Here is a 56231-nt window from a genome sequence, read left to right on the forward strand (position 1 = left end):
TATCTCGTGGCCGGCGTGCTGATCGGCCCATGGGGCGCGAGCGTGGTGCACGACCCGGAGAACCTGCTGCACACGGCCGAGCTCGGCGTCGTGCTGCTGCTTTTCATCATCGGCCTCGAGTTGCAGCCCAGCCGCCTGTGGGCCTTGCGCAAGCCGGTGTTCGGTCTCGGTGCGCTGCAGTTCTTCGGCGTCGGCACCCTGCTCGTCGGCGGCGCCAGGCTGCTCGGACTGAACTGGGCGGAGGCGATTCTGGCCGGGCTGGCACTGGCCCTGTCGTCCACCGCCTTCGTGCTGCCGACGCTGGCCGAACGCAATGAGCTGCACAGCCGCTACGGGCGCGAGACCTTCGCCATCCTGCTGTTTCAGGACCTGATGGTCATTCCCCTGTTGGCGCTGTTGCCGCTGCTCGGTGCCGAAAAGACGGAAGGCGGTGTATCGCCGATTGTCGGACTCGTGGTGCTGGGCGTGGTTATTGCGGTTGGGCGTCCGCTGATGGATCGCGTGTTCCGCCATGTCAGCCGCATCGACAGCCGCGAGATGTTCACCGCGGCCGCGCTCGCCACCGCGCTGGGGCTGGCCTTGCTGATGCAAGCCAGCGGCCTGTCGATGTCGCTCGGTGCCTTCGTCGCCGGCGTGCTGTTGTCCGATTCCGATTTCCGCCACGAACTCGAAGGCTCGATCGCGCCCTTCCAGGGTTTGCTGATGGGCTTCTTCTTTATTGCGGTGGGCATGGGCATCAACCTGGGCATGATCGTGCAGCATCCGATCAACGTCATTGCGTTCACCATCGGCCTGCTCGCGATCAAGGGCTTCGGCCTGTACGGCCTGCGCCGCCTCGTCGGCGGCGGCGCCAAGGTGTCGCGCATGCAGGCGCTGGCGCTGGCACAGTGCGGTGAGTTCGCCTTCGTGCTGTTCGGTGCAGCGCGCGAAAGCGCACTGCTGCCGGTCGAGGTGATCGAGCAACTGACCTTGTCGGTCGCGCTGTCGATGGCCATTGCGCCGCTGCTGTTCATTCTCGGCGACCGCATCAATGCCAGAGAAGCCGCCGGTCAGCCCGAACAACCCGCCGACGACATGCCCGACGAACCCAACCCGGTGGTCATCGCCGGTTTCGGCCGTGTCGGCCAGATCATCGGCCGCATCCTGCGTTTGCGCGGCGTGCCCTTCACCGCCCTCGACAAGGACCGCGACGAGGTCGACATGGTGCGCCGCTTCGGCGCCCAGGCTTACTTCGGCAACGCCGCCCACCTCGAAGTGCTCGACGCCGCGCGCGTGGGCGAAGCCAAGGTGCTGGTGCTGGCAATCGACGACATCGAAACCTCGCTGCGCTGTGCCGAACTGGTGCGCAAGCACTTTCCCCATGTGCAGATCGTCGCCCGCGCCCGCGACCGCTTCCACGCCTACCGCCTGATGGACCTCGGCGTCACGCTGCAGATGCGCGAGACCTTCAAGTCCAGCCTTGCACTGGCGTGCATGACCTTCGAGGCCCTCGGCAAGCCCCCCGAAGTCGCCAGCCAGATCATCGACCTCTTCGCCCGCAACGACCAGGAACTGCTCAAGCGCCAGCAGGCGCTGTACCACGACGAAAGCCAGCTGATCCAGTCGACCAAGGACGCCCACATCGAACTGGTCGCGCTGCTGGAGCAGGAACTGGCGACCGCGAGCGCGCAGGCGGTCGACGAGGAACCGGCGCGACCCTGAAAGCGTCGCGACCGCGAACGCCCCGCTCGCGCTGTTCGGCGTTAGTGACAGATGACCCTGGCTGCGCCATGCAGCCCCCACAGTTCGGGACACGCTATAAGTGCCTGCATCCGGCCAGAAGCAGCCCATCAAGAAAGCGCTACATAGCGGACGGTGGTCTACCGCATGTTCTTAGCCGCGCAGTTCTACGCCGGTATAGCTCACGAAAACTACGCAAGTTGCACATACTTGCCCGCTGGCAACAAGACTGCACATTTTCGGACGGAGAACCTAGACTTACTGCTCGTTCGTTATGTGGATATGCCGTGAAAAATTGGTTGTTTTTGGCAATAGCAATTACTTCGGAAGTAATTGCCACCTCTGCGCTCAAGTCGAGTGAAGGCTTTACCAGATTAGCGCCGTCTTTGATTGTTGTAGCGGGGTATGGTGCAGCTTTTTATTTTTTGTCTCTCACACTTAAGGCCATACCAGTGGGGATTGCCTATGCAGTTTGGTCTGGTCTTGGAATCGTATTAGTCACGGCCATTGCGTGGGTCTTGCACGGTCAAAAGTTAGATTCATGGGGATTTGTTGGCATCGGCCTTATCGTCAGTGGCGTTGCTGTGCTCAACTTGTTATCAAAGGCCAGTGCTCATTAAAAACGGCTAGATTTGCCCCGCTGCTCAGCGTTGTTCCCTTCGATAGGTGGATTCGTCCAAACAGCGCGCTGGATTCCCAGTTTGCTCACATTCCTGATAGTCCGCTTTCAAACACTGCCTCCGGCAGCAATGGGTCGAAACCCGCCGTCCCGCCAAGAGAGTATCAGGCACCCTGGCCGTGATCGACTGACTACCTGTCTCCCTGCCCATAAACCCGCATCCACTGCAACAACGTGCCCGCGTCCTCGGACGCCGCCTTCCACTCCCGCGCGGGGGCGATCCCGCCGCTGTCGATTGCGGATCCGAGTGACACCCAGCCGGCCCAATCCACCTCCGGCATAGCCGCGCAGCCTTCCGCCGACAGGGCTGCCGCCGCATCGGCGATGTCGCGCAGCCGTGCCAGCGTGGTCTTGCGCGTCAGCCGGCTGCGGGTGAACTCGTCGGCGGTCAGGCCTTCGATCAGGGTGAGGATGTCGGTGGCGGCCGCTTCAATACGGTCGCGGGTGCTGGCGAGGGTGTGTTCGACGTTCATGTCGTTCGGCTCCAGGGCATTTTGCATTACGCCCCTTCACCAGCAAGTTGAGCGCCAGCCCGAATCCCCCGTACTGACCGGCATCCCATGTCGGAAAACCGACAAGCGCGTCGTCGTGCGGGTAGCTTCCGCACATCGAATCCCCCGGCGCCCAAGCTTGAGCCCAGCATCCATGCGGCCTCCATCGCAATTGAAGGGGCTGGTATCGGATTTGCAAGGCAGGAAGCATGAAACCCGACGATGCCATGCCGCTTGCGACAGCCCAACCACTTCCGGCCCTCGATGTGGTGAAGCTCTATCACGCCCGCAGCAAGCATCGCTTCGAGGCCTACGCACCGGGGCCGGGCATGCTGGACTGGGATGCGCAGCCCGCGCCATTCCGCCACTACACGGGTGCGCCGGCGCAGAGCCTGCCACTGCTGGCCGACATCGCGGCCAACGATCCGCTGCGTGCGGGTGTCGAACGCCGTTTTGGTCTTGATGGTCACGCGCCACAGCCGCTCGGCCTTGCCAGCCTGGGCGTGCTGCTCAATCTTGCCCTCGGACTGACCGCGTGGAAGACGCTGGGGCCCGATCGCTGGGCGGTGCGGGCCAATCCGTCGAGCGGCAATCTGCATCCAGTGGAAGCCTGGCTGATCGCCCGTGGCATCGACGGCCTGGCAGACGGCGTGCACCACTATCGCCCGGAGGACCACGCGCTCGAACTGCGCGCACAGGACATCGGGCAGCCGTCCGCGGGCGCCTGCGCAATGCCTGCGCCCGGATTCCAGATCGCACTCAGTACCGCAATGTGGCGCGAAGCGTGGAAGTACGGCGAGCGTGGCTTTCGCTACTGCCAACTCGACGTCGGCCATGCCGCCGGTTCACTCGCCCATGCGGCGGCCGTGCTGGGCTGGACGGTGCAGGAGATTCGCACGGACACCCTGAGCCTTGCGCGGCGGCTGGGACTCGACCGTGACGGCGACTTTCCGCCCAGCCGCCATCCCGCGGCAGAACGCGAGGAAGCAGAGATGCTGCTCTCGGTCACATGCAGCGCTACTGAGCACACCGCCGCGCTCGCCAACCCGCTGCTCGCAACCGGCGACGTGCTTTGGTTCGGCATGGCCTCGAAGATCGACCCGGCGCCGCTTTACCGCTGGCCGCTGATCGATGAGGTCGCGGTGGCGACGCGGCGAGCGCTTGCGGTCGAAGCGGCGGTCACTCCGGCCTTGCACGTCTGGCAGCCGGCAGTGGTCGATACGCCCCCTCGCGCCGCCGACGTCTTTCTCGGTCGCAGAAGTGCGCAACGCTTCGATGCCAGCCGGCGGATGAGTCAGGACGAATTCACTGGCGTGATGCGCGTGCTCGGCGACCGGCTGCAGCCAGGCCGCTTCGGCCGGGCTGTGCCCGATTTGATGGCGGCAGTCTTCGTGCATCGGGTCGATGCGCTGACGCCGGGGCTCTACCTGTTGAGCGCGGGTGAGGGCGAGTCCCGGCATGACGCGGGTCGAAAACAGCACGCCTCGATCGAGCATGTAGCCGCAATCGAATGCCGGACGGGCGAAATCGCCCGCCTGTGGCGCCTGCGCGAATTCGAGCAGGTCGAGCTCTACCGCCTGGCGCGCAGCCTGCACTGCCACCAGGACATCGCCGCCAATGCCTGCCTTGCGCTAGGGCTGATCAGTGCATTCAACGCGCCGCTCGCGGCCGACCCCGCAGCCTATCGCGATCTGTTCCGCGCCGCCGGACAGACCGGGCACGCGCTCTACCTCGCCGCAGAGGCCATGGGCCTGCGCGGCACCGGCATCGGCTGCTTCTTCGACGATCCGGTGCACACCGTACTGGGACTGACCGACACCCGCTATCAGAGCCTTTATCACTTCACCATCGGTATGCCGATCGACGATGCCCGCATCGAGATCGGCAGTCCCTACCCCGCCAGACGGCTAGCGCCTGCGCATTGACGACATTGACACCATGACCGCACACACCCTGTCCGCCCCCGCACCGACCAGCCGCCAGTCACACCGCATCAGCGCCGACGACGCCGCCGACATGCTGATGCGTCACCGCGAAGGCGTGCTGCCCGCCTTGGCCCTGTTCGACGTCCGTGACGAGAAGAGCTACCTCAACGCCCATATTGCCGGGGCCACACGGCTGGCCGAGGCGACTTTTCCACTGCAGATCCGGGGCCTGTCGCGCAGCGTACCGGTACTGGTGTATTGCTATCACGGCAATGCCAGTCAGACCTATGCGCAGTGGTTCGCCGATTTCCGCTTCCCCGAGGTGTACAGCGTGGATGGCGGCTACCCGGCCTTTGCCGCGGCACTTGCCCTGCGCGACGCCGAGCGTGCCGACGCAGCCATGGCGGGCACCGATGCCAGCGCCGGACTGCTCGCCTTTCTCGCCGAATTCGGCTTCGATGCGCTCGACCTCGATGCCCCGCGCCAGCATGGACTCACACCGCTGATGCGGGCCGCACTGGCGGGGCGGGCCGATCTGATCGATGAGCTGCTGCGCTGTGGCGCCGACGTGGGCCGACGCAACATGGATGGCAACAATGCCCTGTGGCTGGCCTGCGTATCGAGCAATGCCGACAGTGTGCGCAAACTGGTGCAGGCCGGTATCGACATCGACAACCGCAACGACATGGGCGCGACCTGCCTGATGTACACCGCCTCGGCGGGCAAGGCGGAAATGGTCGCGCTGTTGCTCGAGTGCGGCGCCGACCCGCAGATCATGAATTTCGACGATGCCCGCGCGGTGGATCTCGCCGCGACCCGGACCTGCCTTCAACTGCTTCGCCACACGATCGGATGATGCCGCCATGACGACCCAGATGCCGCCCAAGTACCGCAGTCTTTCGCACCTGCTCGACACCCTTCAACCGACCCTGCAAGCCGGCCTGATCAAGCTCGACGAGCGCTGGCGCGACAACGAGGAGGCGCTCGGCCTGCTGCTGCCGGACAACCCCGAGCTGCATGCGTTCATCTTCACCTACGGCCAGCCTGCGGGCCGTTACGGCCTCGAACTGTCCTTTCCCAAGGAAGGATCACTGCCATCGGCCAACGAGGCGCTGGTGCAGGAAGAACTCAGCCAGGCACGCTTGCTCGGACTGCTGCGCACGCACTTCAGCCTGCCCGAAACGGCCTGACCCCCTACCGAAAACGAACAGGAGCCTACCATGGCAAGCATCGGCATCTTCTTCGGCACCGACACCGGCCGCACCCGACGCGTCGCGAAAAGCATCGCCAAGAAACTGGGCGACGTCGCCGCCGACCCGGTCAACGTCAACAAGGCCAGCGCGGACGACTTTCTCGGCTACGACGCGCTCATCATCGGTACGCCGACGCTGGGCGACGGCGAACTGCCCGGTCTCGCCTGCGGTGCCCAATCCGAAAGCTGGGCCGAGTTCCTGCCCCAGCTCGACGGCGCCGACATGACCGGCAAAACCGTCGCCATTTTCGGTCTCGGCGACCAGGAGAAATACGGCAACGAGTTCTGCGACGCGATGGCCGAGCTCTACGATTGCGTGACGGCCTGCGGCGCCACGGTGGTTGGCGCCTGGCCCATCACCGGCTACACGTTCAAGACCTCCCAGGCGGTGGTCGACGACCAGTTCGTCGGCCTCGCGCTCGACCACGACAACCAGGCCGCCCTCACCGACGAACGTGTCGATGCCTGGCTGGCGCAGATCACGCCGGCCCTGCTCGAGGCCGTCGCCGACGCCTGAACGACGCGCGAACTCTTCCCGAACCAGTCCAATCCACTACGGAGTCCATCATGGCCAAACCGAAGAAACATGTACTCGTCTGCGTTCAGGGCCGTCCTGCCGGCCACCCGCGCGGATCCTGCCAGCAGAAGGGCTGCAACGAGGTCTACCAGGCCTTCATGGAAGCCTTTCAGGCGCGCAACCTGTGGTCCGACTATGCCGTCACCAATACCGGCTGCATCGGCCCCTGTGCCAATGGTCCCAGCGTACTGGTGTATCCCGAAGGGGTGATGTATTCGGGTGTGGCTGCCGGCGACATCACCGCAATCATCGACGAGCACCTGATTGGCGACAAACCCGTCGAGCGCCTGCTGGCGCCGGCTGGCGTGTGGTGAACGCGATGGGTACGCCATTCTGCTCACCCGGTGACGTCGTGTTCGCTGCCGACGCCCTGTACAACGACGGCAGCATTCCCGATATCGAAGAAGGTGCCCTGCTCGCCGCGCCCGGCACCCGCGGGGTCGTGGTCAAGGTCGGTCATGTCGAGGCCATCCCGGAGATCGACATCATTCTGGTGCGATTCGAGGGGGCGGACGATGTGCTTGGTCCCCCGGTCGGCTGCCTGGTCGAGGAACTGAGCCTGGAGGCGCTGGCGACGAATTGAGCGCCCCGCGATGCGTGATCGCCCCGATCACGTGATCTGACCGTCGGCTCCCCTGGGTCCTGTCGTGTTTACGACAAGGCGCACGGGAGCCGATGTCGGACTTGGTGCATTCGCTTCGCCCGATCGGCACGGAAACGTCGATTTTCCGACAATGGCAGGCTGGCACGCTGCTTGCGCAAGGAGCACATCGCCCCAAAGCCAGGAGGTGACGGTCGCCACCGACCGTCCAACCGCGCCATGAATGCATCTCCGCCTGCCGACATCACCGATTACACGCCACCGGAAAATCCCTGTCCGCGCTGTGAGCTGCGCGACAGTCTGCTTGCGGACGGACGCTGCGGACCAGGTGACGCCTGTCTTCACGTCAATAGCGGGCGCCAGATCGACCGTTTTCTGGGCCGCAACCCAGAGTTCGCGGAGGCCTGTCTGACCGACGACTTCTGGGAACGACGGGCGATCGCTGTACGCTATTCGCCCGCCGAGGCTGCGGCGCGGCTGATCGACGATCCGGACGAGACCGTGCGGCGAGCCGTCGCGGTACGCGCCGTCGGTGACGCCTTGCTCCACCTTGCCCGCGATGAGGACCGCGAAGTGAGGGTAACCGTTGCCACCCGTTTGCCACCATCCGAGCTCGGTCGCCTGATGCGCGACCCGGACTATGCCGTGCGCCTGCAGGTGGCGCGCCGGCTGCCACACGGCAGCCTGCCGCAAATGACGGACGATCCCGACCCGGTCGTGCGCAAGGAGATCGCCCGCCGCCTGCCCGCGTTCGCGCTGAGCCGGCTGGCGCGTGACACCGATCCGGAGGTCCGCGCCCTTGCAGCCGGCCGCATGCTGCCCGCCGATGCCACCAACATGCTGGCCGATCCGCACTGGCTGGTACGCGCCGCTGCCGTGCAGCAGGCGCCGCTGGATGCGCTGCATCTCGTCGCCGACGACCCCGAGGAGACCATACGCGTTCTCGCGGCCGAACGCCTGGCTCAGGCCGACGGCTGAATCCACAGTATTGCTGACCGATCATTCCCCTGCCCACCAAGGAAGCCTCATGACCTACGTCCCGCTCGCGCCACCGGCCCTGACTTCGCCGGCCCCCGCTCTCGACGACACCTTGCGCTACCTGTGCGCCACACTGACCCCGCTGCCGGGACATGCCCCGCTGCTCGACGCCGTGCGCAGCAAAGGTGGCCCCGAGCTCACCGTGCGCCTGTCGCGCGGTGGCTGGTACCGCCCCGGCCGCATCGTCGACGCGAAGCGTGAAACCATTGCCGCGGATGCCCTCAGCTGGCTGGAGCAGCAGTGGAGCGAATGTGGCGAGGACGGCGCCGCCTTTGCCGAGGCCTTCGCCGACAGCGGCCTGCAGGTCACACTCGAACAGGGCATCAGCCACTATCTCGTGTGTCAGACCGGCAGCGCGGCATCGGATTATCTGCAACTCGAGATCGAGGAATTGCAGGAGGTGCTGAGCCACCCCCTTGGCGCCAGGATCCCCAGCGCGGATGCGGTGGAAGCCCTGCTCGACCGTCCCGCCGGTGGCCCGCCCCCCCTGCCGATGAGCGCGCCCCGGTACCGCTTCCGTCGCCTCACCGATATCCGCGACTACATCACGCGCATCGACCTCCAGACCGGCAAGCCGGCACCGGTGCTGCGCTTTCTGCGCGAGTGGGAGGAAAGCAGCGCTGGCAGGCAGCGGCATTTCAGTAACCACTGGGTGCTCGCCCTGTCCGAGCACCTCGACCGCTACCGTCAGACCCGCATTGGCGCTGTTCCAGTGGCCGCGCATGCGCCACAATGGTCCGGCACGCCCGGCGTCCGCGGTACCGCCCTGGCGCAGCAGCTGCACGACTTCGACCGCCACGCCGGTTACGCCTTTGCGTGGTATTTCCACATGGTCAGCGCCCACCGCGTACCACGCAGCGTCGCCCCCGAGGTCTTCGCGGACCTCGACGACGGCATGGCCTACCTGCCCGAGCGCGACGCCGGCCTGATCCGCGACTGGATGCACGACCCCTACGCGCTCTGAGCTCGTGCTGCGGGTCGCGTGCTGTCGTGTCGCGGCCTGCACATTGTCGGCTTCGCGACATCATGAACACAGCCCGGTTCCATTTGTTTTCAGCCACTTGCCGTCGAACCGGGACACGGCACGGAGCTTGCACAGCATCTGACATTCATGCACACGGAGCCTCACCGTGAAAGCCGCCGACATTGCCGAACTGTTGAACGAACCCGCCTGTACGCACAACAAGAAGGAGAAATCCGGTTGTTCGCGTCCTACGCCTGGCGCCTCTGCGGGCGGCTGCGCCTTCGATGGTGCGCAGATCGCCCTGCTGCCCATCGCCGACGTCGCCCATGTGGTGCATGGCCCGATCGCGTGTTCGGGCAACTCGTGGGACAACCGCGGCACCGCCTCTTCCGGCCCCACGCTGTACAAGATCGGCATGACCACCGACCTCTCCGAGCAGGATGTGATCATGGGTCGCGGCGAAAAGCGCCTGTTCCACGCCATCAAGCAGGCAGTGGACACGCATTCGCCGGCGGCCGTCTTCGTCTACAACACCTGCGTACCGGCCCTGATCGGCGACGATATCGACGCCGTATGCAAGGCCGCCAGCGAGCGCTGGAACATCGCCGTGGTGCCGATCGACTGCGCCGGCTTCTACGGCACCAAGAACCTGGGCAACCGCATCGCCGGTGAAGCCATGGTGAAGCACGTTATCGGCACCCGCGAACCGGAGCCGGTGCCGCCCGAGCTGGTGCCGCCCGGCATCAGGATTCACAACATCAACCTCATCGGCGAATACAACATCGCCGGCGAACTGTGGTACCTGACACCGCTGTTCGACGAGCTCGGTATCCGCATTCTGTGCACACTGTCGGGCGACGCCCGCTTCCACGAGGTGCAGACCATGCACCGCGCCGAAGTCAGCATGTTGGTGTGCGCCAAGGCCATGATCAATGTCGCGCGCAAGATGGAAGAGCGCTACGGCATCCCCTGGTTCGAAGGCAGTTTCTACGGCATCACCGACACCTCGGCGGCGCTGCGCGACATCGCCCGCCTCATCAACGACCCCGATCTCATCGCGCGCACCGAAGCGCTGATTGCTCGCGAGGAAGCGCGGGTGCGGGCCGAACTCGACGTCTGGCGCCCGCGCCTCGAAGGCAAGCGCGTGCTGCTCTTCACTGGCGGGGTGAAATCCTGGTCGGTGGTGTCGGCGCTGCAGGACCTGGGCATGAACGTGGTCGCCAGCGGCACCAAGAAATCCACCGAGGAAGACAAGGCCCGCATCCTCGAATTGATGGGCGACAACACCATCATGCTCAACAGCGAGGGCGCGCGCGACCTGCTCAACGCGGTGTATGAGCTCAAAGCCGACATCCTGATTGCCGGCGGGCGCAACCTCTACACCGCACTCAAGGCCAGACTGCCCTTCCTCGACATCAATCAGGAACGCGAATTCGGCTACGCCGGCTACGAAGGCATGAAGGAGCTGGTGCGCCAGCTCGCGCTGACCCTCGAGTCACCGGTTTGGGAAGCGGTGCGCAAGCCCGCCCCGTGGTCGCAGAAAGCCATGGTCATCGCCGGCCCCGAGATGGGCGACAGCCCGGACGGCGGCGATGCCGTTGAAACCCACGACCATGACCACGCAGCGCCGGCTGGCGCGGCCGCCTGAGGAGACGAGACCATGGCCGAGATCATCCGCCACCCCAAGGCCTTGTCGGTCAATCCGCTCAAGTCATCCGCGCCGGCCGGCGCTGCGCTTGCGTTTCTCGGCATTCGCCGCGCGATGCCGATCTTTCACGGATCGCAGGGCTGTACCGCCTTCGCCAAGGTCTTTTTCGTGCGCCACTTCCGCGAGCCGGTGCCGCTGCAGACGACGGCGATGGACCAGGTGGCCACGGTCATGAATGCCGACGGCAACGTGGTGCAGGCGCTGGCCACGGTATGCGGCAAGAGCAAACCGGCCCTGGTCGGCCTGGCCACCACCGCGCTGGCCGAAACCCAGGGCACGGACATCAAGCGCCTGGTCCATGAGTTCCGCGCGAAGCACCCCGAGTTCGATCACATTCCGGTCGCTGCGGTGAATACCCCCGACTTCTCCGGCTGTCTCGAAACCGGCTACGCCAGTGCCGTCAAGGGCATCATCGAGGCCACCGTACCGGTCACGGCAGGCACCGGTCTCGTGGGCAAGCGCAAGAAGCAGGTCAACCTGCTGCTGGGCGCCCACCTGACCCCCGGTGATGTCGAAGCGATCAAGGAATGGGTGGAGCTTTTCGGCCTGCGGCCGGTGGCCGTGCCTGATCTCTCCGACTCGCTCGACGGCCACCTTATCCCGGAAGACTTCACCCCCGTCACGCTGGGCGGCACGCCTGTTTCCGAACTCGCCACGCTGGGCGAGGCGGTCGCAACCGTCGTTGTCGGGCGCTCGCTCAAGGCTGCGGCCGACCTGCTGCTCGAGCGCACCGGCGTCCCCGACTACCGTTTCGACGGCCTGCTGGGTCTTGATGCAAGCGACCGCTTCACCGCGACCCTGGCCGACCTCTCCGGCGTCGCAGTGCCGGAGAAGCTCGAACGCCATCGCGCCCAGTTGCAGGACGCGATGGTCGACACCCACTTCATGACCGGTCTGCGTCGCGTCGCCCTCGCCGCCGACCCCGACCTGCTGCTGCAGCTGTCCGAGCTTTTCGTCAGCATGGGCAGCGAGATCGTCGCGGCGGTGTCGCCGATCAAGGCTGCCAGCCTGGGCAGCATCGGCACCGCCCAGGTCCACGTAGGCGACCTCGAGGATCTTGAAAACCTGGCCCGCAGTGCGCACGCCGAGCTGGTGGTATCCAACTCGCACGCTGCGGCCACCGCGGCGCGACTTGGCGTTCCACTTCTGCGCGCGGGCATGCCGCAATACGACCTGGTGGGCGGCTTCTGCAAGACCTGGGTGGGCTACCGGGGTACCCGGCAAGCCCTGTTCGATCTGGCCAACCTGGTACTGCAACATCATGACTCCATCGCACCGCATCACTCCCGTTACAAGCAGCCCATCGCCCCTGCGCCGCAGGCAGTTGCGGCTGGTGGGCACTGAGGAGGCACGACCCGTCATGAATGGCGTCCGCATTGCCTTTGCCAGTACCGACCGCAGCACGGTGAACCAGCATTTCGGTTCGACCGAAGCCTTTGCGATCTTTGAGATCGGCGCCGACACCTCGCAACTGGTCGAGGTCACCGAGTTCATCGATACCGCGCAGGATGGCAACGAGAACAAGCTGCCCGCGAAGATCGCGACCCTCGCCGGCTGTGCCGCGGTGTATTGCCTGGCGGTCGGCGCATCGGCGGTCAAGCAGTTGCTGGCCGCCGGCGTACAACCGATTCGCGTCGAGGAAGGCCGGGCGATCGACGGTCTGATCGGCGAACTTCAGTCGGAACTCGCAAGTGGCCCGGGCGGCTGGCTGGCAAAGGCGATCAAGGACCGACAGCCGGCAGACACCGGCCGCTTCGACGAGATGGAAGCGGAGGGCTGGCAGGAATGATGCAGCGTAGTGGCAAGGTGCTCAGCATCGGTGACGACGGCATCGTGGTCCGCTTCGAGCGTGCCGCGGCCTGTGGCGGTTGCCGTGCGGAAAAGGTGTGCGGCACTGCGAACACCACGGACCTGGTGCTGGATGGCAGCGGCTGTGCCGCACGTGCGGGCGACGACGTCACTGTCGAACTGGACGGCGGACTGGCCCTGCGTGCCCTGCTCGTCACCCACTTGTTGCCGGTAATGGGGCTGCTGGCCGGCATGGCGACGGCCAGTCTGATCCACCTCACCGATACCGGCATCGCCGGGGTCAGCTTTGCCGGTCTTGGCCTGGGCCTGATCGCTTCGCGTCGCGCAGCACGCCATCCGTCATTGCAACCGACCCCTCGAATCACCCCCGATCCACTCAACCCACCGTGTGCAAGCCTGCACCAGGAGTCAGACAGATGATCAGCATCGACACCAGCACCGCACCCGCAGCCGTTCTCAGCCCCGAACTCGCCGACACCGACTTCATCAAGGAGATGAACCGTCAGGCGCGCGCACTCGACAGCTACGGCACCTACGACGGCTGGCCGGTCGAACGCGTACTCGCGCCGTACGTCGTCACCAAGGAACAACGCCGCCAGATTCCGGTGATCGGCGACCCCGACGACGTCCTGATCTCGCGCGTCAAGGCCTTCCACAATGCGATCGCGGCCCTGATCGAAAAGGAATGCGGCCTGATGGCGGTGCCGGTGATCAACCTCACCCACGAAGGCTTCGGCCGCGCCCTGATTACCGTCGGCAAGCTGGTGGTGCTGGATCGCACGCTGCGCGACGTTCATCGCTTCGGTTTCGAGACCTTCTCCAAGATGAAGGATGAGGCCGACAAGCACCTTTCCGTGGCGCTCGAGATCATCGGCAAGTATCCGGAAGTCGCGGGGCTCTGAGCCCGGCGCGCTGCATCGCCCGCGTCGGCGCCGTCACCGGCGCGGGTTTACCGTCAAGGAGATCGACATGACCGACGAAGAACTGAAAAGCCTCGAGAAGGAAGTGCGCAAACTCAAGCGCGTGTCGCAGGAATGGGCCTCGCAACTGCACGACCTGGTCGAAGACCGGCTTCCGTCCGGCTACCAGGAGTTGCCCGCGATGTCCCAATCCGCCTACGACGCCTGCAAGGCCTGGGCGGACGCCAATGCACGCCTGATGGCGGCGACCGAAGCAACGAGCTGAACGGCGGCTGCCGATCGGCAAGATCTCACATCATTTCAACTGCACCACGATACTGAGGAACACACCATGGATCCGATCACCGGTCTCACTCGCGGCGGCACCGCCTGGACCCCGGAGTTCGTTCTCGAACTGGACGGCAAGAAATGCATCGGTTGCGGCCGCTGCTACAAGGTCTGCCCGCGCGACGTTTTCGACCTCGTCGAGCGCGAAGACGACATGGACGACGATCTCGACGATGACAACATGATGGTCATGACGCTGGCCAATGCACTCGACTGCATCGGCTGTGGCGCCTGTAGCCGCGTGTGTCCCAAGGATTGCCATACGCACGGCGCCTCGCCGGTGACGGCGTAATCTCACGGGGCCGGTGCGTCGATGAGCGAGCTCGCCCTCATTCTTTACCACAAGCAATCCACCAGCGCCCGTCTGCGGTTTGCACGCTTCGGCGATTCGGTCGTGGCTGCACGCATCGAAGCGCCGGCCGACGAGGCCGTGCGGCCGCATCCCGGACCGTTGACGGCGAGCGCGGCAGACCGCATGGGGCTGCCAGCGGGCGCATTGCAGATCGATCCGGAGTTCGAAGCCGACATGCTGTCGCCCTCGGGCACGCTGAGCGTACGTCTGGCGCATTTCACCGACATCGATCCGCCCTTCGATGCGGTTGCCAGCGCGCAGGGGCGTTTTGTCAGCATCACCGAAATGCGCGGCATTCCCGATACCGAACGCGACGTGCTGCGCCTGGTGTACGAGCATGTGATCGGCTGATACGCGCTCGTCGCCCCCAATAAAACAGCGGCGCCATGCCGCTGTTTTCCATTGTTGTGCAGGACATGTCGGAAATCCGACAAAGCCCCCCAGCCGTACCCTTCGCGACACGACAGCACGCAGGCTACGCATTACTAATCAACAACTTAACAAGCACGCACGCGTGGCACGGCGTTTGCACTATGTCTCCCAGAGCCCTTTCCAACCGGAGACCCGAACATGATCACGCTTACCCCCACCGCCCTCAAAGCCGTCAGCCGTTTCATCTCCACTTCCGCCGACCCCGTCGCCGGACTGCGCATTCACGTGCAGGGTGGCGGCTGCTCCGGTCTGCAATACGGCATGAAGCTGGAAGCCGAAAAGGCCGAGGATGACACCATCGTCGAGATCGACGGCGTCACCCTTTTCGTCGATCCCTACTCCGCGCCGATGCTGGCCGGCGTCACCGTCGATTTCGTCGAATCGCTGAGCGGCTCCGGCTTCAAATTCGAAAACCCCAACGCCTCGGCCGGCTGTGCCTGCGGCCAGTCCTTCTCTGCCTGAGCCCGGGAGACCGCCATGTGGGATTACTCCGAAACCGTCAAAGAACACTTCTACAACCCGCGCAATGCTGGCGCCCTGCCCGAGGCCAATGCCATTGGCGAGGTAGGCTCGATCTCCTGTGGGGATGCGCTGCGCCTGATGCTGAAAGTCGATCCGGGCAGCGAAACCATCATCGACGCCAGCTTCCAGACCTTCGGCTGCGGATCGGCCATTGCCTCGAGTTCGGCCCTGACCGAGATCATCAAGGGCAAGACGCTCGATCAGGCGCTCGAAGTCAGCAACCAGGACATCGCCGACTTCCTCGGTGGCCTGCCGCCGGAAAAGATGCACTGCTCGGTGATGGGCCGTGAAGCCCTGCAATCGGCCGTCGCCAACTACCGCGGTGAGGTGTGGAGCGACGATCACGAAGAAGGCGCGCTGATCTGCAAGTGCTTTGCCGTCGATGCGGTGATGATCGAAGAGACCATCCGCGCCAACAACCTGTGCAGTGTCGAGCAGGTCACCAACTACACCAAGGCCGGCGGCGGTTGCTCGTCGTGCCACGAAGGCATCGAGGAGATCCTCGCCAAGGTGCTGGCAGAACGCGGCGAGTCCTTCACCGCCGCCCCCCCGCCGGAAAAGAAAGTGCCGGGCAAGCTCACCACGCTCGAGCGCATCCGCAAGATCGAACAGGTCATCGAAAAGGCCCGCCCGAACCTGCAGCGTGACCATGGCGACATCGAATTGGTCGATGTCGATGGCAAGACCATCTACGTGTCGATGAAAGGCGCCTGTTCGGGTTGCCAGATGGAAGCCGTCACCCTCGGCGGCGTGCAGGCGCAGATGATCGAAGCCCTCGGCGAGATCGTCAAGGTCGTGCCGGTCAAAGCCACGGCAAAGCTGGCGCCGAACTCGCTGCCCGCCTGATTCAAACCTCCCTGCCTCACCTCGGGTGAGGCAGGCCAACACGGTAGCCCCGCGGAGAGAATGATGAGCATCCCCAACCTGACCCCGATCTATCTCGACAACAACGCCACCACCCGTTGCGCCCCCGAGGCGGTGACGGCGATGCTGCCCTATTTCACCGAGCAGTTCGGCAACCCGTCCTCCATGCACAGCTTCGGCGCCAAGGTCGGCCATGCGGTCAAGGCGGCACGCACCTCGTTGCAGAAGCTGCTCGGCGCCGAATTCGACTCCGAGATCATCTACACCGCGGGCGGTACCGAGGCCGACAACACCGCCATCCTGTCGGCGCTGAAGGCCAACCCCGAGCGCAAGGAAATCATCACCACCACAGTGGAGCACCATGCCGTGCTCCATCTCTGTGATCAGCTCGAGAAAGAGGGCTACACCATCCACAAACTCAAGGTGGACGGCAAGGGCCGTCTCGATCTGAACGAATACGCGAAGCTGCTCAGCGACAAGGTCGCCGTCGTCTCGGTGATGTGGGCCAACAACGAAACCGGCACCTTCTTCCCGGTGGTCAAAATGGCTGAAATGGCCAATGCGGCGGGCGTGCTGTTCCATACCGATGCGGTGCAGGCTGTCGGCAAGATTCCGCTCAAGCTGCAGGACACGGCCATCGACATGCTGTCGCTGTCGGGCCACAAACTGCACGGCCCCAAGGGCATCGGCGCCCTCTACCTGCGCCGCGGTGCGCGCTTCCGTCCGCTGCTGCGCGGCGGCGGTCAGGAGCGTGGGCGTCGCGCCGGCACCGAGAACGTCCCGGCGATCATCGGCATGGGGGTTGCCGCGCAACTCGCACTCGAGCACCTGGACGTCGAGAATACCTATGTCCGTGCGCTGCGCGACAAGCTGCAGGCCGGCATCCTTGCCGCCGTGCCGCACGCCTTCGTTACCGGCAACCCGGACGACCGCCTCCCCAACACGCTTAACGTCGCCTTCGAGTACGTCGAGGGCGAGGCCATCCTGATGCTGCTGAACAAGCAGGGCATTGCCGCATCGAGCGGCTCGGCCTGCACCTCGGGCTCGCTCGAGCCCTCGCATGTGATGCGCGCCATGGGCATTCCCTACACCGCAGCCCACGGCACGATCCGCTTCTCGCTGTCGCATGAGAACACCGAGGCCGAGATCGACCGCGTGATCGCGGCGGTGCCCCCGATCATCGCCCAGCTGCGCAAGTTGTCGCCGTACTGGGGCGAGAACGGCCCGGTCACCGATCCGGAGAAGGCCTTCGCGCCAACCTACGCCTGAGCACACCCACGCCGCCTCTACGAGCCTGCCATGCCGAATCCGATCATCATCGACGATACCACCCTGCGCGACGGCGAGCAGTCCGCCGGCGTGGCCTTCACCCGCAGCGAGAAGTGCGGTATTGCAGCCATTCTCGCCTCCATCGGCGTGCCCGAACTGGAAATCGGCATTCCTGCGATGGGGACGGAGGAATGCGACGACATCCGCGCCATTGCCAGCACGCTCGCCAATGCGGAAAAGGACACGCGCCTGATCGTATGGGGTCGGCTGACAGGCGCGGACATCGAGGCCTGCCGCAGCTTACCGGTACAGATGCTGGAGCTGTCGGTGCCGGTCTCGGAGCAGCAGATTCGGCACAAACTCGGCTCGGATCGGGCCGAGGTACTGGCGCGCATTGCACGCTGGGTCCCGGTCGCACGGGAGGCGGGCTTCGACGTGGGGGTCGGAGGTGAGGACGCCTCCCGCGCCGACCCCGGCTTTCTCGCCGAAGTGCTCGCGGCGGCCGAGGCGGCAGGTGCCCGCCGGTTCCGCTTCGCGGACACGCTTGGCGTGCTCGACCCGTTCGCAACCTACGAAGCTATTGCGCGCCTGCGTGCAGTCAGCACGCTGGAAATCGAGATGCATGCGCATGACGATCTCGGCCTCGCAACTGCGAATACCCTGGCCGCAGTGAAAGCCGGCGCGACCCATGTGAATACCACCGTCAATGGGCTCGGCGAACGCGCCGGCAATGCGGCACTGGAAGAGGTTGCGCTGGGGTTGCGTCAGTTTCACGGTCTGGGCGAGGTTATCGACTTCCGCCGCCTGCTCGAGGCCTCCGGCGCCGTGGCGCAAGCGTCAGGCAGACCGGTCGGCTGGCACAAGAGCGTGGTCGGAGAAGGCGTGTTCACGCACGAGGCGGGCATCCATGTGGATGGGCTGCTCAAGGATCCGGCCAACTACCAGAACATCGATCCCGCCCTGCTCGGACGCAGCCACCGCCTCTTGCTCGGCAAGCACTCGGGCAGCCGTGGTGTCGCGGCGGCCTATGCGGCAATCGGCGTGATGCCCGACGAAACCCAGTTGCTGTGGCTGCTGGCGCGCGTACGCGAATTCACCACGCGGACCAAGCGCACACCGGAACGCGCCGACCTCATCGAATTCTGGGACGCCCTGCAGGTCAGCAGCACCGAATGGCTGCCGCCCCTGCCGCCTGCCCTCTCCATTGTTGCGGGAGCCTGACCACCATGGCAACAGAGTCCATCACCATGAATCTTCAAGCCGACACCGTGATGCCCGGCCTGTGGGGCCTGCTGCGTGAGGATGTGCGCTGCGTTTTTGGCCGCGACCCCGCTGCCCGCACCACCTGGGAAGTACTCACGACCTATCCGGGCGTTCATGCCCTGATCGCCTATCGCATCGCACATGCCCTGTGGATGCGGAAGTGGCGCTATGCGGCCAGACTCATGAGCTTTCTCGGGCGCGTATTCACCAACGTGGATATTCATCCCGGCGCACGCATCGGTCGCCGCTTCTTCATCGATCATGGGGCTGGCGTCGTCGTCGGAGAGACCGCAGAGATCGGTAACGATGTGACGCTATACCATGGTGTCACGCTGGGCGGCACGACCTGGAACCCCGGCAAGCGTCACCCTACACTGGGCGACCACGTTGTCGTCGGCGCGGGCGCAAAGATCCTTGGTGCCATCACTATCGGCAGCCGTGTGCGTGTCGGCGCGAATTCGGTCGTGGTCAAGAACGTTCCATCCGACCGCACGGTGGTCGGGATACCGGCCAAGGTGGTGCGCAGGGAAGCACCGATGCTCAACCCCACCGACGATCTCAATCTCGATCACCATCTGATGCCCGACCCGGTCGGCCATACGTTGAATTGCCTGCTCGACCGCATCAAGACGCTGGAGGCGCAGATTTCCGTCCTGCGCCCGGCACCCGAAGCCACGGTGGAAAGAAAGGCCCGGCCGACGATCGCCGTGGTCGCAGTCGATGCCATCGACTGCCAGGCGCATACCGACAGCGCCTGTGTCGAATGTGCGTGCCAACCCGAAACACCTGAAACGGTGGAGACACGTTGATGGACCTCCTGCACTTCGATCCCGAGCCGCTGTATTTCGAAGATCCCCTGCCCGATGGCGTCATGACGCTGATTGAGCGTGCCGGCGAATACTACGGCGCCCCTGAGGCAGAACACGCGCTGCACGAAGCCGGCGCACTGGCGCCCGATCACCTGCTGGTACTGGTCGCCCGTTACCGCTATCACTTCTACCGTCACCAGATGTCCGAAGCACAGACCGTGGTCTGGCGTGCGATCTCCGTGAGCGGGGCCCGTGTCGGGCTGCCCGCAGACGGCATGGGACTCGACGTCGGCGCGGTCGCCGCCGCGGGCAAGCGATCCATGACCCTGACTCGGTTCTATCTCTCGGCACTGAAGGCGGCCGCCTACATCCGCCTGCGCCAGGGCGACATTGGCGGAGCGATCGCCTTGTTGCAGCCCCTGGTATGCATCGACGAGGCCGATCGCCTCGGCAGCAAGGTCCTGCTCGACGTCGCACTCGCCGCGGGCGCATCAGAAACATCCCCTTCCGCAAACTGACCAGGAGTCTCACCATGAACGAACTCACCCTCGACGAAGCAATGGAAGAACTCTCCGCCGCGGAGGATTTCCTTGAGTATTTCGGCGTTCCCTACGACCCGGCGGTCGTTCATGTGAACCGCCTGCACATCCTGCAGCGATTTCATGATTACCTGACCCACAATCCGCTCGAAGGCGACGATGACGCCGTGCGGGAACACCACCGCGCCTTCCTCGAAATGGCCTATCGCGACTTCACCGTCTCCGACGCGGTGACCGAAAAGGTGTTTGCAGTATTCAAGAAGGCCAGCGGCACCGCCTTTGTCCCTATCGGCGCACTCCAGCGCTGACGCCCCCAAGCAGCAGAGGCCACGCACATGCGACCCGAATTCGACTACGGCGATGCCGTTCGCGTCACGCGCAACGTGCGTGACGATGGTACCTACCCCGGCATGGCGGTCGGCGACCTCCTGGTCAGACGCGGGTCCACCGGGACGGTGATCGGCGTCGGCACCTTCCTGCAGGACCAAATCATCTACACCGTACACTTCCTCGAAATCGACCGCATCATCGGCTGCCGTGCCGAGGAAGTCATCGCGGCAGATGCGCCGTGGGCCCCGAGCCGGTTCGAGTCGCGCGAGAAAGTCCTCGCCGCCAAGTCCTTCTCGGTAAGAGGCGAAGTGGTGGTGGAGAAAGGCGCGATTGGCGAGATTATCCGCGTCGTCCGGGACATGCCTGAAGGCGTTCATTACCACATCAATTTCCCCGGCTACATGCTGTGCATCCCGGAGTCGTCAGTCGAACCCCTGCCCCAACCGGTGGCCCGGCGCCGCATGTCGAGCGAGGCCGATGAAGAGGAGTCCGCAACATGACCCTCAACGCGTATTACGAGCTCAAGGCGGCGTTGGCCCTGTTCGGGAAGGAATTCAGTGCGCTGCAGACGGAGGAGCAAACCCGAGCGAGCGATGTTGCCCGCCAGTACTCGGCGATCGAAGCGGTGGTCCTATCGAGTGACGAAGCGAGGGGGGTCTGCCTCGCGCCCGGCGCTGTCGACGGCGCCATTGCCGAAATCCGCAACCGCCATCCTGATGAGGACAGCCTTGCGGCCACGCTGTCTCACGCGGGTCTGACCAAACAAGACCTCGCCGACGCCCTGCAACGGGACCTACTCGTGGACGCAGTGATGGCGCGGGTTGGTGCTGCATCGGGAACAGTCGGTGACACAGAAAGCGAGATCTTCTACTACACCCACCTCGACCGTTTCCATGTCCCAGAACGCCGAAGCGCCCGGCACATCCTGATCACGATAAACGAATCCTACCCCGACAATACCGAAGAAAAGGCACTTCGGCGGGTGGAAGAAATCGGCAAGCGCCTGCACAGCAAACCCGGACGTTTTGAAGAGCAGGCCATCAAACACTCGGAATGCCCGACCGCCCTGAATGGCGGTCAACTTGGCGAGATCCGCCGCGGCCAACTCTACGCCGAGCTGGATGCCGTCCTCTTCGAACTGAAGGCCGGAGAGCTGTCGGGCCCCGTCAGAAGCGAACTCGGTTATCACCTGCTCAGATGCGATGCCATTCAGCCGGAACGTACCCTGCCCTATGCAGAAGTGGCTGAATCCCTCCGCGCCCGCCTGACTGAGGAGCGAGCCCAACGGGATGCAAAGCGCTGGCTGGCCGGGCGTCTCAAACAGGCGCGAGCCACGTCCACAAGCTGATCATTTCACAAGAGATTCCGTCGACGGAACAGCATCGCCCAACAGAATTCACCGCTTCAATAAACCGCAAGAGAGCACGACATGATTCTTAAGACTTATGAAGAAAAGGGCCTGCTGTTCAACAGCAATTTCATCGAGCCGGCAGGACAGCCGGGCCTGTTTGCCTATCGCGGCGATCTCGTCCTTGTTGAAGGCGACGTTGCCGATGCATCGGGACGCCGCAAGCCGCCCACCGCCACGATCCGCCAGGCGGTGATCCTCGCCGACGGAGAGAAACTGGTACTCGTATCCGGGCTGTTCGAGGACATCGCCCGCCTTCCAGTGTTCGTTGAACGCTATTCCGCCGACTTTGCGCCCGACATGTCTGCGGTCTTCTTCGTCGCCAACATTGCCAAACCCATCAAACTCGACCTGAATGGCATCCGTTTCGCGCTCATCCCGCTCGAGGATGGCATGGTATGGAACGAGCTGCTCGACGAGCTCAACATCGAAAAGGCAGATCTCAAGGGGCAATCTGCGGGCGAGAAGGTCGCGACGGTGAAGGCAGCACTAAAGGATCATGTCGCCAAGGGCGAACAGGTCTCGCTCGAAAGCGCACTTGCCAGCACCATTGAAGTCAAACGCGGCGGCCGCGGCCCCGTCTGATCCCGAGCGCGGTTCGGCATGATTCACTCCTGATCGAACCTGCGAAGCGCTTCCGAACCGAATCAGGCCAGCAGCAAGTGCGCGCAGGGATCTTCGGATCCCTGTTCGCTTACGTCGAACGTAAGCACCCGGCGAACCCACCTTGCCGGCTTGTTCAGGCGCTGATGCTCGGCTGCCATCGATGCGGCAACAGCTCCCCGATCCGGCTGTAGGGCGAAGAGGTGCGCATTATAGACACCCCATGAACGAATGCAAGAACTAAATGAAAAATCTGCAACACTTTCCAATCGAGAGCACGACCACCCACTACAGAACCTGATACACCCGCAGTTCGTAACCCTTGCCGTACATGACACCTTCGAGCGGTTTCAGCTTGGACATGCGCCCCTCCGCATTGACGAACAGCGGGGCGCCTTGCCTCAACACATTGACGGGCGCGACCACGCGAACCGCCTCACCGCGCAGGACTGGGTCGCAGAAAAGCAGATCCACGGCAACGAGGCCGTCATCCGCACGCACGAGTTCGGGACGAATCGACAACGATTCGATCCCCACCTCAGTGGCTTCGCTTGACTGGCGGACACGCCTGACGAGGCCCAGATGCCAGCTAACGCCATCATGCGGCCGGAAAGCGAGCAACTCGCCTGCCTCGGGAATGCTACCCTCGTCGTGATAGACCAGCGCACCGACACCGCCCCGACTCAGATCGGTAATTCGCCAGGCCCCGTTAGCGACCTCGGCCTTTGCCTCAAACAGATCCTTGACGCTGTCGTACCCGCGCACGACCAACAACTTCGCGTCGACCGTGTGCCGGCGAAAGCGCCGTACCGGCGGACGCCGCGACCAGTGGCGACGCAGATGCGCAACCGCATCTCTCAGCAAACGGATATCCCGCCCGCCCAGCACATGGGGTATGGAGCCACGAACAAGTTGTCCATAGAGCTCGGCCAGATACTCCCCACCCACTTCGGCGTGATAGCACCACCCGGGCGAGGCGAGCGCGCGCGACACACGCACCGGAATCGCCGACACAGGCGGATTGACCAGATAGAGCGCGCCGTCGATCAAGTCCTTTTTCAACGCAATGAAGGGAAGGACGGCGTCAATCACTCGGCAGATCGTCACCCCGCCCATCTGTGGAAATTGATCCAGTGCGGCGGAATGATAGGCAATGGCACGAATGTACTCGCTCGTCACGCCGCCGCCGGCACTTGCCACCTCGACGGCAGTCGGATCGACGAAATCGAGAAAGAGCTGGCCCAGCACCGCCCATGCGTTCGGATCCGGCGCCTGACGGACGATGAGGTCCCAGCGCACAACCTCTGTCGCCACTCGGGCAAGGCCGATTGAAACATCGGTCGGAAGGTGATCGGGCAATCCGGCTACAAAGGCCTGATAGGCCGAAAAAACCTCGCCAACCGCAAGCCTGACGGTTTCGCTCCATAGCCGCCACGCCAACAGCCTGTCAGCCCCGTCCCCCACCGGAGTAATACTGGGCTCGCTCCTGGCAACGACGTCGAAGAAGTCGTCGAGACAGCCCGCAATCTCGAACGACAGGTTCGAGGAAGGAAGATGCTCCGGCCGCAACTGGACACACAGCACCTGGGCTGCAGCCTTTACCGATACCGACGGATCGCGCGTGACGCCCTGCGTCTCGCCCACTGTAAAGTCGAAGATATCTCCCCTGCCTTTCACCGCGTCTCCTTCAGCTCCAAAGGCCACTCCATCTCCAGCTGCACATACTCGATGCACACCACCAATACGGCCCCAGCGTCGACCGACAAAAACATGCAAAGCACACTCGGGTAGAATCCCGAACTTTAACCGGAAATGGCCATGAACCAATACCTCGATCTGATGCGGCACGTGCTCGAGCATGGCGATGAGAAAACCGACCGCACCGGCACCGGCACGCTATCGGTGTTCGGCTGGCAGATGCGATTCCCGATCAGCGCCGGCTTTCCGCTGCTGACGACCAAGAAGCTGCACACACGCTCGATCATCCACGAATTGCTGTGGTTTCTGCAAGGCGACACCAACATCCGTTACCTCAAGGACAACGGCGTATCGATCTGGGACGAGTGGGCCGACGCCAATGGCGACCTCGGGCCTGTATATGGCAAGCAATGGAGACGCTGGGAAGCGGCCGACGGACGCAGCATTGACCAGATCACGCAGTTGGTGGAGGCCTTGAAGCGCAATCCCGATTCGCGCCGGCACCTGGTCTCGGCCTGGAACCCGGGCGAAGTGGATCGCATGGCCTTGCCGCCTTGCCATGCCCTGTTCCAGTTCTATGCCGCAAACGGCAAGCTCTCGTGCCAGCTCTATCAGCGCAGTGCGGACATCTTTCTCGGCGTGCCGTTCAACATTGCGTCATACGCGCTGCTGACGCAGATGGTCGCGCAGGTGTGCGATCTGACGCCGGGCGATTTCATTTGGACGGGCGGCGACTGCCATCTCTACCTGAACCATCTGGATCAGGCGCGCGAGCAGCTGTCCCGTACGCCTCGCCCCCTGCCGACCATGACCCTGAATCCCGCCGTGAAGGATATCTTCGCGTTCCACATCGACGATTTCACATTGAGCGGCTACGACCCTCACCCGCACATCAAGGCGCCGGTGGCCATATGAGTACCATCTCCGAGGTCGTACTGATTGCGGCCGTCGCACGCAACGGCGTCATCGGCAACGAAAACGCGCTTCCGTGGCGACTGAAAGCCGATCTGCAGTATTTCAAGACCGTCACCAACGGACACCCGGTACTGATGGGACGAAAGACATGGGAGTCGCTCGGACGTCCCCTTCCCGGACGGCGAAATCTGGTGATTACGCGCAACCCTGACTACCGTGCCGATGGCGCGGAGGTCTATGCCAATCCCGACCTGGCACTTCAGGCACTGGACGGTCAGCCGCGCGTCTTCGTTATCGGCGGCGCCGAGATCTACCGACAGATGCTGCCATGCGCGACCACGCTTCTCCTGACGGAGGTGGCCGCAGCGGTGCAGGGTGACGCGCATTTTCCCGAGTTCGATCGCGAAGTTTTCGTCGAAACCAGCCGCCGCCCGCAGGTGGCGAACGCCGACAATGAACATGCATTCGATTTCGTCGAGTATCGACGACGGCATTGACCCTCGAATCGCATGTGAAATGAAACGGGGCCGCATGCGGCCCCGTTTCATGTATTGCAGCGACGCCGCCCACCCTCACTCGGCGAGAACGCAGTCCACACAATAGTGGCCGCTTTCGCCCTTTACCAAGCCGTGGATGTCAGTCTCGAACCCGGGGAAGCGTCCGTTGAAATCGCGCGCAAAGCGCAGATAACGAACGATGGTGGCGTTGAAGCGCTCGCCCGGGATCAGCAACGGGATACCCGGCGGATACGGCGTGACGAGCATCGCCGTTACCCGCCCCTCGAGGTCCTCGATCCGGACACGTTCGATCTCACGATGTGCCATCTTTGCAAATGCGTCGGTAGGCTTCATCGCCGGCACCATGTCCGACAGGTACATCTCGGTGGTCAGGCGCGCGACGTCGTGCGCCTTGTAGAAGCTGTGAATTTCGTTGCAAAGATCCTTGAGACCGACCCGCTCGTAGCACGGATGCTTGGCAATGAACTCGGGCATCACACGCCACAGCGGCTGATTACGGTCGTAATCATCCTTGAATTGCTGCAGCTCGGTCACCATGGTGTTCCAGCGCCCTTTGGTGATGCCGATCGTGAACATGATGAAGAACGAGTAAAGCCCGGTCTTCTCTACGATGATCCCGTGCTCGGCCAAGTACTTGGTGACGATGGCCGCGGGAATTCCGTTGTGATCGGAGAAGTCGCCGTCCATGTCCAGACCCGGCGTGATGATCGTCGCCTTGATCGGATCGAGCATGTTGAAGCCGGGGGCGAGCTCCCCAAACCCGTGCCAGCGCTCGCCGGCCTTGAGCATCCAGTCCTCACGCTCGCCGAGCCCCTCCTCGGCAAGGAATTCCGGCCCCCAGACCTTGAACCACCAGTCCGAGTCGCCGAACTCCGCCTCCACCTTTCGCATTGCACGCCGGAACTCGACCGCTTCCGACAGGGATTCATTGACCAGGGCCGGCCCCCCCGGCGACTCCATCATCGCCGCAGCGACATCACACGAGGCGATGATCGCGTATTGCGGCGACGTCGAGGTATGCATCAGGTAGGCTTCATTGAAGATATCCCGATCCAGCTTCCGGGTCTGGGAATCCTGCACCAGAATCTGCGAGGCCTGCGACAGACCGGCCAGCAGCTTGTGCGTGGACTGGGTCGAGAAGACCATGGACTCCTTGCAGCGCGGCCGCCCCTCTCCGATGGCGTGATAGTCCCCGTAAAAATCATGGAACGCCGCATGCGGCAACCAGGCTTCGTCAAAGTGCAGCGTGTCGATCTGACCGTCAAGCATGTCCTTGATCGTCTCGACGTTGTACACCACGCCATCGTAGGTGGACTGCGTGATCGTCAGGATGCGCGGCTTCTTGTTCTTGGCGACGCGTGCGAACGGATTGGCTTCGATCTTGCGCTGAATCGTCTCCATCGAGAACTCTTCGAGCGGGATGGGGCCGATGATTCCATAGTGGTTGCGCGTCGGCGTCAGGAACACCGGAACGGCACCCGTCATGATGATCGAATGCAGTATGGACTTGTGGCAGTTGCGGTCCACGACGACGATATCGCCGGGCGCGACCGTGGTGTGCCACACCATCTTGTTCGACGTCGACGTGCCGTTGGTGACGAAATACAAGTGGTCGCAGTTGAAGATCCGCGCCGCATTGCGCTCGGACGCTGCCACCGGGCCGGTGTGGTCGAGAAGCTGACCGAGCTCATCGACCGCATTGCACACATCGGCACGCAGCATGTTCTCACCAAAGAACTGGTGGAACATGTGGCCGACAGGGCTCTTCAGGAAAGCAACGCCACCCGAGTGCCCCGGGCAGTGCCAGGAATAGGAACTGTCGGCAGCATAATGAACCAGTGCCCGAAAGAACGGCGGCGACAGCGATTCGAGGTAGTTACGTGCCTCACGTACCACATAGCGCGCGATGAACTCCGGCGTATCCTCGAACATGTGGATGAAGCCGTGCAATTCGCGCAGTACATCGTTCGGGATATGTCGCGCGGTGCGGGTTTCACCATGCAGGAAAATCGGGATATCGGCATTGCGAAAGCGGATTTCCTCCACGAACGCGCGCAGTCCGGAGATCGCCTCCGTGGCGGCCTCCGGCGAGGAAAACTCCTCGTCGTCGATCGACAGGATGAATGCGGAGCCGCGGCTTTGCTGCTGCGCAAACGAAGTCAGGTCACCATAGCTGGTGACCCCCAGCACTTCGACCCCTTCCCCTTCAATGGCTTTCGCCAGCGCGCGAATTCCGAGCCCGGACGTATTCTCGGATCGGAAATCCTCATCGATGATGATGATCGGAAATTGGAATCGCATCCTTCAGGTCTCCAGCGGGGTGCACGTGCGGGCAATCGGGGATGATACCCCGTCAATCATTGCCCGCTTGTTACCGGACATGTTCAATAAAGGCAAAGGGGCCGCAAGCCGGCCCCGTGCAGTACGTGCGGCTGAACCAACACTCAGATCTTGGGCAAGGTCACGCCGGTCTGCCCAAAGTACTTCCCGCCACGATCCTTGTACGAGGTCTCGCACACTTCGTCGGACTCGAAGAACAGCATCTGCGCGATGCCCTCGTTGGCATAGATTTTCGCCGGCAGGGGCGTCGTGTTCGAGAACTCGAGGGTCACGTGGCCTTCCCATTCGGGCTCGAGCGGGGTCACATTGACGATGATGCCGCAACGCGCGTAGGTGCTTTTGCCGAGACAGACCGTCAGAATGCTTCGCGGAATACGGAAGTACTCGACGGTACGCGCGAGGGCAAAGGAATTGGGGGGAATGATGCAGACGTCGCCGGTAAAATCGACGAAATTGCGTTCATCAAAGTCCTTGGGGTCTACGATCGTCGAATTGATGTTGGTGAAGATCTTGAATTCGTTGGCGCAACGAACGTCGTAGCCATAGCTCGACGTACCATAGGACACGATCTTTCCGCCGTCATTGACCCGCACCAGATCCGGCGCGAACGGCTCGATCATGCCTTGCTGTTCGGCCATGCGGCGAATCCACTTGTCGGACTTGATGGACATGAGACTGAGTTCCCTGTGCGGCAAGCCGGATCATCCGGCCGCGTAAAATCCGCGTAGTTTAGGGCAAGCGCTGCCGATGCGAAAGCAAGCGGCAGCGCAAAATTCGCTCAGGTGTTCTGGATCACGATGTTGGGGAACTTGTGCGTCATGTCCTTGGCCTTTTCAGCAATGCTCACCGCTACCTTGCGCGCAATCGACTTGTAGATCGAAGCAATCCTGCCGTCCGGATCGGACACCACGGTCGGCGCCCCCTGGTCGGCTTCCTGGCGAATCTGGATGTCGAGCGGCAGGGCCCCGAGAAAGGGAATGCCGTAGTCGTCGCACATCGACTGCCCGCCACCGGCGCCGAAGATATGCTCCTCGTGACCGCACTTGGAACAGATGTGAATGCTCATGTTCTCGACCACACCCAAAATCGGCACGCCGACCTTCTCGAACATCTTCAACCCCTTGCGCGCGTCGAGCAGGGCGATGTCCTGCGGCGTGGTCACGATCACCGCGCCCGTCACCGGCACGCTCTGCGACAGCGTGAGCTGGATGTCACCCGTACCCGGCGGCATGTCGATCACGAGATAGTCGAGGTCCTTCCAGTGGGTTTCCTTGAGCATCTGGTTCAAGGCCTGGGTCGCCATCGGCCCACGCCACACCATGGGCGTATCGACGTCGATCAGGAATCCGATCGACATGGCCTGCAGGCCGTAGGCCTCTAGCGGCTCCATCGTCTTGCCGTCGAGCGATTCAGGACGACGGTCACCGATGCCAAGCATCTGAGGCTGCGACGGGCCGTAGATATCGGCATCGAGCATGCCCACACGGGCGCCTTCCGCCGCCAGCGCAAGCGCCAGATTGGCCGCGGTGGTACTCTTGCCGACCCCGCCCTTGCCGGAAGCGACGGCAATGATGTTCTTGACCCCGGGAAGCAATTTCACGCCCTGCTGAACCGAATGCGCCACGACCTTGCTGGTCACACCGATATCCACACGCCCAATGCCAGTCACGCTCGACAATGCGTCGACGAGCATTCCCCGGATGAGATCATGCTGACTCTTCGCGGGATAGCCGAGCTCGACGTCGAAGCGGACGTCCGCACCGCTGATGGCGAGATTGCGGACGCAGCGCGTCGACACGAGATCCTTACCGGTATTCGGATCAATCACGCGCTTGAGCGCTTCGGTTACAGCTTCCTGGGTGAGACTCATCTCGGATTCCTTCAAAATCGGTCCATCCGCCACGTGCGGGATCGACGCAAATCATACCGGACACTGACCATTCCCTCACCCTCGCCAGCGGAAGGGTTTCCATTTTCTTGCGGATCGACTCAGACACCACCTTCACATCACACATTACTGATCAATCATGCCCAAAAGTGCGCTCGCCCATCTTCGCCAGCAGACTCTTCTCCCGCTCTGCCTTGGCGCATTCGTCGTCACCGCCTGCTCCACCCCCGCCCCGCCTGGCGATCTCGGCGCCACGTCGACGACCACTGCGCCGGTCACGCACCCACGGGCCGTGACCAACAGTGCGTGGGCGCAGTTGCAGCAGCGTCTCAACGGCGTACTGGGCAACGTTGCAGACGCCGAAGTCAGCGCGCCGACCCTCACCAGCCTGCATCTGCGCATCCCCGTCTCCAATGGCTTCGACTCGGGAAGCGCCGAGGTTCGCCCGCAGCTTGCGGCCATTCTCGACAGTATCGTTCCCACGTTAAAGGACTACCCCGAAGTCGCACTTCAGATCGTAGGACACACCGATAGCGCCGGCAGCGAGATGTACAACCTGAAACTCTCGATCAAACGCAGCGAAGCGGTGATGGAATACCTGCGCAAGCGGGGTGTGGCGCTGGATCGCATGTCGGCCGACGGCAAGGGCGAGGCCGAGCCGATCGCGAACAATGCCCATGAGGCCGGTCGCGCCCGCAATCGCAGGGTCGAGATTCATCTGAAAGCGCTGGAATAGCCCCCCCGCCATTACCTCGGTCCGGTCATCCCGCCAATGAGCGATACCCGCACCAGGCGCGCTGCTTCTTTTGGGCCGTACGTGCATCCTTGCGCAGGAGAGGCGGCCGGCTTTGCTAAACTCTCGTCTTTCGATTCACGCAAAGTCACCATGTCGCGCAAGATTCTCGTTACCAATGCACTGCCTTATGCCAACGGCGACATCCACCTTGGCCACCTCGTCGGCTACATCCAGTGTGATATCTGGGTACGCTACCAGCGCATGCGCGGCAACACCGTGCACTACGTGTGTGCGGACGACACCCACGGCACGCCCGTCATGCTGCGTGCCGAGAAGGAAGGCGTCACGCCCGAAGCGCTCATCGCCCGAGTGCATGGCGAGCACTTGCGCGACTTCACCGACTTCGGCGTCGCCTTCGACCACTACCATTCGACGCACACCCCCGAAAACCGCGCTTACGCCGAAGACATCTACGGCAAGCTGAAGACCGCGGCACTGATCGATACACGGTCGATCGAACAGTTCTACGATCCGGTCAAGGAAATGTTCCTGCCCGATCGCTTCATCAAGGGTGAATGCCCCAAGTGCGGCGCCGCGGACCAGTACGGCGACAACTGCGAAGTCTGCGGAGCCGCTTATGCACCCACCGAACTGAAGAACCCCTACTCGGCGGTATCCGGCGCCAAACCGGTCCTGCGCTCGTCGGAGCACTACTTCTTCCGTCTTTCGGATGACCGCGCGGTGGCCTTCCTGCGTGAATGGACGCGCGGCAGCAACGCCAGCGGCGTCAAGCGCTTGCAAGCCGAAGCCGCGAACAAGATGAACGAATGGCTGGGCGAGGACGGCGAGAACAAGCTCTCCGACTGGGATATCTCGCGCGACGCCCCCTACTTCGGCTTCGAGATTCCGGGCGCGCCGGGCAAGTATTTCTATGTATGGCTGGATGCACCGATCGGTTATCTCGCCAGCTTCAACAAGCTCGCGCAGATACGCGGCGACATCGTCATCGAGGATTTCACCGATGCGGCGCGCGCTGAAGCCAGCGCCACCGAAATGGTGCATTTCATCGGCAAGGACATTCTCTACTTCCACGCGCTGTTCTGGCCCGCGATGCTCAAGTTTGCCGGCTACCGTACGCCGAGCCAACTGTGCGTCAATGGCTTCCTCACCGTTGACGGCGCAAAGATGTCGAAAAGCCGCGGGACCTTCATCACCGCGCGCTCCTACGTCGAGCAGAAGCTCAATCCCGAGTGGCTGCGTTATTACTTCGCGGGCAAGTCCAACGGCACCATGGAAGACGTGGACCTCAACCTGGACGACATGATTGCCAAGGTAAACTCGGACCTCGTCGGCAAGTTCGTCAATATTGCCAGCCGCTGCGCAGGATTCGTCACCAAGCGTTTCGAAGGGCGTCTTGCCGCGACGGATGCGGCAGCAACCGCGGCATTTGCCGCAGCCTGGGCGTCGGGGTCGATCGCGACCTGTTACGAAGAGCGCGACTACAGCCGCGCCCTCCGCGAGATCATGCATCTGGCCGATCTGGCGAACCAGTATGTCAACGAACACAAGCCGTGGGAACTGGCCAAACAGGAAGGGCAGGAAACGCGGCTGCACGAGGTATGCTCGACCGCATTGACCATGTTCCGCGACCTCACCCGCTATCTCAAACCGGTCCTGCCGGCACTGGCCGAAAAGGTGGAGGCCTTTCTCGCCATTGCGGACCTGGACTGGCATGGCGACTGGATCGCGCTGCCCGCCGGGCACACGATCACCCCCTATGCCCACCTGATGACCCGCATCGAGCGCAAGCAGATCGATGCCCTGCTGGACGCAAACCGCGAGTCCCTCGCACCGGCTGCCAGCGCGGCCCCCAAGGCAGACGCGGACACGTCGTCGCAACAGCGTCATGCGGAAAAACAGCAACATGCCGCAGCCGCAACCGAAGCTGCGGCTGCACACATCTCGATCGACGATTTCACCAAGGTCGACCTGCGCATCGCGAAGATCGTCGATGCCAGCCATGTCGATGGCGCGGACAAGCTGATCCGCCTTCAACTCGACATCGGCGAAGATCGGCCGCGACAGGTATTCGCCGGTATCAAGTCGGCCTATGACCCGGCCACACTCGTCGGACGACTCACCGTCATGGTGGCCAATCTCGCACCGCGCAAGATGAAATTCGGCATGAGCGAAGGCATGGTGCTGGCCGCATCGGACCCGGACGGCAAGACTGGTGGCCTCTACATCCTGGCGCCGGACAACGGCGCCACCCCCGGCATGCGGGTCAAGTAAGCCGATGCCACTGACGCCCTCCAAACGCTGGATTGCGCTGCGACGCGCCGGCAGGGGGCGTCTGTCTCCGTAAGCGTATTCATCACCACGCCGACCGACCCGTATGCGGAGACAACATGAAGATCAGGTTTCGCCCCAAACTGCTCGATACCCTTCCCGGGTACGGGCGCAGTACATTCGTGCAGGATCTGTCGGCGGGGATCACCGTCGGCGTCCTGGCGCTCCCCTTGGCCATGGCGTTCGCCATCGCCTCCGGCATGTCCCCCACGGCCGGCATCTGGACGGCCATCGTCGCCGGCCTGCTGATCTCGCTGCTCGGGGGCTCCCGGGTACAGATCGGCGGTCCGACCGGCGCATTCATCCCCATCATCTATGCCATCGTGGTCGATCACGGGGTACAGAACCTGCTCATCGCCACCATGATGTCCGGCGTCATGCTGCTGGCGATGGGGGCCTTCCGGCTCGGCAGCATGATCCGCTTCATTCCGCTGTCGGTCGTCATCGGGTTCACCAACGGCATTGCCGTGGTGATCTTCATGTCGCAGATCAAGGACTTCCTTGGCCTGAAAATCGAAAATCTGCCCGGCGAATTTTTCGGCAAGGTCTCCGCACTGTACACGGCGCTCCCGACGCTGCATCTGCCCACCATCCTCGTGGCCGCCTCGTCGCTTGGCGTGCTGTTCCTGTGGAACCGACAGGCCACACGGACGGCATGGATGAAGCGCCTGCCCGGGCCGCTCGCGGTGCTGATCATCGGCACCCTGGCGAATGCCGTCTTCAATCTTCCGGTCGATACCATCGGCAGCCGCTTTGGCGGCATTCCGCAGGAAATCCCCCACTTCGGCCTGCCCGAACTCTCGCTCGGCACGCTGGGCAAGCTGATCGCACCGGCGCTGACCATCGCCCTGCTGGGCGCCATCGAATCACTGCTGTCGGCGCGAGTGGCCGACAGCCAGATCGATGACCGCCACGACCCCAATCAAGAACTGATGGCGCAGGGCATCGCCAACTTCGTCGCCCCGCTGTTCGGCGGTTTTGCCGCAACCGGTGCGATCGCACGCACCGCCACCAACATCCGCACCGGTGGCTCGACACCGGTCGCGGGGATCGTTCACGCGCTGGTACTACTGGCCATCGTACTGGTACTCGCCCCGTTTGCCAGCTTCATACCGCTCGCCACTCTGTCCGCAATCGTCGTCGTCGTCTCGATCAACATGGGAGAGTGGCACGCCTTCGCACCCAGCCAGCTTGCACGCTACACCCTTGCCTACCGCACGATTCTGCTCGGCACCTTCTTCGTCACGGTCGTGTTCGACCTGACGCTGGCGGTGGAGCTGGGCATGCTCATGGCCAGCCTGTTCTTTATCTATCGCATGTCGGACCTGACCCGTATCGAACGCATTCCGCTGGAAGAGCACTACGGCGTTGCAGCCCTGACGCGTGCCGACGGCACGCCACGCATTCTGGCCTACCGCATGTTCGGCAGCCTGTTCTTCGGTGCCGCGAACAAGCTGGAGAACCTGCTGCTGATGCAGGACGGTCACCCTGACGTCGTCATTCTGGATACGGACAAGGTGATCAATATCGACACCACCGGCCTCGACATCCTCCAGACCCTGCACCGCAACCTTAAGAAGCGCGGCGCCGTGCTGATCCTGTGCGGACTGAACTCGCAGCCCGGCTCGCTGGTGTTCCGTTCTGGTTTTCTGGAGCAACTGGGCGACGACAACGTCACCGGCAACATCACCGAAGCGCTGATCCGCGCCCAGTCCATTCGCGGCTCGGGCCCCGAGATCGCCTACACCTGAGACCGGCCGGGCGGGCACCCGCTCACGCCGAAACCCGCTCGGCGGCGGCCCGGTAGTGACGCTGCGCATCTTCAGGCCGCTCGAGCTGTTCGAGCAGGCGCGCCAACGCGAGGTGGGTCTCCACCGCAGGCGCGAGATTGAGTGATGCTTCCAGATAGCTCTGCGCCTTGCCCCACAACTGCGAGGCGATGCACAAGCGTCCGAGGGCAAACAGCAACCCAGCATCCCGCGGGTGCTGCTTGAGCCAGGCCTCGGCCTTGGCCAGACAGGCATGCGCATCGCCCTCGCCCTCGCCGCAATAGGCGTAGAGCTTGGCGATACTGTCGTCCCACTCCGCATCCAGCAGGCGTTCCAGTGTCCTGCGCGCCAGCGCGCCCTGACCGGACGCAGCCAGCAGCGGTACGGCACGCTCTATCAGACGGCGATCGGCCAACTCCTCGGCGGGGATTTCGGTCCAGAGGCGCGCCAGTGCGGCACCGTCCCCTGCGCACTCCTGCAGGCGTTCGACGTGCGCGCGGCGCAGCAGGGGCGCCGCCTGCTCGGCCGACAGCGCCTTGTGCTTGCGCAGCTGCCGCGTCAGCTTCAAGGCCTCTTCCCAGCGATTGAGTGCAGACGCGACGCGCAGCGACAGCCTGAGCGCGGCAATGTGCCTGTGCCCCGCCTGCTTGAGGGTATCGAGCTTCTCCGCCGCTTCGGTGAAGCGGCGCTGCTCGATGGCCAGTTCGGCCTCGGTCATCAGTCGCGCCACACGCGCGTCTTCGCCCTGGTCCGCCGCGCGTCCGATCCAGATCCGATAGCGGGTGTCATCGTGCAGGGCATGGGCAGCACGGGCCGCGACCAGGGCTGCCATGGCCTGACTCTCCCCGGAGGAGAAGGCCGCCGAGGCGAACTTGAGCGACTGCGTAAAGCGCCCCTCAAACAAGGTTCTCAAAGCGTCGCGCAGCGCCTGTCCCGCCTTTTCGCGCTTGCGACGCTCGCGCCACTGGCCAACCGCTGACGGCAACGCGAGCGTGCGACGAATCAGGCGAACAAGCAGATATACAAGCAGGAATCCCAGCACGAGGAGCAACAGCAGCAGGTTCAGCGACAGCTGCGCCCGCCATGGCGGAAACACCACCAGCACATAGCCGTCATTGTGGCCGGCCAGCATCGCCGCACCGGCGGCAAGGGCAAAGATTGCGATGAGCCAGATCAACGAACGCATGTCGTGGCCCTCAACCTTGCGGTGCCGCAGCCGGCTTGTCGCCGGCAGGGGCTGCTGGCGCGGGCTGCGCAGCCGGCTTGACGGGTATCTTGGGCACGGCATGCGCGGGTGCCGATTGCATGGTGGGAGCCGGGCGCGACTGCAGCAAGCGCAAAGCAGCAAAGCTGTTGGTCAGCCCCTTGCGCTCGATATTCACCGGCATGGCCTCAAGTGCGCGCAACTCCGCAAGTGCCGCAGTCACCCGCTCGTCACGCACGTTGAAGAAGCGTTCGACCCAGCTCCGTGCCTGCGCCAGGTCAGCCGCGTAGGTCCTTCCGTCATGCGCAAGCAGCGCAAGGCGCGCCGTCAACAATCTAATCTTGAGGTTCTCGCGCAGAAAGGTGCTTTGCGCCGGCGCCAGCAGTACCGGCTCGGCAGCCGGATCGAGCCGCTCGATACGGACCAGTCCGCGGATGTCGTGCCATACGTCCAGCGCGAGCTGCTTGGCAAAATCCAGTGCGGGAATACCGCCGCTGTGCTCGACCTGGACGCGCTCCCCGGCATTGCCCTGGAGCTCACCGGTAAACGCGAGAGGCATTTCATCGGCCCGTTCGAGCAATTGCTCCAGGCGCAGCGCCATACCCGGCACATCCACCACCGGTATCTGCTTGAGCGCATCGATGTCGCTCACCAGCGCACGACGCAGTGGCGCGAGCTGGCCCCGATCCTGCATCGCAAGTCGGGTCTCGGCGCCCTGCAACGCAATCAGGGCGGACTCGACGTTGCCCGCCAGCTGCAATTGCTGGGCGGCGATCGTGACCGCCTGCTCGACTTCGGCAACGACACTGTCCTCGCGCGAACTGGAAAACTGCTGATAGAGCGTTTCCAGCGCTGCCGCCTGACCCTCGGTTTCCTCGACCTTGGACTCGAGGGCACCAAGCTTGCCCTGCATGCCCGAGATCAGCTCCTGCTGCTGACGCGCAATGGCCCGCGCTTCGGTGGCAACGGTATCGCCCTCGGCCAGGCGGCGAGCGAGTTCCTCGCGCAACCCGGCAGCTTCGCCGCGAACCTGCCACGCCTGCCAGACCGCGCCTCCAGCGACGCCCAACGCAACAAGCGCGAGCAAGATGGCCCATCCAGCGCCGCCGCGCTTGCCATCCGCGGTGGTCGATCCGGTGGTGGCAGCGCGCGCTGACACGGGTTCGGGGGCCGCTCCTGCATGCGAAGCGGAAGACATGTCCGCCTCCTGGGGCGGCTGAGTAAGCGCAGGCGTTTCTTCTTTCATGCCGAGAGTTTAACCAAAGTAGGAAATAATCGTGCGCAATGATCCGTCGTCGCCGGCTTCGGCCTCGACCACCCGTGCGAATCCGAGCTGCCTGCACTGCGCAGCAATCCGAGGATGCGATGCAAAAACCGGCGTATTGTCGAACAACTGTACGTTGGCCGCACCGATGATCGCCACCAGGTTTCGTGCGCCCTCGCTGCTGCTCAGCATCAGCGCATCGACGACATGCCGACGCAACGACTCAAGCAGCAACGCCGGACTGGTGTCCGGACAGAAGCGTCGATAGCAACTTAAATACTCGACCTCTGCCCCGCGCGCAACAAGGGTTTCACCCAACAGATCGCGCCCGCCATCGCCACGCAGTACGAGAATGTGTCGCCCCCGCACCGCTTCGGCCGCAAACGCCGGCAGGGCCAGAACGGATTCGGAGTCAAAGCCGGCGTCCGGCGAAATCACCTCATCGAACCCGCGCGCCCGAAGCGCCCTTTCGCTCCCCTTGCCCACCGTCGCCACCTTCAGCGATGACGGCCACTCGCGCGCCTGCAGGATTGCGTCGAGAGCGTAATCGACCGCATTCGGACTGACGAAGAAAGCCATATCGAACGCATCGAGGCGTTGCGCGACGCTGACGATGGCCGAGCGATCCAGCACAGGTGAGATCCCCAGCACCGGAAAGCAGAGCGCCCTGCCACCAAGCTTCTCGATGGCCTTGCACAATTCAGCCGCCTGGCCGACAGGCCGGGTCACGACGATGGTTCGCCCGTTCAGGGCATGCGCGAAGGGTGCGGTTTCAGTCATCCCGACCGCCGCCCTGAATCAACCCACCTCAGCCAGAATGTCTTCTGCGCCCTGGGCCCGAAGGTCTTCGGCCAAGGCCTTGCCAAGCGCATCGGCATCCACCACAGCCCCTTCACGCTCAGCTCGAATGATGCGGCTGCCGTCGGGCATGGCGACGAAACCGCGCAGCCACAACACACCGTCGCGAACCTCTGCGTAGGCACCGAGTGGCACCTCGCAACTACCCGCCAGCGCCCGTGCGACAGCGCGTTCCGCGCGCACGCAGGCCGACGTATCGGCATCGTTGAGCGGTTGCAGCCAGCGCAAGACGTCGGAACGCGAAGCAAGGCACTCGATACCGAGCGCGCCCTGCCCTGCTGCCGGCAGCGATATCTCGCTCGGCAGCAGGGCGCGCACCCGTTCGCCCAGCCCCAGCCGCTTCAGGCCTGCAGCGGCGAGGATGATTGCGTCGTACTGCCCCTCGTCGAGCTTGCGCAGCCGGGTATCGAGGTTGCCGCGCAGGCTGGTGACGGCAAGGAAAGGATATTGCGCATGCAGCTGCGATTCACGGCGCAGTGACGACGTCCCCACCACGGCCCCCGGCGGCATGTCTGCCAGCGACTCGTAGCGATTGGAAACAAAGGCGTCGAGCGGCACCTCGCGCGCCGAAATGCACCCCAGCGTGAATGCTTCGTCCAGCACCATGGGCACATCCTTCATCGAATGCACGGCGATATCGGCCCGGCCGTCGAGCAGCGCGGTCTCAAGCTCCTTGACGAACAACCCCTTGCCCCCAACCTTCGCCAGAGGCCGGTCGAGGATCTGGTCACCGCGGGTGGTCATGCCCAGAAGCACCACCTCACAGGCGGGATACAATGCCTCGAGGCGCGCCTTGACATGCTCCGCCTGCCAGAGGGCAAGCCGGCTTTCACGGGTGGCGATGACAATTCGTTCGGGGGCGGAGGTCAAGGAAGAACCGGACGCGGAAAGGCTCACGATAGGAGGACTCATGCTGGAGGATCAATTGCCATGCTGCTGAACGCCAGGATTTGCCGCATCGCAGCATCAGGGTTCGCACCAATGGCGCGATGGCTGGTCACGATTCTAGCATGCGTACCCATGGGCCTGAGCGCAGCCCAGTCGCTGCCGCTGGCGGAGAACTTCGCGGCCGATGCCATTCGCCTCAAGCAGGACGCCAAGCCGGTGCTTGTGCTCTTCAGCCAGCGCGGATGCACCTGGTGCGAGGAAGCGAGGCGTTACCTGGTGCCGATGTCCACTGCGGCGGAGTCGCGGGACAAGGCGCTCTTTCGCCAGATCGACATCGACTCGGATGCACCGCTCGTCGATTTCGACGGCTCAGGCAGCACGCATCGCGCCTTTGCGCGAAACAGGAATATTCGCCTGACGCCCACTGTCGTGCTGTATGCGCCGGACGGCTCTGCGCTGGGCGATGCAATCGTCGGCATGCGCTTGCCGGACTTTTATGGACAATACCTCGTCAATGCAATCGAGGCAGGCCGCGCCAGGCTGAACAAGCTGCCCCACTAACCCTCCAACCCTCCCTTCGACCCTGACCGCTCATGACACAAGACAAGGACGCGCCCCTGCGCGAAGACATCCGCCTGCTCGGCCGCCTGCTCGGCGACACGGTGCGGGATCAGCACGGCGAATCGAGCTTCGAGCTCATCGAACGCGTCCGCCAGACATCGGTGCGCTTTCGCCGCGACGACGATCTTGCCGCGAGACGCGAACTCGAGGGCATTCTCGATGCGCTGTCGCGCGAGCAGACGATCCAGGTCGTGCGGGCGTTCAGCTACTTTTCTCACCTCGCCAACATTGCCGAGGACCAGCATCATATTCGCCGCAGCAGGGCGCATCTGCTGGCGGGATCGGAGCCGCGCGAGGGCAGCCTCGAATATGCCATCGGCCGCACGCTGGCGGGCGGCGGGGAGACCCCGGCATCGCTCCTGGCCTTCTTCGACACCGCACTGGTGTCTCCGGTGCTGACCGCGCATCCGACCGAAGTGCAGCGCAAGAGCATTCTCAACTGCCAGACCGTCATCGCCCGCCTGCTCGACGAACGCGACCGCATGCAGCTCACGCCGGAAGAGGCCGACCACAATCTCGACGCCCTGCGCCGCGCCGTCCTCACCTTGTGGCAGACACGCATGCTCCGCCCCGCCCGCCTGTCGGTGATCGACGAAGTCAGCAATGGCGTATCCTACTTCGAAAGCACCTTCCTGAGCGCATTGCCGCGCCTGTACGCCAGCATCGAGGATCGCCTGTCCAAGGCCGACCCGGCCTGTGCTGCAGCCGAGATCCCGCCCTTCCTGCAGGTGGGCAGCTGGATCGGCGGTGATCGCGACGGCAACCCCTTCGTCACCGCCACCGTGCTCGAACAGGCGCTGACCATGCAGGCCGCGGCAGCGCTGGGCTACTACCTCGACGAGTTGCACACGCTCGGCTCGCAACTGTCGCTGGCGCTCGGCCTGGTCAGCGCCTCGGATGCCCTCCTCGCCTTGGCCGATCGTTCGCCGGACAACTCGCCCCATCGCAGCGACGAACCCTATCGGCGCGCCATTTCGGGCGTCTATGCCCGTCTCTCGTCCACTCACCGTGCGCTGCTCGGCACCGACCCGATCCGCCACGCGGTGGCCGACGCGCCGCCCTATCCGAACGTCGAGGCATTGCTCGCGGATCTCGACATCCTGCACCGCTCGCTGCAGGCCAATGGCAGTGCGGCGCTGACACGCGGGCGCCTCCGCCATCTGCGCCGCGCCGTGCGCGTATTCGGCTTTCACCTGGCACCGATCGACCTGCGCCAGAATTCGGACGTGCATGAGAAAGTCATTGCCGAACTACTCGAGGTCGCGCGCCCGGGCACGGCCTACCTCGAGCAGGACGAAGACCGGCGCTGCGCCATCCTGCTTGAGGAACTGGCGACGGCAAGACCCCTGGCCTCGCCACATGTGCGCTATTCCGACGACTCCGAATCGGAACTCGCCATCTTTCGCGCGGCCCGCGCAGCGCACCTGCGATATGGCAAGGCCGCCATCCACAACTGCATCATTTCCAAGACCGACAGTGTGTCGGACCTGCTCGAACTGGCAGTACTGCTGAAGGAAGCGGGCCTGCTGCGGCCGCTCGAGAATGCACTTGACGTCAATATCGTGCCCCTTTTCGAGACCATCGACGACCTCGAAAACGCAGCGGACATCATGGAGCGCATGTTCTCCATCCCCCTCTACAGGATGTTGCTGACCGAATCCCGCGGCGACACCCAGGAGGTGATGCTGGGCTACTCGGACAGCAACAAGGATGGCGGCTTCCTGACCTCGGGCTGGTCACTGTACAAGGCCGAAGGCGAACTGATCGACACCTTCGCCCGCCACGGCGTGCGTCTGCGCCTGTTCCACGGCCGCGGCGGCTCCGTCGGTCGCGGTGGCGGTCCCAGCTACCAGGCCATCCTGGCGCAGCCCGAAGGCGCGGTCCAAGGGCAGATCCGCCTCACCGAGCAGGGCGAAGTCATCGCCGCCAAGTATGGACACCCCGAAGTGGGCCGCCGCAATCTCGAGGTCCTCGTGGCCGCCACGATCGAAAGCAGCCTGCGCCCGTCCGGCGCCGATGCGACCCCGACATCCTATCTGGAGACCATGCAGTCACTGTCCGACACCGCTTTCCGGACATATCGCGGACTGGTGTACGAAACACCCGGGTTTGAACAGTATTTCTGGGAGTCGACGGTGATCTCGGAGATTGCCGGCCTGAACATCGGTTCGCGCCCGGCCTCGCGCAAGAAGGGCACCCGCATCGAGGATCTGCGCGCCATTCCCTGGGTGTTCTCGTGGTCGCAATGCAGGCTGATGCTGCCGGGCTGGTTCGGCTTCGGATCCGCGGTGAAGACGTGGCTCGCCGCCCATCCCGACAAGGGCATGGCGCACCTGCAGGCGATGTACCGCGACTGGTCATTCTTCTCCACGCTGCTTTCCAACATGGACATGGTGCTGGCCAAGACCGATCTCGCCATCGCCTCGCGCTACGCCGCGCTGGTCAAGGACGCCACGCTGCGCACCAGCATCTTCGACCGCATTCGCGCGGAGTGGAAGGACACCATCGAGGTCCTGCTGGCGATCACCGGCCAGGACGAACTGCTGGCCGCCAACCCCTTACTCAAACGCTCGATCCGCAATCGCTTTCCGTATCTCGACCCGCTCAATCACGTCCAGGTCGAGCTGCTGCGTCGCCATCGCGAACAGGATGGCGACGAACGCCTGCGCCTGGGCATTCACATCTCGATCAATGGTGTGGCGGCGGGGCTGCGCAACAGCGGCTAATTAGCCGGGAGATGCCTGCAACCCGAGCGCCTGCCTGACGACCGGCCATTGCCGGCGGCTGACCGGCAGGCGCTCGGCATTGTCCCGCAGCAGGATCTCCCAATGCGCATCGCCCTCACCCTCACCGACTCGCTGCGCGCCACCGATGGCCGCGCGGGCAACGAGACAATTGCGGTGGATGCGCACGAAGCGTCCGGGAAACTCCTGTTCAATCTGCACCAGGGTTTCATCCAGCAGGTAGTCGCGGCCATGCGCGCGCGCAGTGACGTATTTCTGCTCGGCGCGCAGATAGACGACATCCGCCACCGACAGCAACACGATACGCCCGCGCTCACTGATGCTGAAATGCTGGCGCTCACCCGGCGCCAGGCCTGAAAGTACGTCGTCCGAAGGCATCGCACGCCTGACCTTTTCCAGCGCCGTCGCCAGGCGCTCGGCCCGCACCGGCTTGAGCAGGTAGTCGATCGCCGCCACGTCGAACGCTTGCAGCGCATATTCGTCGTAGGCCGTAGTGAAGATCACTGCCGGGGGCGGTTGCAGGCGCGCCAGATGACGCGCCAGTTCGACGCCGTCCATGGCCGGCATGCGGACATCGGCCAGCACTACGTCGGCCTCGACCTCTTCGAGCAGACGCAGCGCCTCTACACCATTTGCCGCCATGCCCACGATCCGGGCCGGATGCGTTGCAGCGATATCGCCCAGCACATCGCGCAGGCGCGCCCGGGCCGGCGCTTCATCGTCGACGATCAGGATGCGTAACGGCGACACGTGCATCACGCCTCCTTCCTGAACGGCAGGCGCACGCGGACACGGTAACGCCCGTTGCTGCCGTCGCTCTCAAGACTGGCCTCGAGGTCGTAGAACAGCATCAGGCGCTCGCGAATGTTGTCGACGGCCATATGGTTGCCAGCACGATGGGCGCTGGGATTGTGCGATTCGTTTTCCACTTCGAGCCACAACTCGCCCCCACGCCGCCCGATCCGCACGACCACCTCGCCCGCCTCGAGTGCAGGCTCGACCCCGTGATAGACGGCATTCTCGAGCAAGGGCTGCAGCAACAGCGGCGGCACCAGGGCCTTGCACAGGGCGCCCCCGTCGGCCGGTGCGGGACCGACCTCCCAACGCACCTGCAGGCGCTCGCCAAGACGAAGCTTCTCGAGCTCGAGGTAGCGCTCGCACAACGCGATCTCGTCGCCTAGCGGCACCAGTTCGCGATTGTCACGCATGAACACGCGAAACAGATCGGCCAACTCCTCCAGCCCGCGCTCTGCGCGCCGCGGATCCGAACGGATCACGCCGAGCACCCCGTTGAGCGTATTGAACAGGAAGTGGGGACGAATGCGCGCGGTCAGGGCCAGCAATCGCGCCTCGGTCAGCGCGGGCGAGTACCGCCTGCTGCGATAGTCGAAATACATCAGGCACACACCGGCCGCACCCAATGCCCAAGCCAGCCAGCGCAACAGGCTGCCGTTTTCGCTCCGCAGCAGAAACGGCCAGGTGCCGAACACGGCGACGACGACGATTCCGCATGCGGCCGCCGTCGCCGGCAGCGAGCGCATCGATTGCAGCCGCGGCGACAATGCGTAAAGCAGGAGCAAGGAGACAAACAGCGGCAGTTCGACTCGTCCGGCCATCAGGACCAGCGCTGGCGCGATCAGCCCAGGATCATCCACACGCACCAGCACTGTCAGCACCGCAAGCAGATTCACCACCACCAGGACGCGCAGCATCACCCCCAGATTACGGAAATCCGGCAGGGCGGGAAGAACGGGCTGATCGGGCTTTTGCTTTATACTTTCCATTGCTCGAGCGGTCTTAGAAGTCCGCCCAGAAAGATCTCACAATTCAACTCAGAACACGCCAACACGCCTATGTGGCGACCGTTTCTCTCAGCACGGACATTATGACAGATCACACCCCGTCCCCGACGCCAGACTCCAACCAGCCCGCCAAAGCCTGGTCCGGCCGCTTCTCCGAGCCCGTCTCCGACCTGGTGAAACGCTACACCGCGTCGGTATTCTTCGACCAGCGCATGGCCACGCAGGACATACGCGGATCGCTGGCACACGCGAAAATGCTCGCCCGCCAGGGCATCATCGGCGCCAACGACCTTGCCGACATCGAGCGCGGCATGCACCAGATTGCGGGCGAGATCGAAAGTGGGGAATTCGCGTGGAATCTGGACGATGAAGACGTTCACCTCAATATCGAAAAGCGCCTGACCGCGCTCGTTGGCGATGCGGGCAAACGCCTGCACACTGGCCGCAGCCGCAATGATCAGGTCGCCACCGACATCCGCCTGTGGCTGCGCGACGCCATCGACCAGACGCTGCACCTGATCGCGACCTTCCAGCGCAACCTGCTCGACATCGCCGAGCAACACGCCGCCACACCGATGCCGGGCTTTACCCATCTTCAGGTGGCGCAACCGGTCACATTCGGCCATCACCTGATGGCTTACTACGAAATGAGCCGGCGCGATGCCGAACGCTTTGCCGATTGCCGCAAGCGCGTCAACCGGCTGCCGCTCGGCTCGGCCGCGCTGGCCGGTACCAGCTATCCGATCGACCGTGAATTCGTCGCCGCCGAGCTCGGCTTCGACGAGGTCTGCTACAACTCGCTGGACGCGGTCAGCGACCGCGACTTCGCCATCGAATTCTGCGCTGCCGCCGCGCTGTTGATGACTCACCTTTCACGCCTGTCCGAGGAACTCATCCTGTGGATGAGCCCACGCGTCGGTTTCATCGACCTAGCCGACCGCTTCTGTACCGGCTCGAGCATCATGCCGCAAAAGAAAAACCCGGACGTGCCCGAACTCGTGCGCGGCAAGACCGGCCGCACCAATGGTAACCTGATTGCGCTGCTGACCCTGATGAAAGGCCAGCCGCTGGCCTACAACAAGGACAATCAGGAAGACAAGGAGCCGCTGTTCGATACCGCCGACACAGTCATCGACACGCTGCGCATCTATGCCGACATGATCACCGGTATCAAGGTGAAGGCTGACAACATGCGCGGCGCGCTGTCGCAGGGGTATGCCACCGCGACGGATCTGGCCGACTATCTCGTCAAGCAAGGCCTGCCCTTCCGTGATGCGCACGAGGCCGTCGCGCTGGCGGTTCGTGCCGCAGAAGTGCGTGGCTGCGATCTGCCCCAGTTCACGCTCGACGAACTTCGCGCCGCCATGGCCGATGTGCCGGGCGCAGCCGAGCGCGTCGAGGCGGGGATCTCTGCCGTGCTCACGGTCGAGGGCTCGCTTGCCTCACGCAATCATGTCGGGGGGACGGCCCCCGACCAGGTCCGGGCAGCGATCGCGCGTGCGCGAGAGGCATTGGGCTGACGTCGATGGTGGCTGAGCGGATCGGAAAATACGAGATTCGCAGCCTTCTGGGGGAGGGTGCGACCAGCGCCGTCTATCTGGCCTGGGACGCGTTTCACCAGCGCGAGGTCGCGCTCAAGCGACTCTATCCAGAGCTTGTCAGCGACCGCCAGCGTGGCCGGCTGTATCGCCAGCTCATGCTCAACGAAGCCGCGCTCGCCGGCAAACTGACTCATCCCCACATCGCACAGATCTATGATGCGGTGATCGACGACAACGACGCCTACGTCGTCATGGAATACGTTCCCGGCGGCACGCTCGAGGCGCTCGTCCGCCCCGACCGGCTGCCGCCCATAGAGCGCGTCATCGAAATCATCTTCAAGTGCAGTCGGGCGCTCGATTACGCCTTCCATCAGGGCGTCACGCATCGCGACATCAAGCCGGCCAATATCCTGCTGTACCGCGCCGACAGCAGCGACATCCGCATTTCGGACTTTGGCGCAGCGTTGCAGAAGGCGAGCGAAACGACTCAGATCGCCGGCATCGGGTCGCCCGCATACATGTCGCCACAACAGGTGCGCGAGATGCCGCTGGATCACCGCACCGACATCTATTCGCTGGGCGTGGTGATGTATCAGTTGCTCACGGGTCGTTTGCCATTTGAGTGCGAGAACAACTACAGCCTCATCTACCGCATCGCCAACGATGTTCCACCGGCGCCGATCGAGTTGCGCCCAGACATTCCCGACGCGCTCGACGCCATCGTGCGCCGCGCCATGGAGCGCGAACTCGATCGCCGCTACCAGAGCTGGGCCGAGTTTTCACACGATCTCGCGCTCGCCTTTCGCAATCGCGCGATCGCCCTCGACCGCAAGACCCCGCCCGAAGCGGAGAAATTCCAGACCCTGCGCAGCATCACCTTTTTCCGCGAGTTTGCCGATGCCGAACTGTGGGAGATCATCGGGTTCGCACAGTGGACCCACCTGCAACCGGGCACCATGATCATGAAGGAAGGCGAGGCCGGCGACTACTTCTGCTTCCTTGCCGACGGTGAAGCACGGGTGAAGAAGCGCGGCAAGCTGCTCAACGTGCTCAGCGCCGGCGAGTGCTTCGGTGAAATGGCGCTCTTTTCCGCCGGCGGCGGCATCCGTTCAGCCTCGATCGAGGCCACCACCGAGGTCGACGTGATCACGATCCGCTCGCGTGCGCTGCAGCGCGCCTCGGACACCTGCCGCATGCATTTCTACAAGGCATTTCTCGAAGTGCTATCGACGCGCCTGTCGCTGATGAGCGCAAGAATTGCGAACCTTTGAACCCGCAGTTAAGCGCACCCGCGAACGGGTGGTGCAATCGCCATTTGCCTGTCGGTTTTTTTTACACTGATGACCGCAAGCCCCGAACGCAAACATCGCGGCCTCGGACAAACCTGTCGTGGCGATGCGGAGCGCGGACCGACGGTAGCGGCCGATCACTCGGGCAAAGTCCATGCAATACATGGGTTTGAGCATGAGTCCCGGCAATGCCAGTCACTGACGAAGTACTGCTCCATGTTTGCCCGGGCAGCCGTCGGGCAGATGGGCACCTTACTTGCTTACTTATATGAAAATGTGCAATTTGGCGCAAACGACGCTCGAACCAGGCTGTTAGAATGTGCCAAGCGCTGCAGAAAACCCGGAGCTTGTAATGAACAACGAACCTGAACTGCACTCTAGCGACTCGCCCGAACAGGGCGGCGGCCTGAGCCGTCGCGCTGCGCTCAAGCGCGCGGCGGGCGCCGGCATCATCATGACGTCCCTGTCTTCGGGAAGTGCGCTGGCCTCGATCAGTTGCAAAAAATACTCGAACTGGATGTCGGGCAAGCTCAACGGCGGCAGCCCGGGCAGGCCGGACACCCAGACGTGCACCCTCGGCAGATCGCCAGGTTTCTGGGGAAATTCGGTAAAATCGAACGGAGCATGTTCGACTGCGCTGAACAACAATTTCGCGGGTTCTTGTGATGCCGTCAAGGCCATCTTCAACTCGCAGTTCCGCTCGGTCTTTACGGGTGGCAGCAGCCAGACCTTCGGCTACATCCTGAACCACGAGGGTTCGAACTTCGGCAGCGGCGTCAATGTCGATCGTGCGTTCTGTGCGGCCTATTTCAATGCGCGCTTCATGCCGGGTTACCCGATGACCGTGCTGGATCTGACGGTGCTGTTCTCCAAGATCGGCACACCGGGCTTCGACCCGAATGAAATCAAGACCTATCTTGAAACAACCTACGAGACGCCTTGATCGCTGCCCCATTGTCACCACGAAAGTGGTGCGGTGAGATCATCCCTACCTTGAAGCAATCTGTCGTCTCATCTTCCGTTCATGACGGAGAGCGGGCGCTGCTCGATCTCGGCACCGGCAAAATCGTCGTTGTCGACGATTCGGAATACCGATGCATGCAGGACAGTGCCGATGCGCCAAGCCAGCTGCTTTATGAAGCGTTAGACGAGGCCGGCTTCATTGAACACGCCGACACAGTTCGAAAAACTCGGTAATTCCGCAGCGGAAAGAAGTATCGGCGCACTTTTCGGCCGCGGCCTGATCATCGATCTCGGCCCCCTGCTTGCAAGGGTCAGACTGAGCAACCGGCAGGTCGCGCAGCAGTTCGTCAATCTGTACCAGGCTTTCCCGGCGAGCACAGTCGAAGGTTTTGCCCATCTGGACGTGAAGGTGGGTTGCAGGGCATGGCCCGCCGGCCTGTTCAAACCGCAAGCGCGCTTTATCAGCGAAGGGCGCGAGCCGTTCGTGCCGCTGCCCGAGGCGCATGCATTGCCGTTGATCGAATGGGGCCTGAACTGGACCATCGCCACGCAAGCGCCGAATTTCCTCGTCATCCACGCCGCCGTCGTAGCCCTGAACGATCGTGCCATCATCTTGCCGGGTAACCCCGGGGCGGGAAAGAGCACGCTGTGCGCTGCACTGGTGGCCCACGGCTGGCGACTGCTATCGGACGAGTTTGCGCTGATACACCCCGTCACCTTGCGGATTCACCCGATTCCGCGCCCCATCAGCCTAAAGAACGCCTCAATCGACATCATTGGCGCCCGCTGGCCGGAAGCCTGGCATTCGCCGCCCGTCCTTGACACAAGCAAGGGCACGGTGTCGCTGTTCCGCCCACCTGAAGACAGCGTGCAGTCGATGAAAGCCACCGCGTCTGCAAGTTGCGTAGTGTTTCCAAGATATGCCGCGGATACGTCCCTGAGCATCGAGCGCATCCCCAGGGCACGCGCCCTGGCCAGGCTGGCCGAACACGTCGTCAATTTCACCGAACTTCCGCGCAAGCATTTCGGTGTGCTCGATCGCCTCTTTCTGACCTGCCAGGCGTCCGACCTCGCGTACTCGGACCTCGACGAAGCGATCCATCAACTCGACACCATCGTTCAAGCGGACAGGCAGCAGCATGCTTGAGAAGATTCTGCTGCAACCGTCGCTCAGCCTCCAGTTGAGCCTTGCCGAATGGGACCATCTCATCTCGGCTGCGCGCGCCGGACAACTGCTTGCTCGCCTTGCCTGGCTGATCAGAAGCCATGGACTGGCATCCGGGCTTCCAGAACAGATTGCAGATTTCCTTCTCGCTCACGAGGCCCTCGCCGACGCCCAGCATGAAGCGGTGCGCATCGAGGCCAACGAGATTGTCCACGCGCTTTCCAGATCGGACAGTCCTGTCATCTTCCTGAAGGGAAGTGCCTACGTACTGTCGAATCATCCCGCGAGCCAGGGGCGGCTGCTGGGCGACATCGACATCATGGTGCCCCGTGCCAGGCTCGAAGATGTCGAACTCATGCTGAAACTCGGCGGCTGGAGCAACGCCCACCACTCCGCGTACGATCAACGCTACTACCGTCAGTGGATGCATGAGCTGCCAGCCATGATTCATCGAACACGCGGCGTCGTGCTTGATGTGCACCACACCATACTGCCCCCGACTTCGCGCGCGCGAGTGGACGCGGCCAAGCTATTCCGCGATGCAAGGCCGATCGACGGGCTTTTCAATGCGTATGTACTGAGCGAATCCGACTCGCTCATCCATTGCGCAACACATCTGTTTCATGAGGGAGAGTTCGAAAAAGGCCTGCGCGACCTGCACGACTTTCATGTGCTGCTGGGCGCCGCCATCGAACGCGGGCTGGACGAGGCCTGTTTTGCCGAGCGTGCCATCGAGCTCGATCTGGCGTGGCCCGTGTATCTGGCGCTGCGCTACAACCAGCGCATCTTCAACGTATCCGCCGCTGCCGAAGCAACGCGTCGATTGCAGAAGGCATGCTCGCCATCATTGCTGCGGCTCGCCTTGATGGACAGCCTGTATCAACGCGCCTTGCCGGCTCAAAGCCCGGACACGGCCGGCGCAGCGACCGGCTTCGCACAGTGGCTGCTATTCGTGCGCTCGCACTGGCTCAGAATGCCGCCACACCTGCTGACTTACCACCTTTCGCGCAAGGCCCTGACCCGCCTTGCGGGAAACACCAGCGAGGCGCACGGCTGACCGGTCAGCCGGCGTACCGTGCGACGCCGCAGAAACGATGATCAGGCCTCGACTACCCCGGCATCCTTCAGCAACTGCTGCATCTCGCCGCTCTGGTACATCTCGCGCATGATGTCCGAGCCGCCGACGAACTCACCATTGACGTACAGCTGCGGGATCGTCGGCCAGTTGGCAAACTCCTTGATCCCCTGGCGAATCGCTTCGTCGGCGAGGACGTTGACGGTATAGATTTTCGTGACGCCACAGGCGTTGAGAATCTGCACGGCGGTCGAGGAGAAACCACACTGCGGGAACTGGGCGGTACCCTTCATGTAGAGCACGACAGGGTTGGAGGTGACTTGCTCGCGGATGACGCTCTGGATGTCCATTTTGGTGCCTGCAAAAGTTGAGTTAAATACTCGGGTAATTTTAGGCCTGGCCTGGCCAAGCGTCAATATTGCCTTAAATATGCGGCTCAGTCGCGCCCCAGCCAGCGCCCGCCCGAGACCCGTTCGATACCCGCCAGATCCTTCCATGACGCGATCGCGGCGAAGCCGGCATCCGCGAGTAGGCCGCGCACGGCCGACGCCTGGTCGAAGCCATGTTCGAGGAAGAGCCAACCCTCGGCCTCAAGATGCGTCGGCGCGCGCGAGACGATCTCGGCCAGGTCGTCGAGGCCGGCGGGCCCGGCCGCAAGCGCGGTTCGGGGTTCGAAGCGCAGGTCGCCCTGCTCGAGATGCGCATCCTCGGCCGCGATATAGGGCGGATTGGCAACGATCAGCTGGAAACGTTCTTCGCCCAATCCGGAGAACCAGTCGCTCTGCACGAAGGACACGCTTGCGCCGAGCCGTGCGGCGTTGGCCATTGCAACCCACAGGGCTTCGCGCGAGCGGTCGATCGCAGTCACGTCGGCAGCGTCGAGTTCGAGCGCCAGCGTCACCGCGAGCACCCCTGACCCCGTGCCCATGTCGAGCAGACGCGCACGCGGCACGCCAGCAAAATGGGCGACCGCAAGCTCGACCAACAGTTCGGTGTCCGCGCGCGGGATCAGCACGGCCGGCGTGACCATGAAATCGCGCCCGTAGAACTCACGCATTCCGGTCAGGTAGGCGACCGGCTCACCGGCAGCACGGCGCTCCACAAGTTCGCGGTACTGGGCCCAGTCTTCGGCCTTGAGCGCCAGCTCGGGCCATGCCACCAGCCGCGAAGCGGGACATTGCAGCACGTGGCGCAACAGGACTCTCGCCTCCATCTGGTCGATACGCTGCTTCGCCCAACCGAGTGCGCCGGCAATGTCCGTTGTCTCAGCCATGTTCATTCGTCCGCCAGCGCGGCCAGCAGATCCGCCTGATGCTCGAGCGTGAGGGCATCGATCAGTTCGTCGAGCTCTCCTTCCATTACCGCATCGAGGCGGTAGAGCGTGAGATTGATGCGGTGGTCGGTTACCCGCCCCTGGGGGAAATTGTATGTGCGAATGCGCTCGGAGCGGTCGCCGCTGCCAACCAGGCTCTTGCGCGTTGCCGCCTCCGACGCCTGCCGCGCGCGCAGTTGCGCGTCGTTGAGCCGCGCAGCCAGCACCGCCATGGCCTGCGCCTTGTTGCGATGCTGCGAACGATCGTCCTGACACTCGACGACCAGCCCGCTTGGCACGTGTGTAATGCGCACCGCAGAGTCAGTCTTGTTGATGTGCTGTCCGCCCGCACCCGAAGCACGAAAGGTGTCGATACGAAGATCGGCAGGGTTGATTTCTACGGCATCGAGCTCATCCGCCTCGGGCATCACCGCGACCGTGCAAGCGGAAGTGTGAATGCGGCCCTGGGTCTCGGTCACCGGAATGCGCTGCACCCGATGGCCGCCGGACTCGAACTTGAGCCTGGAGTAGGCCCCATTGCCGACGACGCGGGCAATGACTTCGCGATAGCCACCGAGATCGGACTCGCTGGCCGACACGATCTCGACCTTCCAGCGCTGGCGCTCTGCAAAACGCGAATACATGCGCAGCAGGTCGCCGGCAAACAGGGCGGCCTCATCGCCTCCCGTGCCCGCCCGAATCTCGAGAAAGAGGTTGCGCTCGTCGTTGGGGTCGCGCGGCAGCAGCGCACGCTGCAATTGATCCTCCAGCTCCGCGATGCGGGCCTCACCGTCTTCGAGCTCCATTCGGCCGAGCTCGCGCATCTCCGGATCCTCAAGGAGTTCCCGCGCCGTGGCGCAATCCGCTTCGGCCTGGCGGTAGGACTGATACAGCACCACTACCGGTTCGATTTCGGCCCGTTCGCGCGACAGATCCCGAAACGCATTCATGTTGCGCGTCGACTCTTCGGACGAAAGCTCGCGGTCGAGTTCTTCCAGACGCCCACCAAGGTGTTCAAGCTTGTCGCGAATGCTCTGCTTCATTGGATCGATAAGATGCACCCGGGCGCTCACGCTCCCGCAGTGGCCGGTGAACGGCTAGTGATGGGACGGTAGATTGAAAAGCTGCTGCACGATCCGACCGGCCTCCGCATGGTGCTCGCCTTCGGCCTGATTGAGAAACCGGGTCGGACCATGCATCAGCTTGTTGGTCAGACCATGGGACAGCGCGTCGAGAACCTGCTGCGGATCGTCTCCGCGCGCGAGCAGGCGCAAGGCGCGCTCGACTTCGGCTTCGCGCACACTCTCGGCGTGCTGTCGCAGCGCACGAATCACGGGCACCGCATCACGGACGTGCATCCACTGCAGAAAGCCGTCGACCCGGGTGTCGATGATCCCCTCTGCCTCGATGACCGCCTGCTGGCGCGATTCGAGACCGGCATCCACGACCTGCGCAAGGTCATCCACCGTATACAGAAAGACATCGTCGAGCCCCGCCACCTCGGGTTCGATGTCGCGCGGCACGGCAAGATCGACCATGACCATCGGGCGATGTCGCCTGGCCTTGACTGCCCGTTCGGCCATGCCCAGCCCGACGATGGGCAATGGCGCCGCCGTACAGGACACGACAACATCGAAACGCGGCAGCATGTCGCCGATGCGGTCGATGCGCATGGTCTGCGCCCCGAACCGGCTCGCCACCGCGAGCGCACGCTCTTCGGTACGATTGGCCACCGTCATCGATTTCGGCTGTGCGCCAGCAAAGTGGGCCGCGCACAACTCGATCATCTCGCCGGCTCCTATGAACAGCACATGCTGGTCGGAAACCTGACCGAAGATGCGCTCGGTCAGGTTGACGGCCGCCGCCGCCATCGACACGGTATTGGCGCCGATTGCGGTCGTGGAGCGCACTTCCTTGGCGACCGCAAAAGTACTCTGGAACAACTTGTGCAGCAGAGTGCCCATGGTGCCGGCCTGCTCCGCACGACGCACGGCATCCTTGACCTGGCCCAGAATCTGGGGCTCACCCAGCACCATCGAGTCCAGCCCGCTGGCAACCCGGAACACATGCCGGACGGCGTCGCGCTGCGGATGGGAATACAGGTAAGGGGCGACCTCGTTGAGCGGCAGCCGATGAAATCCCGCCAGCCAGTCCGCTGCATGTTGCGGCTGCTCGGCTGCGAAATAGAGTTCGGTACGGTTGCAGGTCGACAGGATGGCCGCTTCCCGCACACCCGTTCCACCGGTCAAGTCCTGCAGGGCGAAGTCCAGCCGCTCAGGCTGAAACGCCACACGCTCACGAATGGCAAGTGGTGCAGTGTGGTGGTTCAGGCCGAGGGCGTAGAGTTGCATGCAGACAGTGGTATTCAGGCGAAGGCGCGAATTATATCAGACGGAAAAACCGAGAAAGATTGCGCAAAATCAATCACTTCCTGAAACCAAGAAAGAAAACAGCCAGCATCCGAAGGGCTCGCCCACCCCCACTCGGCACGGACTCGAGCGCTGCCCGCCACCCGCCTGCAGACAATGGCTCCCTGCGGCGCCATCTGAAGCGGCCCATACCGAAGCGACGTGCGCGCGTCGCATTCCGCTTTTCCCCACGATTATAGCGCATTCGTCGATGCTTCCGCCCTCGGCCGGACTGGCGTAGGCTGCCCGAATCAGCACCCACAACTGTCGAGGGCCGGGTTTATCCGGATGTGCCATGACAGGATGATCGGCCACCCTGTACACCTTGCGCGCAAAAGAAGCGACGCCCAGACCGCTGGTCCCAGTCGCCCGCGCAACGTATCGGCAGTTGCCGAATACGCATCAGCAGAAGGAGACGAAAACAATGTCCACATCGACCGAAGCAAGCAGCAGCGCGCAAATCGAAGGGGTCGTCGAGCTGATCAAGACGCGGCTTGCCCCCGAGCAATCCGGTGCAGTCGAGGCCTTTGCACGCAAGTACTACAGTCAGGTCGACGCGGACGACCTGGCGGAACGCAACGTTGCCGACCTCTATGGCGCGGTGCTGAGCCACTGGCAATTTGCGCGCAAGCACGATGGCGGGCGGCGCTTGCGCGTCTACAACCCGCGCATCGACGAGCACGGCTGGGAGTCGACCCACACCGTCATCGAAATGGTCGGCAAGGACATGCCCTTCCTGGTGGATTCGATCGGAATGGAGGTCAACCGCCAGGGGCTGACGCTGCACCTGATCATCCATCCAGTGATGCGGGTCACCCGCGACGCTGACGGCGTGCTGCTCGGCATGGCCGAATCGCCCGAGGCCGCAGGCGCGCACTACGAATCCCTCATCCACGTCGAGGTCGACCGCCGTACCAACCCTGCAGAGCTCGACGCCATCCGCGACGGCCTCGAGCGCGTCTTGCACGACGTCGCGGTTTCCGTCGCCGACTGGCCGGCAATGAAGCAACGCCTGGACGACGTCATCGCGGAAACCGCCGCCACCCATGCCCCGGATACGCCGGAAAATATCGAAGAGGCGCGGGCCTTCCTGGAGTGGATGGCGGACGACAATTTCGTCCTGCTCGGCTGTCGCGACTACGATCTCATCAGTACCGAAGCGGAAAACGAGTTGCGCGTTCGTAGCGGCTCGGGGCTCGGCCTGCTGCGCGACACCGGTGACAGCCTGCAGTCACAGTCGTTTGCCGCCCTGCCGCCGCAACTCAAGGCGCAGGCCCACCTGCCCAACCTGCTGACCATCACCAAATCGAACACTCGCTCCACCGTACACCGCCAAGGCTACCTCGACCACATCAGTGTCAAAACCTTCAACACCGATGGCCGGGTCACCGGCGAACGCCGCATCATCGGCCTGCTGACATCCACCGCCTACAACACCAATCCGAAGCGTATCCCCCTGCTGCGACGCAAACTGCAGAAGGTGATCGCCCAGGCGGGACTCCTGCCCGGAAGCCACGCAGGCAAGGCGCTGGCCACGATCCTGGAACAATACCCCCGCGACGAACTTTTCCAGAGCTCGACCGACGAACTGTTCAACACCGCAACCGGCATCCTTCGCCTCGGCGAGCGCCAGCGCATTCGGCTTTTCGTGCGCTGCGACGCGTTCGCCCGCTTTGTCTCCTGCCTGATCTACGTCCCGCGCGAAAACTACAATACCGAGCAGCGCAAGCGCATGCAGAACGTATTGATGGAGGCCTTCGGCGGCACCGCCTCAGAGTTCGAGGTCCATTTCTCCGAATCCGCCCTGGCCCGCGTATTGATCACGGTGCGCACCAAGGATTCGACCATTCCGCCCTACGACGTGCGCGAGGTCGAAGCACGTCTGGTGAGCGTTGCCCGACGCTGGGAAGACGGCCTCAAGCAAGCGCTGATCGAGCATCACGGCGAGGAACGCGGCATGCAGCTGTGCCGCCGCTACCTCAACGCCTTCCCCTCCGCTTACCGCGATGACTACGCGGCCCGCAATGCCGTACATGACATCGACCTGATGGAGGCCCTCGAAGCCAACGACGGCCTCGGCATGAACCTCTACGTTCCGCTGGAGGCGCCGGCCGGCCATCTGCACTTCAAGCTGCTGTACGCCGACACCCCCGTCCCCCTGTCCTTGAGCCTGCCCATGCTCGAACGCACCGGCGTCAAGGTGGTGACGGAGCAACCCTACCGCATCGAGCGCCAGGATGGGTCGCTGGTCTGGATGCACGATTTCGGATTGACCTTCGCCGGAGGGGACAAGCTCGACCTCGAACAGTTGCGGCCGCTCTTTCATGCGGCCTTCCGCCGCGCATGGCAGGGCGCGATCGAAAACGACGACTTCAATCGCCTCACGCTGCTCGCCGCGCTCGACTGGCGCGAAATCAGCATGCTGCGGGCCTACGCCAAACACATGAAGCAGGCCGCATTCACCTTCAGCCAGACTTACATGG

General features: G+C 63.5%; 57 protein-coding genes (2 of these 57 only partly in view). 42 read left to right on the plus strand and 15 right to left on the minus strand.

Annotated features, from left to right (window positions below; all coding sequences use genetic code 11):
- A protein-coding gene (locus J5J83_RS10475; RefSeq protein ID WP_212348853.1) for a monovalent cation:proton antiporter-2 (CPA2) family protein crosses the window boundary here: on the plus strand, window positions 1-1701 show its 3' portion. 93 nt of this gene lie to the left of the window's left edge; the window shows 1701 of its 1794 coding nt (coding positions 94-1794); its start codon lies beyond the left edge, outside the window; it ends in the stop codon at window positions 1699-1701.
- 305 nt (window positions 1702-2006) lie between these two features.
- Window positions 2007-2339 carry a Qac family quaternary ammonium compound efflux SMR transporter gene (locus J5J83_RS10480; protein ID WP_212348855.1) on the plus strand — a complete coding sequence of 111 codons (333 nt, stop codon included), beginning with the start codon at window positions 2007-2009 and terminating at the stop codon, window positions 2337-2339.
- A 190-nt stretch (window positions 2340-2529) separates the two neighbouring features.
- Here the strand turns inward: J5J83_RS10480 and J5J83_RS10485 are convergent, their stop codons facing one another.
- On the minus strand, window positions 2530-2871 hold the full coding sequence (locus J5J83_RS10485; RefSeq protein WP_212348857.1) for a hypothetical protein: 342 nt from the start codon (window positions 2869-2871) through the stop codon (window positions 2530-2532).
- Between the two features lie 227 nt (window positions 2872-3098).
- Between J5J83_RS10485 and J5J83_RS10490 the strand changes: the two genes are divergently transcribed.
- The 26 genes from J5J83_RS10490 (at window position 3099) to J5J83_RS10615 (ending at window position 22383) form a co-directional block, all read left to right on the plus strand.
- On the plus strand, window positions 3099-4814 hold the full coding sequence (locus J5J83_RS10490) for a SagB family peptide dehydrogenase (RefSeq protein WP_212348859.1): 1716 nt from the start codon (window positions 3099-3101) through the stop codon (window positions 4812-4814).
- A 13-nt stretch (window positions 4815-4827) separates the two neighbouring features.
- The gene (locus J5J83_RS10495; protein ID WP_212348861.1) at window positions 4828-5670 is read left to right on the plus strand and encodes an ankyrin repeat domain-containing protein; all 843 of its coding nucleotides are present in this window, start codon (window positions 4828-4830) and stop codon (window positions 5668-5670) included.
- A gap of 7 nt (window positions 5671-5677) precedes the next feature.
- Window positions 5678-6004: a hypothetical protein gene (locus tag J5J83_RS10500; protein WP_212348863.1), complete on the plus strand. Its 327-nt coding sequence runs from the start codon at window positions 5678-5680 to the stop codon at window positions 6002-6004.
- A 30-nt stretch (window positions 6005-6034) separates the two neighbouring features.
- On the plus strand, window positions 6035-6583 hold the full coding sequence (locus J5J83_RS10505) for a flavodoxin (RefSeq protein WP_212348865.1): 549 nt from the start codon (window positions 6035-6037) through the stop codon (window positions 6581-6583).
- 50 nt (window positions 6584-6633) lie between these two features.
- Window positions 6634-6957: a (2Fe-2S) ferredoxin domain-containing protein gene (locus tag J5J83_RS10510; RefSeq protein ID WP_212348866.1), complete on the plus strand. Its 324-nt coding sequence runs from the start codon at window positions 6634-6636 to the stop codon at window positions 6955-6957.
- A 5-nt stretch (window positions 6958-6962) separates the two neighbouring features.
- Window positions 6963-7226, plus strand: coding sequence for a nitrogen fixation protein NifZ (locus tag J5J83_RS10515; RefSeq protein ID WP_212348868.1), 264 nt, complete (start codon window positions 6963-6965; stop codon window positions 7224-7226).
- A gap of 237 nt (window positions 7227-7463) precedes the next feature.
- Window positions 7464-8222, plus strand: a complete 759-nt coding sequence (locus J5J83_RS10520; RefSeq protein ID WP_212348870.1) for a 4Fe4S-binding leucine-rich repeat protein — start codon at window positions 7464-7466, stop codon at window positions 8220-8222.
- 49 nt (window positions 8223-8271) lie between these two features.
- Window positions 8272-9246: a hypothetical protein gene (locus J5J83_RS10525; protein ID WP_212348872.1), complete on the plus strand. Its 975-nt coding sequence runs from the start codon at window positions 8272-8274 to the stop codon at window positions 9244-9246.
- Between the two features lie 166 nt (window positions 9247-9412).
- Window positions 9413-10894 (plus strand): nitrogenase iron-molybdenum cofactor biosynthesis protein NifE, encoded by a 1482-nt coding sequence (nifE, locus tag J5J83_RS10530; protein WP_349251883.1) that lies wholly within the window; start codon window positions 9413-9415, stop codon window positions 10892-10894.
- 12 nt (window positions 10895-10906) lie between these two features.
- Complete coding sequence (gene nifN / locus J5J83_RS10535) at window positions 10907-12298, plus strand: nitrogenase iron-molybdenum cofactor biosynthesis protein NifN (protein WP_212348874.1); 1392 nt, start codon at window positions 10907-10909, stop codon at window positions 12296-12298.
- A 16-nt stretch (window positions 12299-12314) separates the two neighbouring features.
- Window positions 12315-12743, plus strand: a complete 429-nt coding sequence (locus tag J5J83_RS10540) for a NifB/NifX family molybdenum-iron cluster-binding protein (protein WP_249115680.1) — start codon at window positions 12315-12317, stop codon at window positions 12741-12743.
- The gene (locus J5J83_RS10545) at window positions 12740-13183 is read left to right on the plus strand and encodes a SoxR reducing system RseC family protein (RefSeq protein ID WP_212348877.1); all 444 of its coding nucleotides are present in this window, start codon (window positions 12740-12742) and stop codon (window positions 13181-13183) included. Before J5J83_RS10540 ends, J5J83_RS10545 begins: the two co-directional genes overlap by 4 nt.
- Window positions 13180-13665 carry a NifX-associated nitrogen fixation protein gene (locus J5J83_RS10550; RefSeq protein ID WP_212348879.1) on the plus strand — a complete coding sequence of 162 codons (486 nt, stop codon included), beginning with the start codon at window positions 13180-13182 and terminating at the stop codon, window positions 13663-13665. The genes J5J83_RS10545 and J5J83_RS10550 overlap by 4 nt, the downstream gene beginning before the upstream one ends.
- A 67-nt stretch (window positions 13666-13732) precedes the next feature.
- Window positions 13733-13948: a CCE_0567 family metalloprotein gene (locus tag J5J83_RS10555; RefSeq protein ID WP_212348880.1), complete on the plus strand. Its 216-nt coding sequence runs from the start codon at window positions 13733-13735 to the stop codon at window positions 13946-13948.
- Window positions 13949-14014: 66 nt separating this feature from the next.
- A complete protein-coding gene (gene fdxB / locus J5J83_RS10560; RefSeq protein ID WP_212348882.1) occupies window positions 14015-14302 on the plus strand; it encodes a ferredoxin III, nif-specific in 288 nt (95 codons plus the stop codon).
- 21 nt (window positions 14303-14323) lie between these two features.
- On the plus strand, window positions 14324-14713 hold the full coding sequence (locus J5J83_RS10565; protein WP_212348884.1) for a hypothetical protein: 390 nt from the start codon (window positions 14324-14326) through the stop codon (window positions 14711-14713).
- A gap of 219 nt (window positions 14714-14932) precedes the next feature.
- Window positions 14933-15256: an iron-sulfur cluster assembly accessory protein gene (locus J5J83_RS10570; protein ID WP_212348886.1), complete on the plus strand. Its 324-nt coding sequence runs from the start codon at window positions 14933-14935 to the stop codon at window positions 15254-15256.
- Window positions 15257-15271: 15 nt separating this feature from the next.
- Complete coding sequence (gene nifU / locus J5J83_RS10575) at window positions 15272-16162, plus strand: Fe-S cluster assembly protein NifU (RefSeq protein WP_212348888.1); 891 nt, start codon at window positions 15272-15274, stop codon at window positions 16160-16162.
- A 63-nt stretch (window positions 16163-16225) separates the two neighbouring features.
- Window positions 16226-17449: a cysteine desulfurase NifS gene (nifS, locus tag J5J83_RS10580; protein WP_212348890.1), complete on the plus strand. Its 1224-nt coding sequence runs from the start codon at window positions 16226-16228 to the stop codon at window positions 17447-17449.
- Window positions 17450-17479: 30 nt separating this feature from the next.
- Entirely contained in the window at window positions 17480-18670 is a 1191-nt protein-coding gene (gene nifV / locus J5J83_RS10585; protein WP_212348891.1) for a homocitrate synthase, read from the plus strand.
- Between the two features lie 26 nt (window positions 18671-18696).
- Window positions 18697-19521: a serine O-acetyltransferase gene (gene cysE / locus J5J83_RS10590; protein ID WP_249115681.1), complete on the plus strand. Its 825-nt coding sequence runs from the start codon at window positions 18697-18699 to the stop codon at window positions 19519-19521.
- The gene (locus J5J83_RS10595) at window positions 19521-20039 is read left to right on the plus strand and encodes a hypothetical protein (RefSeq protein ID WP_212348895.1); all 519 of its coding nucleotides are present in this window, start codon (window positions 19521-19523) and stop codon (window positions 20037-20039) included. The genes cysE and J5J83_RS10595 overlap by 1 nt, the downstream gene beginning before the upstream one ends.
- 14 nt (window positions 20040-20053) lie before the next feature.
- Entirely contained in the window at window positions 20054-20368 is a 315-nt protein-coding gene (locus tag J5J83_RS10600) for a nitrogenase-stabilizing/protective protein NifW (RefSeq protein WP_212348897.1), read from the plus strand.
- Between the two features lie 27 nt (window positions 20369-20395).
- On the plus strand, window positions 20396-20890 hold the full coding sequence (locus J5J83_RS10605) for a nitrogen fixation protein NifZ (RefSeq protein ID WP_212348899.1): 495 nt from the start codon (window positions 20396-20398) through the stop codon (window positions 20888-20890).
- On the plus strand, window positions 20887-21738 hold the full coding sequence (gene nifM / locus J5J83_RS10610; protein WP_212348901.1) for a nitrogen fixation protein NifM: 852 nt from the start codon (window positions 20887-20889) through the stop codon (window positions 21736-21738). The genes J5J83_RS10605 and nifM overlap by 4 nt, the downstream gene beginning before the upstream one ends.
- A gap of 81 nt (window positions 21739-21819) precedes the next feature.
- Window positions 21820-22383 carry a hypothetical protein gene (locus tag J5J83_RS10615; RefSeq protein ID WP_212348903.1) on the plus strand — a complete coding sequence of 188 codons (564 nt, stop codon included), beginning with the start codon at window positions 21820-21822 and terminating at the stop codon, window positions 22381-22383.
- A gap of 306 nt (window positions 22384-22689) precedes the next feature.
- On the opposite strand, the gene J5J83_RS10620 is transcribed toward J5J83_RS10615, so the two are convergent.
- On the minus strand, window positions 22690-24078 hold the full coding sequence (locus J5J83_RS10620) for a hypothetical protein (RefSeq protein ID WP_212348905.1): 1389 nt from the start codon (window positions 24076-24078) through the stop codon (window positions 22690-22692).
- 141 nt (window positions 24079-24219) lie between these two features.
- On the opposite strand from J5J83_RS10620, the gene J5J83_RS10625 reads away from it, so the two are divergent.
- Window positions 24220-25014, plus strand: a complete 795-nt coding sequence (locus J5J83_RS10625) for a thymidylate synthase (protein ID WP_212348908.1) — start codon at window positions 24220-24222, stop codon at window positions 25012-25014.
- Complete coding sequence (locus J5J83_RS10630) at window positions 25011-25511, plus strand: dihydrofolate reductase (protein WP_212348910.1); 501 nt, start codon at window positions 25011-25013, stop codon at window positions 25509-25511. The genes J5J83_RS10625 and J5J83_RS10630 overlap by 4 nt, the downstream gene beginning before the upstream one ends.
- Window positions 25512-25586: 75 nt before the next feature.
- Here J5J83_RS10630 and J5J83_RS10635 read toward each other — a convergent pair whose 3' ends face one another.
- The 3 genes from J5J83_RS10635 to apbC form a co-directional block, all read right to left on the minus strand.
- Window positions 25587-27833, minus strand: a complete 2247-nt coding sequence (locus tag J5J83_RS10635; RefSeq protein WP_212348912.1) for an arginine/lysine/ornithine decarboxylase — start codon at window positions 27831-27833, stop codon at window positions 25587-25589.
- Window positions 27834-27976: 143 nt separating this feature from the next.
- Entirely contained in the window at window positions 27977-28543 is a 567-nt protein-coding gene (gene dcd, locus J5J83_RS10640) for a dCTP deaminase (RefSeq protein ID WP_212348914.1), read from the minus strand.
- A 107-nt stretch (window positions 28544-28650) separates the two neighbouring features.
- A complete protein-coding gene (gene apbC, locus J5J83_RS10645; RefSeq protein ID WP_212348916.1) occupies window positions 28651-29742 on the minus strand; it encodes an iron-sulfur cluster carrier protein ApbC in 1092 nt (363 codons plus the stop codon).
- A gap of 157 nt (window positions 29743-29899) precedes the next feature.
- On the opposite strand from apbC, the gene J5J83_RS10650 reads away from it, so the two are divergent.
- From J5J83_RS10650 to sulP, 3 genes are all read left to right on the plus strand, one after another.
- Window positions 29900-30496, plus strand: a complete 597-nt coding sequence (locus tag J5J83_RS10650; RefSeq protein ID WP_212348918.1) for an OmpA family protein — start codon at window positions 29900-29902, stop codon at window positions 30494-30496.
- A 150-nt stretch (window positions 30497-30646) separates the two neighbouring features.
- A complete protein-coding gene (gene metG, locus J5J83_RS10655) occupies window positions 30647-32788 on the plus strand; it encodes a methionine--tRNA ligase (protein ID WP_212348920.1) in 2142 nt (713 codons plus the stop codon).
- Window positions 32789-32904: 116 nt separating this feature from the next.
- Window positions 32905-34596 carry a sulfate permease gene (gene sulP, locus J5J83_RS10660; protein ID WP_212348922.1) on the plus strand — a complete coding sequence of 564 codons (1692 nt, stop codon included), beginning with the start codon at window positions 32905-32907 and terminating at the stop codon, window positions 34594-34596.
- Window positions 34597-34618: 22 nt separating this feature from the next.
- Here the strand turns inward: sulP and J5J83_RS10665 are convergent, their stop codons facing one another.
- From J5J83_RS10665 to hemC, 4 genes are read right to left on the minus strand one after another with little or no spacing between them, the layout of a single operon-like run.
- Window positions 34619-35800, minus strand: a complete 1182-nt coding sequence (locus J5J83_RS10665; RefSeq protein WP_212348924.1) for a heme biosynthesis HemY N-terminal domain-containing protein — start codon at window positions 35798-35800, stop codon at window positions 34619-34621.
- 10 nt (window positions 35801-35810) lie between these two features.
- A complete protein-coding gene (locus tag J5J83_RS10670) occupies window positions 35811-37016 on the minus strand; it encodes a uroporphyrinogen-III C-methyltransferase (RefSeq protein ID WP_249115682.1) in 1206 nt (401 codons plus the stop codon).
- Between the two features lie 57 nt (window positions 37017-37073).
- Window positions 37074-37862, minus strand: coding sequence for a uroporphyrinogen-III synthase (locus J5J83_RS10675; RefSeq protein WP_212348928.1), 789 nt, complete (start codon window positions 37860-37862; stop codon window positions 37074-37076).
- Window positions 37863-37880: 18 nt separating this feature from the next.
- Window positions 37881-38852, minus strand: coding sequence for a hydroxymethylbilane synthase (gene hemC, locus J5J83_RS10680; RefSeq protein WP_212348930.1), 972 nt, complete (start codon window positions 38850-38852; stop codon window positions 37881-37883).
- Between the two features lie 108 nt (window positions 38853-38960).
- Here hemC and J5J83_RS10685 point away from each other — a divergent pair, with 108 nt between their 5' ends.
- Both J5J83_RS10685 and ppc read left to right on the plus strand, forming a co-directional pair.
- Entirely contained in the window at window positions 38961-39389 is a 429-nt protein-coding gene (locus J5J83_RS10685) for a thioredoxin family protein (RefSeq protein ID WP_212348932.1), read from the plus strand.
- A 32-nt stretch (window positions 39390-39421) separates the two neighbouring features.
- The gene (gene ppc / locus J5J83_RS10690) at window positions 39422-42175 is read left to right on the plus strand and encodes a phosphoenolpyruvate carboxylase (protein WP_212348934.1); all 2754 of its coding nucleotides are present in this window, start codon (window positions 39422-39424) and stop codon (window positions 42173-42175) included.
- Here ppc and J5J83_RS10695 read toward each other — a convergent pair whose 3' ends face one another.
- The gene (locus tag J5J83_RS10695) at window positions 42176-42949 is read right to left on the minus strand and encodes a LytTR family DNA-binding domain-containing protein (RefSeq protein ID WP_212348937.1); all 774 of its coding nucleotides are present in this window, start codon (window positions 42947-42949) and stop codon (window positions 42176-42178) included.
- A complete protein-coding gene (locus J5J83_RS10700) occupies window positions 42949-43977 on the minus strand; it encodes a sensor histidine kinase (protein WP_212348939.1) in 1029 nt (342 codons plus the stop codon). The genes J5J83_RS10695 and J5J83_RS10700 overlap by 1 nt, the downstream gene beginning before the upstream one ends.
- A gap of 101 nt (window positions 43978-44078) precedes the next feature.
- Between J5J83_RS10700 and argH the strand changes: the two genes are divergently transcribed.
- The 6 genes from argH (at window position 44079) to J5J83_RS10730 (ending at window position 50010) form a co-directional block, all read left to right on the plus strand.
- Window positions 44079-45515 carry an argininosuccinate lyase gene (gene argH, locus J5J83_RS10705; RefSeq protein WP_212348941.1) on the plus strand — a complete coding sequence of 479 codons (1437 nt, stop codon included), beginning with the start codon at window positions 44079-44081 and terminating at the stop codon, window positions 45513-45515.
- Between the two features lie 5 nt (window positions 45516-45520).
- Entirely contained in the window at window positions 45521-46807 is a 1287-nt protein-coding gene (locus J5J83_RS10710; RefSeq protein ID WP_212348943.1) for a serine/threonine-protein kinase, read from the plus strand.
- A 370-nt stretch (window positions 46808-47177) separates the two neighbouring features.
- Window positions 47178-47768 (plus strand): hypothetical protein, encoded by a 591-nt coding sequence (locus J5J83_RS10715; RefSeq protein WP_212348945.1) that lies wholly within the window; start codon window positions 47178-47180, stop codon window positions 47766-47768.
- Window positions 47765-48022, plus strand: coding sequence for a hypothetical protein (locus J5J83_RS10720; protein WP_212348946.1), 258 nt, complete (start codon window positions 47765-47767; stop codon window positions 48020-48022). The genes J5J83_RS10715 and J5J83_RS10720 overlap by 4 nt, the downstream gene beginning before the upstream one ends.
- Window positions 47988-48935, plus strand: a complete 948-nt coding sequence (locus tag J5J83_RS10725; RefSeq protein WP_212348948.1) for an HprK-related kinase A — start codon at window positions 47988-47990, stop codon at window positions 48933-48935. The genes J5J83_RS10720 and J5J83_RS10725 overlap by 35 nt, the downstream gene beginning before the upstream one ends.
- The gene (locus tag J5J83_RS10730; protein WP_212348950.1) at window positions 48928-50010 is read left to right on the plus strand and encodes a nucleotidyltransferase family protein; all 1083 of its coding nucleotides are present in this window, start codon (window positions 48928-48930) and stop codon (window positions 50008-50010) included. The genes J5J83_RS10725 and J5J83_RS10730 overlap by 8 nt, the downstream gene beginning before the upstream one ends.
- Before the next feature lie 41 nt (window positions 50011-50051).
- Here J5J83_RS10730 and grxD read toward each other — a convergent pair whose 3' ends face one another.
- From grxD to hemA, 4 genes are all read right to left on the minus strand, one after another.
- Window positions 50052-50378, minus strand: a complete 327-nt coding sequence (gene grxD / locus J5J83_RS10735; protein WP_212348952.1) for a Grx4 family monothiol glutaredoxin — start codon at window positions 50376-50378, stop codon at window positions 50052-50054.
- Window positions 50379-50464: 86 nt separating this feature from the next.
- A complete protein-coding gene (prmC, locus tag J5J83_RS10740; protein WP_212348954.1) occupies window positions 50465-51301 on the minus strand; it encodes a peptide chain release factor N(5)-glutamine methyltransferase in 837 nt (278 codons plus the stop codon).
- Between the two features lie 2 nt (window positions 51302-51303).
- Window positions 51304-52383, minus strand: a complete 1080-nt coding sequence (gene prfA / locus J5J83_RS10745; protein ID WP_212348956.1) for a peptide chain release factor 1 — start codon at window positions 52381-52383, stop codon at window positions 51304-51306.
- 54 nt (window positions 52384-52437) lie between these two features.
- On the minus strand, window positions 52438-53691 hold the full coding sequence (hemA, locus tag J5J83_RS10750; RefSeq protein WP_212348958.1) for a glutamyl-tRNA reductase: 1254 nt from the start codon (window positions 53689-53691) through the stop codon (window positions 52438-52440).
- 481 nt (window positions 53692-54172) lie between these two features.
- Here hemA and J5J83_RS10755 point away from each other — a divergent pair, with 481 nt between their 5' ends.
- Window positions 54173-56231 carry the 5' end (the start) of an NAD-glutamate dehydrogenase gene (locus tag J5J83_RS10755; protein WP_212348960.1) on the plus strand. It continues 2762 nt past the right edge of the window, so 2059 of the gene's 4821 nt are visible here — the first part of the coding sequence; its start codon is at window positions 54173-54175; its stop codon lies beyond the right edge, outside the window.

The sequence above is a fragment of the Azoarcus sp. L1K30 genome, assembly GCF_018122735.1.
GTDB lineage: Bacteria > Pseudomonadota > Gammaproteobacteria > Burkholderiales > Rhodocyclaceae > Parazoarcus.

What these genes read in the sequence shown, in the direction of transcription:
- J5J83_RS10485 (WP_212348857.1), bottom strand. Translation starts at nt 2,871, where the DNA reads ATGAACGTCGAACACACCCTCGCCAGCACCCGCGACCGTATTGAAGCG.
- J5J83_RS10490 (WP_212348859.1), top strand. Translation starts at nt 3,099, where the DNA reads ATGAAACCCGACGATGCCATGCCGCTTGCGACAGCCCAACCACTTCCG.
- J5J83_RS10495 (WP_212348861.1), top strand. Translation starts at nt 4,828, where the DNA reads ATGACCGCACACACCCTGTCCGCCCCCGCACCGACCAGCCGCCAGTCA.
- J5J83_RS10500 (WP_212348863.1), top strand. Translation starts at nt 5,678, where the DNA reads ATGACGACCCAGATGCCGCCCAAGTACCGCAGTCTTTCGCACCTGCTC.
- J5J83_RS10505 (WP_212348865.1), top strand. Translation starts at nt 6,035, where the DNA reads ATGGCAAGCATCGGCATCTTCTTCGGCACCGACACCGGCCGCACCCGA.
- J5J83_RS10510 (WP_212348866.1), top strand. Translation starts at nt 6,634, where the DNA reads ATGGCCAAACCGAAGAAACATGTACTCGTCTGCGTTCAGGGCCGTCCT.
- J5J83_RS10515 (WP_212348868.1), top strand. Translation starts at nt 6,963, where the DNA reads ATGGGTACGCCATTCTGCTCACCCGGTGACGTCGTGTTCGCTGCCGAC.
- J5J83_RS10520 (WP_212348870.1), top strand. Translation starts at nt 7,464, where the DNA reads ATGAATGCATCTCCGCCTGCCGACATCACCGATTACACGCCACCGGAA.
- J5J83_RS10525 (WP_212348872.1), top strand. Translation starts at nt 8,272, where the DNA reads ATGACCTACGTCCCGCTCGCGCCACCGGCCCTGACTTCGCCGGCCCCC.
- nifN (WP_212348874.1), top strand. Translation starts at nt 10,907, where the DNA reads ATGGCCGAGATCATCCGCCACCCCAAGGCCTTGTCGGTCAATCCGCTC.
- J5J83_RS10540 (WP_249115680.1), top strand. Translation starts at nt 12,315, where the DNA reads ATGAATGGCGTCCGCATTGCCTTTGCCAGTACCGACCGCAGCACGGTG.
- J5J83_RS10545 (WP_212348877.1), top strand. Translation starts at nt 12,740, where the DNA reads ATGATGCAGCGTAGTGGCAAGGTGCTCAGCATCGGTGACGACGGCATC.
- J5J83_RS10550 (WP_212348879.1), top strand. Translation starts at nt 13,180, where the DNA reads ATGATCAGCATCGACACCAGCACCGCACCCGCAGCCGTTCTCAGCCCC.
- J5J83_RS10555 (WP_212348880.1), top strand. Translation starts at nt 13,733, where the DNA reads ATGACCGACGAAGAACTGAAAAGCCTCGAGAAGGAAGTGCGCAAACTC.
- fdxB (WP_212348882.1), top strand. Translation starts at nt 14,015, where the DNA reads ATGGATCCGATCACCGGTCTCACTCGCGGCGGCACCGCCTGGACCCCG.
- J5J83_RS10565 (WP_212348884.1), top strand. Translation starts at nt 14,324, where the DNA reads ATGAGCGAGCTCGCCCTCATTCTTTACCACAAGCAATCCACCAGCGCC.
- J5J83_RS10570 (WP_212348886.1), top strand. Translation starts at nt 14,933, where the DNA reads ATGATCACGCTTACCCCCACCGCCCTCAAAGCCGTCAGCCGTTTCATC.
- nifU (WP_212348888.1), top strand. Translation starts at nt 15,272, where the DNA reads ATGTGGGATTACTCCGAAACCGTCAAAGAACACTTCTACAACCCGCGC.
- nifS (WP_212348890.1), top strand. Translation starts at nt 16,226, where the DNA reads ATGAGCATCCCCAACCTGACCCCGATCTATCTCGACAACAACGCCACC.
- nifV (WP_212348891.1), top strand. Translation starts at nt 17,480, where the DNA reads ATGCCGAATCCGATCATCATCGACGATACCACCCTGCGCGACGGCGAG.
- cysE (WP_249115681.1), top strand. Translation starts at nt 18,697, where the DNA reads ATGAATCTTCAAGCCGACACCGTGATGCCCGGCCTGTGGGGCCTGCTG.
- J5J83_RS10595 (WP_212348895.1), top strand. Translation starts at nt 19,521, where the DNA reads ATGGACCTCCTGCACTTCGATCCCGAGCCGCTGTATTTCGAAGATCCC.
- J5J83_RS10600 (WP_212348897.1), top strand. Translation starts at nt 20,054, where the DNA reads ATGAACGAACTCACCCTCGACGAAGCAATGGAAGAACTCTCCGCCGCG.
- J5J83_RS10605 (WP_212348899.1), top strand. Translation starts at nt 20,396, where the DNA reads ATGCGACCCGAATTCGACTACGGCGATGCCGTTCGCGTCACGCGCAAC.
- nifM (WP_212348901.1), top strand. Translation starts at nt 20,887, where the DNA reads ATGACCCTCAACGCGTATTACGAGCTCAAGGCGGCGTTGGCCCTGTTC.
- J5J83_RS10615 (WP_212348903.1), top strand. Translation starts at nt 21,820, where the DNA reads ATGATTCTTAAGACTTATGAAGAAAAGGGCCTGCTGTTCAACAGCAAT.
- J5J83_RS10625 (WP_212348908.1), top strand. Translation starts at nt 24,220, where the DNA reads ATGAACCAATACCTCGATCTGATGCGGCACGTGCTCGAGCATGGCGAT.
- J5J83_RS10630 (WP_212348910.1), top strand. Translation starts at nt 25,011, where the DNA reads ATGAGTACCATCTCCGAGGTCGTACTGATTGCGGCCGTCGCACGCAAC.
- J5J83_RS10635 (WP_212348912.1), bottom strand. Translation starts at nt 27,833, where the DNA reads ATGCGATTCCAATTTCCGATCATCATCATCGATGAGGATTTCCGATCC.
- dcd (WP_212348914.1), bottom strand. Translation starts at nt 28,543, where the DNA reads ATGTCCATCAAGTCCGACAAGTGGATTCGCCGCATGGCCGAACAGCAA.
- apbC (WP_212348916.1), bottom strand. Translation starts at nt 29,742, where the DNA reads ATGAGTCTCACCCAGGAAGCTGTAACCGAAGCGCTCAAGCGCGTGATT.
- J5J83_RS10650 (WP_212348918.1), top strand. Translation starts at nt 29,900, where the DNA reads ATGCCCAAAAGTGCGCTCGCCCATCTTCGCCAGCAGACTCTTCTCCCG.
- metG (WP_212348920.1), top strand. Translation starts at nt 30,647, where the DNA reads ATGTCGCGCAAGATTCTCGTTACCAATGCACTGCCTTATGCCAACGGC.
- sulP (WP_212348922.1), top strand. Translation starts at nt 32,905, where the DNA reads ATGAAGATCAGGTTTCGCCCCAAACTGCTCGATACCCTTCCCGGGTAC.
- J5J83_RS10665 (WP_212348924.1), bottom strand. Translation starts at nt 35,800, where the DNA reads ATGCGTTCGTTGATCTGGCTCATCGCAATCTTTGCCCTTGCCGCCGGT.
- J5J83_RS10670 (WP_249115682.1), bottom strand. Translation starts at nt 37,016, where the DNA reads ATGTCTTCCGCTTCGCATGCAGGAGCGGCCCCCGAACCCGTGTCAGCG.
- J5J83_RS10675 (WP_212348928.1), bottom strand. Translation starts at nt 37,862, where the DNA reads ATGACTGAAACCGCACCCTTCGCGCATGCCCTGAACGGGCGAACCATC.
- hemC (WP_212348930.1), bottom strand. Translation starts at nt 38,852, where the DNA reads ATGAGTCCTCCTATCGTGAGCCTTTCCGCGTCCGGTTCTTCCTTGACC.
- J5J83_RS10685 (WP_212348932.1), top strand. Translation starts at nt 38,961, where the DNA reads ATGGGCCTGAGCGCAGCCCAGTCGCTGCCGCTGGCGGAGAACTTCGCG.
- ppc (WP_212348934.1), top strand. Translation starts at nt 39,422, where the DNA reads ATGACACAAGACAAGGACGCGCCCCTGCGCGAAGACATCCGCCTGCTC.
- J5J83_RS10695 (WP_212348937.1), bottom strand. Translation starts at nt 42,949, where the DNA reads ATGCACGTGTCGCCGTTACGCATCCTGATCGTCGACGATGAAGCGCCG.
- J5J83_RS10700 (WP_212348939.1), bottom strand. Translation starts at nt 43,977, where the DNA reads ATGGAAAGTATAAAGCAAAAGCCCGATCAGCCCGTTCTTCCCGCCCTG.
- argH (WP_212348941.1), top strand. Translation starts at nt 44,079, where the DNA reads ATGACAGATCACACCCCGTCCCCGACGCCAGACTCCAACCAGCCCGCC.
- J5J83_RS10710 (WP_212348943.1), top strand. Translation starts at nt 45,521, where the DNA reads ATGGTGGCTGAGCGGATCGGAAAATACGAGATTCGCAGCCTTCTGGGG.
- J5J83_RS10715 (WP_212348945.1), top strand. Translation starts at nt 47,178, where the DNA reads ATGAACAACGAACCTGAACTGCACTCTAGCGACTCGCCCGAACAGGGC.
- J5J83_RS10730 (WP_212348950.1), top strand. Translation starts at nt 48,928, where the DNA reads ATGCTTGAGAAGATTCTGCTGCAACCGTCGCTCAGCCTCCAGTTGAGC.
- grxD (WP_212348952.1), bottom strand. Translation starts at nt 50,378, where the DNA reads ATGGACATCCAGAGCGTCATCCGCGAGCAAGTCACCTCCAACCCTGTC.
- prmC (WP_212348954.1), bottom strand. Translation starts at nt 51,301, where the DNA reads ATGGCTGAGACAACGGACATTGCCGGCGCACTCGGTTGGGCGAAGCAG.
- prfA (WP_212348956.1), bottom strand. Translation starts at nt 52,383, where the DNA reads ATGAAGCAGAGCATTCGCGACAAGCTTGAACACCTTGGTGGGCGTCTG.
- hemA (WP_212348958.1), bottom strand. Translation starts at nt 53,691, where the DNA reads ATGCAACTCTACGCCCTCGGCCTGAACCACCACACTGCACCACTTGCC.